The sequence below is a fragment of the Candidatus Dadabacteria bacterium genome (assembly GCA_026708565.1).
Lineage (GTDB): Bacteria > Desulfobacterota_D > UBA1144 > Nemesobacterales > Mycalebacteriaceae > Mycalebacterium.
The window spans coordinates 1-57671 of record JAPOUR010000002.1 but is presented as its reverse complement, the minus strand read 5'-3'; the positions used below and the strand labels follow the sequence as shown (position 1 = coordinate 57671).

Here is a 57671-nt window from a genome sequence, read left to right as displayed (position 1 = left end):
CAAGCAAGAACGGTATTGGTCAACTATGTTTCTTGTCTTGCTTCTTTTTTGCACTCTGATACCAATGCGTTTGTCTCCCGGTTTAACGCCAACACGAGGATTTTCTCCACCTGAAATCATTACCATGAAGCGGGTATCCCCTACATCTAACTCAACAGAAGCCGACTCTGAAAGTGGGTAAACACCTCGAAAGAGTCTACGGGAATGGTATACGGTTAGGTGCATTTCCTTAACTACGCTTTTCTCTTTGAGTCCAAAATCACTTACAAGGAATTTTTTAATCCTTTTCTGGTCTCTATCGCAAAGAATTAGACTTGCCCAGACTTCATGCGTATGGCTTTTCGTGTTCCTCATCTATATTGCTTTACTGTAATAAACATACCTACTAAAGTCCTCAATACCCTCGGTAAAAGAGGTAAAATACTCAAGTTTATGAGTGGAAACATGCAAAACATCTTCAGAGAGTACGACATCAGGGGAACGGTGGGAGACCAGATAAACGAGGAGACGGTCTTCGCCATTGGGCGGTCATACGGCGCGAGGGCAAGGCGCGAGGGGGCGGAAACGGTCGCCGTCGGCAGAGACTGCCGCCCTGACTCGGAGAAACTTGCCGCCGCCCTCGCGGACGGCATAACAGGCGAGGGAGTGAACGTTGTTGACATCGGCCTTGTGTCAACGCCCATGCTTTATTTCTCCATTTTTGATATGGACCTCGGCGGCGGCGCGGTGGTAACGGCGAGCCACAACCCCCCCGAATACAACGGGCTCAAACTGTGCATGGGCAAAAGCGCCATGTTCGGCGATGACATAAGGGCTCTCGCAACAAGCCCGCCGCCCTCAAGAGTCGGGCGCGGCAAAAAGTCCGAAGCCGACATAACCGGAAGATATGCGGACTTTCTGTGCGAAAACGTCCGGGTGGAGAGGGGAATTGAGTTTGCCTACGACTGCGGGAACGGAACGGGCGGCATTGCCGCTCCGCTTGTGTTTGAAAAACTGGGCTGCAGGGCGGAGGGGCTGTTCACCGAACCGGACGGAACATTTCCCAACCACCACCCCGACCCGTCAGTGGAGGAAAACCTGGCAGACCTCATTGCGGCGGTGCGGGACAAAAACCTTCCTCTGGGAATGGCGTTTGACGGAGACGCAGACCGCCTCGGCGTTGTGGACGGCGGCGGAGACGTTGTGCGGGGCGACATGCTCACGCTCATCTTCGCCCTTGACATAGCCGCGGGCGTGCCGGGCGCGAAGATAATAGGTGATGTCAAATGCTCAAAATTGCTGTTTGAACTGTCGGAAAAATCCGGAGCGGAAGCGATTATGTGGAAAACCGGGCACTCGCTTATGAAAAAGAAACTGACCGATGAGAAGGCCGACCTTGCCGGAGAAATGAGCGGGCACATATTCTTCGGAGACAGGTTTCCCGGATACGATGACGCGCTTTATGCGGGGGTAAGACTTCTGGAAATAGTGTCAAAAACGGGCAAGAGCCCCTCCGGGCTTCTGGCGGATGTTCCGCCCCTTTTCTCCACGCCGGAGATACGGGCGGACTGCCCGGATGATAAAAAGTTCGGGGCGGCGGAAAGGGTGAAAACCCTGATAGCGGAGAGATTCCCCGAAGCGAAAATCGTTGACATAGACGGCGTCCGGGCGGAGTTTCCGGGCGGGTGGGGGCTTGTGCGGGCATCAAACACCCAGCCCGCGCTGGTGCTTCGCTTTGAGGCGGAGAGTGAAAAACGCCTCGGTGAAATAAGGGGCGCGGTTGAGCGGGCGGTCGCCGAAGCGATGGAAGGTTGAAAGGCGCGGCGTTTTTTGTTTTCTGCCTGACGGCGGTTTTGTGGGCGCGACCAGCGGCGGCGGACTTTCACTTCCGGTCTGACTGCGGGGGGGTTGCCCGCCCGCCGCTTGAAAAGACAACCGTGCTGCTCTCAGGCGCGGGGGCGCGGGCGGAAGTCCGCGCGGAGGTTGCGTCCTCCGCCAAAGACAAAGCCCTCGGCCTGATGTGCAGAAGAAATTTGCCTGACGGAAGCGGGATGCTGTTTGTGTTTGACTCCCCCGTGTCGGGCGGATTCTGGATGCTCAACACTTACATAGATCTGGACATTCTCTACATAGGAGAAGACGGAAATGTTGTCCGGGCGGTGAGGATGAAGAAGTGTCCGCGCGGGGTTTTTGAGAGCAAGCGGCGGTGGGAGCGGCGGTGTTTTGCGGAGGCGGGAAAATACGCGCCCGGCGCTGAATACACCGCCGCCCTTGAACTTCCGGCGGGATTTTTGAAAAGGAAGGGGCTTGTGCCCGGCAAGACCATCAGGGCTGAGTGGTAGGTTAGTTACTTCATTTCCCGCACGGGGATGAATTTGTAGGAAACCACATCGCTGCCGTCGGCGGCTTTTCTTATGATGCCGGTGGTAACCGCCATCTCTTCGCCGAAGGTCAGCGCGTCAAAATCCTTGGTCTCAACCTGCGCCATAACGCGCACGGTCTCAGGGAAATCAACAAGGGCAAGCACAAATGGAATCACATTCTCATATTCCTTCATGTGCCTGCGCACGACTGTGAAAGAGTGAAGAACCCCGGTGGGGCTCAGCAGTTTTTCCTCAATGTTATCGGTGAAACTCACCGGGTCGGCAAGATACCGGGGGAATGTCCAGTTCTTTGACTCCGGGCAGTATCCGGCGACAAGGCGGACTCTCCCCTCCTCATCCTCCCTGAAAAGTTCGGGCATAAATATCTGCGGTTCTCCCATAACTCACCTCTCCGTTTGAACTTGAGACCGCAATTATACAGCCCCGCGCGTTTTTGTAAAATCCCCCGCCGTCTGTTAAACAGTTCAAGCCATGCGTAGCGCGCTCTCAATAGCCGGTTTTGATTCCTCGGACGGCGCGGGTCTCAGCGCCGACTTGAAAACATTTTCCGCCCTCGGCGTCCGGGGAAGCGCGGTGTGCGTCTGCCTGACGGCGCAGACCGGCGGCGGGGTTCGGGCGGCGGAAAAAACCCCGACCGCCCTTATAGACGCCATGTTCGCCGCCGCTGTGGAGGCGGGAGCGCCGGACGCGGCAAAAACGGGAATGCTGTTTGACGAGGAAACGGTCATCGCCGTGTGCCGCAACATAAGGGACTATTCCCTCGGCAATATAGTGGCGGACCCCGTTATGAAATCCTCCTCCGGCTCGCCCCTGCTGACTGACGGCGGCGTGGAGGCGCTCAAAAAAGAGTTGCTCCCGCTGTGCGACTTTGTTACGCCCAACACCGAGGAGGCGGGCAGGTTTTGCGGCGGGGCGGTGGAAAGCGAGGATGACATGGAAACCGCAGCGCGCGCCATAGGGGCGTTCGGGGCGCGCGCGGTCATCATAACGGGCGGGCATTTGCCGGGAAGCGAGGTTTGCGACTTGCTGTTTTCCGGCGGGCGGTCTCATAAAATCAGGCGCAAAAGGGAGGGCGGGAGCGCGCGCGGAACGGGCTGTGTGTTCTCGTCCGCCCTCTGCGCGTTTCTTGCAAGGGGGCTGGACGAAAAAGAGGCGGTCGCAAGGGCGGGGGATTTTGTGTCCGATATGATAAGGCGGGAGCGGAACTCTTGAGCGGGGCGCGAATCTTTATCGGAATAGGAACAAACCTTGGCGACAGGGAGGCAAACTGCGTCCGCGCGCTTTTGCATGTGTCATCTTTTGCGTCTGTCGTAAAGGTCTCGCCCCTGTTTGAAACCGAGCCGGTGGGCGTGGAGGATGAACAGCCGTTTTTTATGAATGCGGTCGCGGAGTTGGAGGGCGCGCCCGCTCCGGAAGACCTGCTGATGAAACTTCAGGAGGTTGAAAGGGCAATGGGGCGGCGGGAAAAGGGAAACAACAGACCGAGAATAATTGATCTTGACATACTGTTTTACGGGGGCGAAGTGATTGAAAGCGGGGGGTTGCGAATTCCCCACCCGCTTGCCCGTGAAAGGCGTTTTATTCTTGAGCCGTTAGCCCTCATTGCGCCCGGTTTCACTCACCCGGAAACGGGCGAAACAGTTGCGGAGATGCTTGCGGGCGTTAAAGACAACTTCAGGGTTGAGATGAAAGAGAGCCGTTTTTTTCCACATCCGGGTGTGGAAAACTGCCCCTGAACTGTGGAAAACCCGTTGAAACTGTGTGGAAAGGTTTGTGGAATTGTGGAGAAGCGGTTTGGTGGGTGGATATAATGCCTACATTAAACTGTTACAGGAGGGTTTGAGATGGAGGTAGCAATAGTTGTGGCAGTTCTTATCTTGGCGGGAATGGTTTTTCTTTACAAGAAGAGTTCTAATGTTAATGCAAGGGATAATGACGGTAGGACGGCTTTGATTGTGGCGGTGGTAGAAGGACAAACCGAAACAATACGAGAATTGTTAAAAGCAGGGGCGGATGTCAACGCAAGGGATAATTTCGGCAATACGGCTCTGGGAGTGGCGGCGTATTTAGGGCATACCGAAGCAACAAGGGAGTTGCTGAAAGCAGGGGCGAATATTGAAGCAGGGGATAATCTCGGCAATACAGCTCTGGGAGTGGCGGCGACCAAAGGGCATACCGAAGCAATAAGGGAGTTGCTGAAAGCGGGGGCAAATATTGAGGCAAGGAGTAATCTCGGTAATACAGCCCTGATAGGGGCGACATGGTTCAAGCAAACCGAAGCAATAAGGGAGTTGTTGAAAGCAGGGGCGGATGTCAACGCAAAGGCTAATTTCGGCGAGACATCTCTGATGTGGGCGGCGATCAGAGGGCAAACTGAAGCAATAAGGGAGTTACTGAAAGCGGGGGCGGATATTGAGGCAAGGGATAGTGAGGGCAAAACGACTTTTGATATGTGGCAAGACATACACAAAAACCATCCTGATTTTCAAGAAATCTCAGACTTGCTCCGTCCCTGACGGCAACCTTTACCCCTTCCTTTCAACCGCCAACCGCGCCGCCTGAAGGGTGTTGCTCAGAAGCATTGTTATAGTCATAGGGCCAACCCCGCCCGGAACGGGCGTTATGCGCGAACACACCTTTGATGCGGACTCAAAATCCACATCTCCCGTTATCCTGCCGTTCCCGTCCCTGTTGATTCCCACATCTATCACCACCGCCCCCTCCCTTATCATATCCCCCTTGATGAACTCGGAGCAGCCGATGGCAACTATAAGTATCTCCGCCCCGCGCGTGAAAGCGGCAAGGTTCTTCGTGCACAAGTGGCAGACCGTAACAGTGGCGTCTCTGTTCAAAAGCATCGCCGCGACCGGCTTGCCCACTATGTTGCTTCTGCCGATAACCACTATGTCTTTGCCGAGAACATCTATCCCCAAATGGTCAATAATCTCCATAATGCCGTAGGGCGTGCACGAGATAAAACGCGGATTGCCCTCCATAAGCATTCCCATGTTTTCGGGATGAAAGCCGTCCACATCTTTCAGGGGCGAGACCGCGCCCAGCACGGCGGTTTCATTTATGCCCTGAGGGAGCGGCAGTTGAACCAGTATGCCGTGAACTTCCGGGTCTGCGTTGAGGCGCTCTATGACGGAGAGCAACTCCCCTTCGGTCGTCTCCGCGCCGAGACGCACTTCTTCGGAGCGAATTCCCACCTCGCCACACGCGCGCGTTTTGCGCTCCACATATATCTCGGAAGCCGGGTCGTTTCCCACCAGAACGGCCGCGAGGCCGGGCGTAACACCGCTTGACTCTCTGAGAGATTCAACCTCCGAGGCGATGCCGCGCCGCAAGCGGGCGGAAATCTTTTCTCCGTCTATTATCTTTGCGGCCATCGGTAAAATCCCGCGCCGTTGCCGCAGGCGGGAGTTACAGGTTACCATAAAAAGAGAGCCGGGAAGCGGCAAACACCGGAGGGCTTGTCAAATGGACGCAAAAAAAAGTGCTGTTCTGAAAGAGGTGGAGCGGAAGATGAACGGAGTTCCCATAATGAAACTCCTCTCCGCCGAGATAACAAGGCTGGACGAAGGGACGTGCGAACTGAGAGTTCCCAGAAAGAAAAACTACGAGGGCATATTTGACACCTTCCACGGCGGCCTCATAACCACGGCGGCGGACACGGTCGCGGCGGCCGCCGTTCTGACGGTTGCCGGAGCGGAAGCCGTCATTACCACAACGGACATTCACATCCGGTTTCTCCGCCCGTGCCGCTCGGACATAACCGCCGCTGCAACCGTCATAAAAGCAGGCAGAACCCTCTGCCCGGTGGACGTCTCCCTGACGGACACGGACGGACGGCAGGTCGCCGTGGCACAGGTTACCTACATGGTCATACGCGGGAAATAGGCGGAAAAGCGGTTTACTTTATTGAAGCCCCGCAGAGACGGGCAAAACAGCCGCCTCAAAAGCAGCCGACCGGCGGGCGGGGTTGCGGCTGAAAACGGCGTATGTGCAAAAAAGTTATACATTTCAGGCACTTACACTATATTTGAGGGATGCGGGGGCGGCTTGGGGGCGCGGACGCGGAGTCCGTTAGATTTTAGACTTAATTTTTTGAAAAAATTTCGCTTTCGCTATTGACAGCCCCCAGTAGCGGTGTTTACAGTTACGGCGAGGTTGGGGTAGCGGGCAGGGTGTAAGGTCGTTCTCACACTCTTCTTCCCGCAACTCCCACATCAATTGCCCCGGTCGCATTTAGAACTAGGTGGCGGCCGGGAGATTACCAAAAAGGAGGTAATTACTCTTATGCCTAGTCACCTCAATGTCCCAAGTAAATATTGGGAGATGACGAAGGAGGTTCCGCCTCCTCCGATTGAGAGGGATATAAAGTCTTGGATCATAGCGAATCCTTCGGATCCGCTTTGGGACATAGACGTCCTTCCTCTCACCTACACGGACAGCCGTTGGTCTGCTTTTGTAGTCAGCTGTTCAGAAGAGACAAGGCGCCGCCTTATCCCTAACCCGCCGCTTGAGCCGTGGGACGGGGACGACGCCGACCTTGTTGAATTCTGGTACGTTGACCACAAGAACACGATGCTCGGCCCGTACCTGGAGTTTGGTGTTACCATGTCGGCGACCTACAAGGACCCGAAAGGTAACGTCTGGAAAGCCGGTTACTACCCGTACATGTATCTCACCGGAGACGCACCCGTTGACGCGGGGCGTGTCCTTGGATTTCCCAAAAAGATGTCCTACATCCGTTGCTCAGTGCACGGCGGTGAGAAGGGAACCGACTTCTTCGGGTTTGCAATGTCGCGTAACGGCTACCTGATGCACAGCGCAACAGGTAAGTTTGACGACAAGGACGTGAAGCCGCCGTATTTCTACGGAAAGACGGATTGGGGCAAATTTAACATGAAGGTCATCACAAGGCCTGATGTTTCCAGCTCCGAGTGGCAGCTCACATACCTGCCGTCCGAACTGCCGCCGCCCTTTGATTCAATGATCAAAGGACACCGCTTCCAGATCAAACCTGAACACACCAGAACCGCTTCCGGCGACGCCGTGAACTGGTTTATGCAGGGCACCCCGTTTGACAACATGGGGACGGAACTCAAGATTGACAAAGTAACGGGACTCATCTCGTTCGTGTTTGACCTTGTCATCCCGCCCGCGCAGGTCCTTTGGAATGAGACTTACGAGAGACCCGCTGACTACGCCGGATTTGCTACTCCGTACAAATACGGTCTGCGCCAGCAGTTCCCGATAAGTCAGGGTTCCTGATGTTAACTTTCAAGGAGGTTAATTGAACAATGGGAATGCAAGCTAATGAGTACAGCTACCCTTGGCTCGCGGAAGGGGAAGTCCCCCCGCTGCCAATGGACAGAGACAGGATAGACATCATCTCTCAGGGTGTCGCCGACCCTGTCTTTGACTACGACATCGTGCCGCTCACCTACACGGAGAGCCGCTGGATGGCATTCGTAATTAGGGCAGATGAGAACGACATGAAGAAAATTCTGCCTGAGCCGATTCAGCTTCAGGACGACGTTATCGAATTCTGGTACGTCATCCACAAGAACACGATGCTCGGCCCCTACATGGAGATGGGCGTAACTTTTTCGGCCGCCGTTAACGGTGAGGACGGAAACACATACAAGGCGGGGTACTACCCCTACATGTATCTTTCCAATGACTCCCCGATATGGGCCGGAAAGGAGCCTTTCGGATTTCCGAAAAAGGCCGCCTACATCGCCGCCTTTGAGCATGGAACGAACAACAACTACTTCAACATGCTCATGGAGCGTCGGGGCTACATTCTGCACACTGCAAACGGCCGCTACTCCGACAAGGAGCTGTCTGTGAAGCCTACCTTCTACGGACAGACTGACTGGGGAAGGATGAATTACCGCATCACGACCCGTCCGGACGTAACCTCAAGCATCCACGAGGTTACCTACCTGCCTTCGGAGCTGCCTCCGGCATTTGGAACGGGACACCGCTTCCAGCTTGACCCGGACAGTGTGAGGACTGCAACGGGAGATGACATCCGCGCCTGGTACATGTCCGGCACGCCTTTTGATTTCATGGGCGGCCAGATTCCGGCTAAAGAGGTTGTCGGGCTGATAAGTTTCACTTTCAACCTGATAATCCCGCCGGCCAAAACCATTTGGACCAAGACGGTGGAAAGGTCTGCGGACGACCTCGGAGCAACGGACAGCAGGGCAATCGCCTATGCGAAACCGTTTGAATACACGATGCGTCACCGCTTCCTGCTCCCGCAGTACAGCCAGGGCTAATAAAGCCTTAGCATTGTGCTAAAAATTGGGAGGCCGCCTCACAAGGGCGGCCTCCCTTTTTTTATGGGGTTTTTTTACGGCGGCAAAAATCGTATAAGATATGCCTTCCACATAGTCAGGTGAATGAGTTGCCACCAATCAAGAAAGCCCTCATAAGCGTTTCAGACAAAAGCGGCGTTGCGGAGTTCGCAAAACGGCTGACGGAACTCGGAGTAACAATCATCTCCACCGGCGGGACAGCCGCCGCCCTTGAGGAGGCGGGAGTTTCCGTTGTGCGCGTTGAGGAAGTTACGGGCGCAAAAGAAATCCTCGGCGGCAGGGTCAAAACCCTTCATCCGAAAATACACGGCGGTATTCTCGCCGTCCGTGATGACCCCGGCCATGCAAAGCAGATGGAAGACGGCGGCATAGAGCCGGTGGACATGGTGGTTGTGAACCTTTACCCGTTTGAAAAAACGGTCGCAAAGCCCGGCGTTTCTTTTGCCGAAGCGGTGGAGAACATAGACATCGGCGGCCCCGCGATGGTGAGGGCGGCGGCAAAGAATCACAAGTTTGTAACAGTCGTTACCGACCCGGCGGACTACGGGGCGGTGGCGGACGAAATTGCGGCGGGCGGCGTTTCGGATGAAACGCGCAACCGCCTCGCGCTCAAGGCGTTTGCGCTCACTTCGGGTTACGACAGGGCGATATCAAACTTCCTGTCCGGACGGGACGGCGGCGGCGAAAACAGTGTTTTCCCTGACCGCCTTATTATTGACCTCTCAAAACGCATGGATCTCAGATACGGAGAAAACCCGCACCAGAAAGGGGCGTTTTATGTTGACGCGAATGTGAAAAACACAGGCGAGCCGTGTGTGGGGACGGCGCGGCAGATTCAGGGCAAGGAACTTTCGCTCAACAACATATACGACACCGATTCAGCGTTTGAACTGGCAAAGGAGTTTGACCCGGAAAAGGGCGTCGCCTGCGTAATAGTGAAGCACAACAACCCGTGCGGCGCGGCATTGGGCGCAAGCGCGGCGGAGGCGTTTGAAAAGGCGCGGCAGTGCGACCCGGTAAGCGCATTCGGGGGAATAATCGCCCTCAACTGCGAGGCGGACGAAAAATTTGCCGCCGCGCTTGCGGATATGTTTGTTGAGGTTGTCATCGCTCCGGGGTTCACGGAGGACTGCCTGAAAGCGTTTGCGGCAAAACCCAACATAAGAGTTTTGCAGACCCCGCCGCTTGCCTCCGCCGCTCACGGCGGCGCGGACATCAAAAAGGTTACGGGCGGCGCTCTTCTCCAGGACAGGGACACGGGCGCGGAGGCGGACTTTGACGGCGCGGAGAGCCCCACAAAGAACCCGCCCACGGCGGAGCAGAAAGCCGACCTGCTTTTTGCGTGGAAGGTGTGCAAGCATGTGAAGTCAAACGCCATTGTGTTCGCAAAGGACGGCGCAACGGTCGGCATAGGCGCGGGGCAGATGAGCAGGGTGGATTCAGTGCGGCTTGCCGCGATGAAAGCGCAAACCCCCACGGAGGGGTGTGTTATGGCGTCTGACGCCTTCTTTCCGTTCAGAGACGGCATTGACGAGGCGGCAAAGGCAGGAATAAAAGCCGCCGTTCACCCCGGCGGCTCCGTTAGGGACAACGAAACAACCGCCGCGGCGGACGAGCACGGAATGGCCGTGCTGTTGACCGGCGTCCGGCATTTCAAGCATTAGAGCGGAGCGGCAATATACGCGCCGCCCCTAAAACTCTACGCCGGTTTCCTCTATGATGGTTCCGGTGGCGCGGCGCAGGGCGGCGAGGGCGGTTTTGTAGTCGGCGGCGGCGCGGACGTTTTCCGAACGCGCCAGAACCAGGCCGGTTTGGGCTTCAAGCACTTCTCTGGTTGTGGAGAGACCGACGGCGTATTTTTCCTTCTCCGCCTCAAGCACCTCGCGGGCGACCGCAAGGGCGGTGTCGGCGGCTTCAACGCGCTTTGCCGCGCTCCACAGCGCATCCGCCGCTTCCCTGACCTCAAGGGCGACGGCCTCCCGAACCTTGCCGTATTGCAAAACCGCGCCGTCAAGTTCGGCGGAGGCGGCGGCGTACAGTCCGGAAGCGCGCCGGTTTCCTATGGGGACGGACATCTTTACACTCGCCCCCCAACTCACAAAATCGCCCTCCCGGACGCGGTCAAGGGAGTCCGAAAGGCCTCCGGTCAGAGAGTCTGAAACGCCGGAGGGTCCCGCCCCTTCAAACATCAGACGGTCGGGGTTTTCCCCTCCCGCGAGACCGCGCAGGGAAACAACCCCCTCAAGGGCAAGGCCCGGCAGACGCTGATTTTTGCGAAAACTCTTTTCACGTTCGGCTATCTTCACCTGTTTGTGCGCCTGCTTGAGTTCCGCCCTGTTCTCAAAGGCGGCCTCTATGAGCGCGGATATGTCCGTGTGGTCTGAGTGAATTTGCAGGTCAAAGCCTTCATCAAACGGCAAATCGGCTGGCAGAACGGCGGTGTCAAGAGGCAGCCCGATAAGGTTTTTCAAGTGGTCTTCCGCCCTTTTGACAAAGTTTTCCGCCTCTATCAACTCCACCCTTCTCGCCGCCACGGCGGACTCGGCCTTCATCTCCTCAAGCCGGGGCAAAACGCCCTCCCTGACCTTCACGCGGTTTCTTTCAAGCAGGTCCGAGCCAAGTTCCAGATACTGTTTTGTAAGTTCGGCGTTAAGCCGCGCGGCGACAAGATTCCAGTAGGCGCGCTCAACCTCAAAAAGGGTGTCCGCCGCGCGCGCCCGGAGGGAAAGGTTTGAGATGTCGCTTCTGAGCGCGGCGGAGGCGACCGCCGTTTTTGCCGCGCCGCCGCCGAAACCCCTGAGCAGGTTCTGCCCCACCCTGAAGTCAACGCTTGAGGAATACGAAGGGCTGAGAGACCGGAGAGGGGAATCGCTTTTGTCTTTTGAGACGGAAAGCCGGAACAGGTCGTAATACGCGCCGGTCGGAAGGTCTCCCGCAATGCCCGCGCTGACGGCGGAGCGGCGGGTTTTCAGGCTGTCTGAAACAAGGGCGGATTCGGACGGCTCGGAGGTTTTGTCATAAGAGGCGCGGACATCAAAAACTGGGTCAAAACCGCCTTTCTCCGCCTTAAGACGGCCAAGAGACGCCTCGGCGGAACGCGCCGCTATGAGAAGGTCTTTGTTATGCCGCAACGCAAGGGAGCGCGCCTCGTCAATGGAAAGCAACCGCGCCGCAGACGCGGAGGAAACCGGAAAAGAAAAAACCAGAACGGACGCCAAACAAAACGCCGCAACCGATGAAAAACTCATCACTCACCCCGTATGCCTATTGTAACAGGTTTTAACCCTATGCGGCTTTATTCGCCGCCGCCGAGGTTGACGGTCAGGACGGTCTGGAGAGACCATATCCTGCTCCTGTCGCTCTGATACTGCTCTGAAAACTCCTGCCTCAACGCATTGTAGGCGCGTCTGTGGACATCCGCCCCCGTGTCCTCTTCCGGCGCGGTAGTAAGGTCAACCCTGCCGTCGGGGCCCAGAGGCGGGAACTTGAAGTTTGGAACACACCGGGGCTGGCCGGTGGCAATATCTCTGGGGAGGGCATTTCTGCCGAGGCAGCGGTCTGGACTGCCATACAGCCGGACACCCGGCACCACAACCCTGAGATTGCCGGAACCCGGATGAATTTCGTTGCCGTCCCCGTCAACAAAGTAGGCAATCAGGTCTCTGTCATTGTCCTCGTGCGCCCCCGGCTGCAGGGGAATTCCGCCGAGCCACTCGCCGCTGGCATCCGTGAAGAATATGTCATCATTGCTCCGGCGGACGATTTCGTTCCATGCCTGCGCCTCATACATCTGCTCAAGACCCGTTCCGGGAAGCACAATGCTTCCTATGAAATCAAGGAAAACGCCTTCGGCGAGTTTAAACCTGAATGTGGTCTCAACCTCATTGGCGATGAAACTGGCAAGGTTTTCGCCTTCAACAAACACACCCTCGGTTTCGTTGTTCCATGCGGCAATCCACTGATTCTTCATTGTGAGCCAGTCCGAGAGGCGGAAATCAACGTATGCGCGAAGGTAGCGGGAGTTCTGTATGCCCGCCTCGGTGTGAGAGAAAAACCCGTTGCTCGCGCTCTGGTATATGGTGGGCAGTATGTGCTTGAACAGCAGGTTGTCTATGTTGTATGCGGGGCTGAAAGCCAGAAGGCCGCCCTCTATTTCGTTGTCGTTCTGTCCGTTCCAGTATTCCCCCGACCGGTCTCCGTCAACCCATCCGTATTCCGCGCCGATTTTCCGGAGGGCTTTTTCAGGCATAAACTCCAGCCGCGCCGCCCACGCCATGTGGTGCTTTATCTCAACATTGTCGTCTCTGTTGAAGATAACCAATTCCTGACAGATGGTTTCCGCGCAGTCCTTGAATCCGTTCACGTCCGTAATCTTTCCGAAAGCCCCGTGAAACTCTCCGACAAGGCGGAAGTCGCCCCGGCGGAAGTCCGCCATAAACGAGTAAACGGTAAGCCGGTCAAGGTCTCCGGTTCCGGCGTTGAAGTATTTGTCCGTAACAAAGTTTTCATGCCTCATCCACGGATACACATACATTCCGAGGGTGGTGTTCGCGCCCCAGAATGCTTCGGGGGCGTCATACACTATCGCGCCGCCAAGCCCCTGATGCGCCGCCGGTCTCCTCGGGGGAGCGAGACTGCTTCCCGTTCCTCCGGCGTAAATGTCCGCGAAAAGAAGGCCGGTTATTGTGGAGCCGGAATTGAGTTCCGCCGTTTTCCCCACAAGTACGCGGTCTATAAGCGTTCCAAAGTCCGATGAAGGGTCATTGCCGCCGTTCTGAACGATTCCAAGCCCCCAGTCAAATGTCTGGCGTCCGACTCTGAGGAAGCCCCTGTATTTGGGAAGGTCAATGTGGGCGTACGCCGTGCGGAGGTTGAACCATCCGGCGTCCGGGTCAACGGCGGCGTTTTCATTGAAACGCGCCTCGCCGTCATCTGCAACGGCGGAGCCGGAACTTGTCGGACGGCATGCAACGCCGAAACTTGAAGGGAGGCTGTCCGGGCATGACTCGCCAAGCCGCGGATAGCCGGGGCGGACGGCGTCATCACGGACGCGCCGGTCAAGATACGCATATTTGTCCCATGTGGGAGTGAGCAGCGCTCCCCTGTAACTGTCCGTGGGTGATATTGAAGAGTTGACAAGCGTGGAGCCGCCGCCGAGGAGTTGGTCTGTAATGCCGCCCCATATCACATTGTCCGCAATATCCGCTTGAACAACAATCTTCACATTCTCCCCGAGCTGGAGGCGGGGGGAGACTCTCAAAGTGCTGTCAACGAAAAAGATTCTGTCCCTGTTGTCGGCGGGGTTGCCGTATTTGTAGGTTGTCTTGTTGAAGTAGCGCGCGCGGGTTCTGAAGAAACTCGGATACTCATCCAAGTCTATCTCCACTGCGCTTGCCAGCGGGGCGCTGACGGCCAAGCCAACAACCGCCAACAGCGCTCGGCGCATAAAACTCTTTAACATCTTTTTACCTCTCACCTGAACAACTCTCCTGACAGAATACAAAAACAGCGGGAAGTTCCGCCGAACTTTGCGGGCGTATTATACAAAATACTATGGAATTTTTCAACAGTTACGGGCGAAAGCATAAAAAAAGGCGGCGACCTTTGTAAGGTCGCCGCCTGATTTTTACTCCCTCCGCCTGTTAGCGGGATGGAAGTGTCAAGTTGTCAACGATTAGATGTCGTCTGACTTGAAGAACTCATCTATGTAGATGTTCAGACTGGTCTGAACTCCCCAGATGATGTCTTCGGCGCTCTGGCCACCAACTGCTGCGTTAATATCATCGGCAGTAGCAAATGACCTGTGCTGAACTCCAGCTGCGTCTGTGTCAGTATCGACTACGACATTGTTCACTGCAAAGGCTTGCGCCTCAAGAAGGTCGGTCAGACCCTCGCCGGCAACAATGACGCTACCCGTGATGTTGAAGTCCACGCCCGGGTAGATGTTAACTTTCACATTACCCTCAATCTCGGTTCCGAGATAGGCGCTGGCTTCCTGCTTCGGCTGAGTTGCGGTAACTGTTCTGTTACCGGTCCCACCAGAATTGGGATCACCAAGAGTGGCACCTACAACATTGTTTTGGTTGGTAGTATTCGGCGTGATACCGACCTGACAACCATCCCAACGGAAGGTACCGCATCTGCCGTCCCTCATAAGACCTTCGGTCTCATTGTTCCATCCGACAACAACCTGTGGCCTGAAAGAAACTCTCTCAGTAACAGGTATGTCAGCGTAGAGACGCGCGTAGTAGGCGTTCTGAACGCTGGCGTCCGCCTTGGCAAGTATGTTGCTGTGGGCGTCCTGATAGATGGAAGGCATTACGTGCTTGAACAGAAGGTTGTCAAGGTTGTAAGCCGGGTTGAAGACGATAACACCGCCCTCAATGTCTTCCCCAGTAGTCCAAGAAGCATCATTATTTGTGTCTCCGTCAGCCCATCCGAACTCCGCTCCGACAACATTGAGGTATTCAAGTGTCGGCGCGAGGTATTCGGCGCGAACCGCCCAGATAATGGCGTTCTTGATGCTGGAGTCGGTTGTACCACTAATGTTGGTGATTTCACCGAATCCACCCTGAACTTCACCCGTGAACTTCCAGCTGTCAGACTTCAAGTCAACAAGACCGGAGTAAAGGGTGTATCTGTCAAGATTACCGAACCCACCGATGAAAGCGTCCTGATGGATGTAGGGGAAGATGTAACCGCCAACGGTTACATTAACGCCCGCCATGTTCGCGTGATTAAACACGACAGCAAGCGCGCCACCGTCCCATCCGTCACCGTTTCCGGTTTGGAGACCTGTCCCCTGAGTGATCCTGTCCGACACGAAGATAGCCGTAACAGTGGCATCTCCGCCGGTCGGGAAGGTTTTCAACCAAAGAAACCTGTCAACGAGGAAGCCGCCATCGCTGGCCGGGTCCCATCCGCCGTTGGCGAGAATTCCAAGACCCCAGTCAAACGGCTGGCGACCGACACGGATAAATCCGAGGTTGTTCGGAAGAACAACATCGGCGTGCACCATGCGGACATTGAAGAAACCTGCGTCTTCTTCAACAGCGCAGAAATTGCCAAAGTTAAGGCAGTCTGAAGTCGCGTTTCCATGAAGAATGGTTCCTCTAAACTGATCGCTGGGTGAAATAGATGAATTGACAAGCGTGGAAGCGCCACCCAGAAGTTCATCTGTGTAGCCGCCCCAAATGTTGTTGTTCATTATATCAACCTGCGCCCTAATGGTTACCGCTTCACTCAGAGCGAGTTGCGGGGTAACCCTAAGGGTGGTGTCCACAAAGAAGATTGCGTCATCCTGATCGGACGCGGACCTGTAGGTCGCGTTCTCAAGGTAACGCGCTTCAGTGGACATATAACTGGGAAATCCTCCCAGACTAAGCTCCACAGCAGACGCCGGAACGGCTACTGCAACAGCAATAAGAAACATCACAAGCCAGTTAGCTTTTCTCATGTCTCCTACCTCCTTAAAACTGGCGGACTGCGAGTCCGCAATTTCACACGCATTATAGGCAAGTGCAGACAGGTTTGTCAACAATTATCTAACTTGCGGGGAAAGGAAGCGAACCGGCAACCAACCTCAAGTTGCGGCTATGGTATATGAAAACAAGGGAGATTTCAAGAAATTTTTTCGGCGGAGGTTAAGGTGTCCGGCGCGGGGACAATTACAGGGAAACCTGTATCTGAGCCCTTACTCTGTTCTCTTTCTTGTCTTTGCCCGCAGATATTCCGTCCTTCTCGTTGATGTTTGAGTAATCAACCTGAACCTTCGCCCTGTGCCCGGCGGCAAGGTAGTAGTTGAGCCCGAAGGTGATTTCGCGCTCATCGTTGCCGCCGCCCGTGTCGTTGCTTATGCCCGCCCACCTGATTGCGGCTTCAAGATCGGATGTCAGCATCGCGCCCGCCTGAAGCCTGTAGGAAAGTCTGTTGTAGTCTTCAGAACCATCTTCTAATGAGCCGTAGTTAACGGAGGCTTCAAAGTTTGCCCTCTCAACCTTGGCAACAAGGTCTGCGGTGAAACCGTTTCTTGAATCTTCGCCGGTGTGGGAGAAACCGCCAAGCCCGATTGAAAAGGTCGGAACTTTGGCAAAGTTCGGCGTTACCTTGTAATCGCCGCCCGCCGTGAAACTGCCGCTTGAGTATTTCAACTCACCGCAACAGACATTCGCCTGAAGTCTGCCCGCAAGCAGTATGTTGTCTCCGCCGCTGAAAGGGTCTCCGTCAAACTGGAAAAGACCCATCCTGTAGGCGATAAGATTGCCGAGAATTCCTCCAACCGAGAAGCCGTCCGCGCGGTCGCCGCCTATGACGGCTTCCTTTGCAATGGAGCGGTCAACAAACTGAAGCGCGGATGATGAGTTGAGGATCTCCCTCTCATACGGGATTTTGTATCTCCCCGCCTTAAAGTCCGCCGCTTTGCTTTTCGCAATAACAATGAAAGCGTCCTCTATCTTAATGTCATCTTCCCTCGGCCTGTCATCACGACCCGCATTGCCCGCGAGTTGAAAACCGTATTTCAGCCACTTCTCGTAGGCATGCCCGCCGAACTTCATCTTCAGACGGCGAATCATGAAATCGGTTTCCAAATCAGAATCCGCCTCATTACTGTCCGTGAAGTCAGCCCTGAACTGAATGCGGAAGTTCTGTTTGATTTGAAACCTCCCGTCCGGCGATGTGTAAACCAGCGCCTTCTTATAGTCAACCTCCGCATGAGACTGCGGCGCAAAAGCCGCAACCCCAAGCGCAATGACAACAAACGCCGCCGTGATTTTCTGCAACACTTTCATCCGTGTTCCTCCCGTCAATTCGCGGGTCTCCCGCTTACGGGTTGATTATGAAACGGCGCGGTTAAGGTTCGGGGAATTAAAAGTTAAAAAACAGTTAACGGAAAGGGCGCGGCAAATCCCGCCCCGCTCTTATATGTATAATAGCGCGGGGTCGCAAATGGCTGACAAAACAGTGGCAATAGTTGACGACGAAAAGGACATCCTTGAAATCGTCTCCTCCTCACTCAAAAAAGAGGGGTTCAAAACAAAAACATTCCGGGACGGCAGAGAGTTTATGCTGTCCATAAACTCATTCAGGCCCGACCTCATTCTGCTTGACCTTATGCTGCCGGAACTGGACGGCATTGAGATATGCAAGCGGCTCAAAGCGTCTTCCCGCACATCGTCAATACCGGTGATTATGATAACGGCGCGCGCGACCGAGTTTGATATTGTGCTGGGGCTTGAAATCGGCGCGGACGACTACATAACCAAGCCGTTCAGCACGCGCGAACTTGCGGCGCGGGTGAAAACCGTGATGAGGCGCGGCAAAAAACCGGACGGCGGCGGGGCGGACGATGACGTTATTCAAATCGGCTCTCTCGCCATAGACACCGGCAGTTTTGAGGCGAAAGTCAAAGGAAAACCCATACGCCTCACCGCGACCCAGTTCCGCATATTGGAGTTTCTCGCCCGCAACGAGGGCAGGGTGATGAGCAGAGACCAGATACTCAAACAGAAAAGCTCGCTTGACGACCGGCTTGCATACGACCGCACGGTTGATGTGCATGTGAAAAATATAAGGGCGAAACTCGCGGGAAGCGGCGTTGTCATAAAGACCGTCCGCGCCGTGGGCTACAAACTGGAGAAAGGGTGAGGATTTCACGGAGGGCGGGGGCGCTTTGCGCGCTGGCGGGGGCGCTGGCATATCTGAACTCGGAGGGCGGCGCGGGCGCGGCGGCGGTTGCGCTTTTATGCGCCGGGGCGGCGGTTGCGGCGGCGGTTTTCTCCCGCAGGCGGGCGGAGAAAGACGCGATGAAGAAATCGGCCGCCCTCGGCGCGGCGGAAAGAGAGGCGCGGGACCGCGCCCGGCGGGCGGGTGAGCGCGGGGCGCTTTTTTCCGCCGTTCTTGAAGAACTCGGCGAAGGCGTGGTGTGCGTGTCGCCTCAGGGCGCGGTGCTTGCGGCAAACAAAAGGGCGCGGGAGATGCTTTCCGCCACGGCGGACATTACGGGTCGCAACTACTGGGAGGCAATTTTCAGTTCGCAGATTCGCGGCCTGATAGAGGAATCCCTCGGCGGCGGGCGGCGGGTCATCAGGCGCGAAATAGCCGACATTTACCCGTCTGAAAACTTTTACGAGGCGGCGGCGGCGAAACTTCCCGGCGGCGAGGTGGTTCTTGTTCTTGCCGACACGGCAAAACTCAAAACCCTCGCCGAAAAAAACCGGGCTCTTGTAACCAACATGTCGCATGAGATAAGAACGCCTCTCACATCAATAGTGGGAGCGGCGGAAGCGATAGCCGACATGACGGAAGGCGCGGACGCGCAGACAAAAAAGATGACGCGCCTGCTTGAGAGAAACGTCCGCCGCCTCGCCGATTTGTGCGACCGCGTTATCCGGCTTACGCAGACGGACGGGCGCGGGGCGGAGTTGAAGGAAAAATTTGACCTTGCCGAAGCGGTGAGCGCGGCGGCGGAAGCGGTGAGCGCGGCGGCGGAAAAAAAGAACATCCGCCTTGAAGTGTCGGCGGGGGCGGGGCTTGCGGTGGAAGGCGACCGGATGATGGTTGAGAGCGCCCTTGTGAACCTGATTGACAACGCAATCAAATACTCCCCCGAAGGCGGGGAGGTGAAGGTGGGCGCGGCGGCGGACGGCGGCGGCGCGAAGGTGAAAGTGAGCGACCGGGGCGCGGGAATACCGGCGGACGAAAGGGAGCGGATCTTTGACCGCTTCCACCGGGGAAGCGCGGCGGCGGGCAAAGAGGGAAGCGGGCTGGGCCTGAGCATCGCCCGGCAGACCGCCGCCGTTCACGGCGGAGATGTAACGGTTGAGAGTGAACCGGGGCGCGGAAGCGTGTTCACAATCTCTTTCAGGTGTGCTTGATAACCTCGCCGGTAAGCAGGTAGTAGGTGTCTTCGGAGATGTTGGTCGCAAGGTCTGCGGCGCGTTCAATGTTTCTTGCTATCACTATCATGCATGTCGCCGCGGCAAGCGACTGGGGAAACTTCCTTGAGTGCTCAAGCGCCCCGGCAAGTATTACGGACTCCATGCGGTCAACCTCTTTGTCTTTCTCCGGCACTTTGAGGGCAAGGTCTTTGTCATCTTTCATAAAAGCCTCAATGCTCATCCTGAACATCTCAAGGGCGCGCTCCGCCATCACGGCGGCGTCTTTGAGGAGGCCCACCGGCGGGTAGTCCGCGCTTTTCCCCACAAGGCGCGCCACATTGACCGCATGGTCTCCCACCCTCTCAACATCGTTGTTTATCTTCATCACCGCCACAGTGGTGCGGAGCTGCAACGCTTCGGGGGCGTAAAGGGAGAGCAGGCGGACGCATTTTGAGTCAATGACCACCTCTTTTGAGTCAACCTCGTTGTCCATTGTCTTTATCTGGTCTATGCGGTCTTTGACGTCGGTGGGGTCTTTAATCAGGCCTATGCTCCGCTCAAACATGGAGTCCGCCGCGCCCGCCATGTCCAGCAGGTCTTTTCTGAGTTCCTGTATTTCCTGTTCTATTTTGCTTGTCGCCATTCTTCCCTCCTTTTATCCGAACTTGCCGGACACATAGTCTTCGGTCTGTTTGACGGACGGATTGAGAAATATCTTCTCCGTCTCATCGTATTCAACCATTTTTCCAAGATACATAAACATTGTGTAGTCCGAAACCCGCGCCGCCTGCTGCATGTTGTGGGTTACGATGACCACTGTGTAGTCGCGCTTGAGCTCCCTGATGAGTTCCTCTATGCTGGCGGTGGCGATGGGGTCAAGGGCGCTGCACGGCTCGTCCATAAGCAGGAGGTCGGGGCGCACCGCTATGGCGCGCGCTATGCAGAGGCGCTGCTGCTGCCCCCCCGAAAGAGCAAGCGCGCTGTCGCCGAGGCGGTCTCTCACCTCCTTCCACAAACCCGCCTGCTTCAGGCTTGACTCCACAATGCCGTCAAGGTCGCCCTTGTTTCTGACACCGGCTATCCGGGGCCCGTATGCGATGTTGTCGTGTATGGAGGAGGGAAACGGGTTTGATTTCTGAAACACCATTCCCACCCTTCTGCGAAGGTCGCTCACGTCAAGGTCTTTGTCGTAAAGGTCGCGACCGGAAACGGAGATCTTCCCCTCTATCGTAACATTGTCCAGAAGGTCGTTGAGGCGGTTGAAGCACCTCAGGAATGTGGACTTTCCGCAGCCCGAAGGCCCGATGAGCGCGGTTGACTTGTTTGCCGGAACGCGCATCGTGATGTTTTTGAGGGCGGGGGTGTCGCCGTATTTAAGGCACAGGTCCCGCGACTCGGCGATGACGTTCTCAAAGTTTGTGTTGTCAAGCGATTCAAACTGCTCTTCCATGGTTTCCTCCGGTGTCAGACGGCCGCGGAGCCGAACTTTTTCTCCCTTATGCGGCTTCTTATGAAAATTGCCGCAAGGTTGAGCGCGGCGACTATGGCGATAAGCAGAAACGCCGTTGCGTAAACAATGTCCTTTGCGGCCTCCACATTGGGCGACTGAAAGCCCACATCGTATATGTGAAAGCCCAGATGCATAAACTTTCTCTCGGCGTGGATGAACGGGAAATTGCCGTCAACAAGGGCGTCGGGCGCGAGTTTTACCACCCCGGTAAGCATAAGCGGCGCAACCTCGCCCGCTGCGCGGGCGACCGCAAGGATAAGACCCGTCATGATGCCCGGAAGCGCGCCCGGAAGCACCACCTTCCAGATGGTTTCAAATTTTGTCGCCCCAAGCGCAAGCGAGCCCTCGCGCATGTTGCGGGGCACTTGAGACAGCCCCTCCTCGGTTGACACAATGACCACCGGAACTGTCAGCAGGGCGAGCGTGAGAGACGCCCACAAAACGCCCCCCGTTCCGAAAGTGGGCGCGGGAAGGGCCTCGGCAAAGAAAACCGAATCTATCAGCCCCCCGATTCCGTATATGAAAAAGCCCAGCCCGAAAACCCCGAAAACAATGGACGGAACCCCGGCAAGATTGTTCACGCAAATCCTCACTATTCTCACAAACGCGCCCTTCCTTGAATACTCGCTCAGGTAAAGGGCCGCCAGAACGCCGAGCGGCATAACCATTACGCTCATGATGATAACCATGATCACCGTGCCCAGTATCGCGGGAAGGATTCCGCCCTCGGTGTTCGCCTCGCGCGGCCCGGTGGAGACAAACACCCGGAACCTCTCAAGGTAAAGGGCCGCCCTGGACAGCGCCCCCATTGCGTTGGGGGCAAACACCCTCTCTATGTTGCCGAAGGAAACCTCCCTCTCGCCGCCCCCGGCAACCGCCACCACTATTGAGTCTTCATCAATCCGTGAGTAAATCTCCTCAAGTTCCGCCTCTTTTTCCGCATAAAGGTTTTCAAGCTCCTCCGCCCGCGCGGCGAATCTGCCGTCCGGGTCGCCGGTCTTCTCCGCCCGCTCCAGCGCCTTTCTTATGCGGCGGTCAATGCCCTCCACCTCTTTGGTTGCTATCCTGTCCGCCCGCTCCCGCAACTCCCGCGCCTTTTTCACATACGGGGCGAGCGCCGCCGTGTCGCCGCCGTAGGCAAGGGCCTCCCCCCCCGACCGTATCTCCTTTACTGTCCCTATCATGTCGCCCCACTCCCAGCGGTTTATCACAACCGCATCGCGGGGATACTCAACCGAGCGGACGGCGGCGTCATCAATGCGGCGGAACGCAAGGCCGTATACGTCCCTGTTGCCGACCTTGAGCCTTGTCTGTGTGCCGGTGTCGGTTTTTTCGCTTCCGGCAAAATGCCCCAGAACAACCTCGCCGTCCTCAAGCGTTATCCGCGCAAGGGAGGACGGGTAGAAAAACCCCAGCCCCTTTGCGGTGATGAGCAGCAGCAGCCCCGCAATCATCAGTATTGCGGCGGCAAGGGCGGCGGCGGACATCCACGAATACGCCTCCCCGCTTCCCAGAACCTCCCTGAAAGAAACCTTCCTCATCATAAAACCCCTACGCCGGGGGACCGAACTTTTTGCCCAGCCGCCCCCTTATCACCTCTGCCGCTGTGTTCAGAGCGAAAGTGAACACAAACAGCAGAAGACTTGTGAAAAATATGAGCCGGTAAAGCCCGCCGCCCTGAGGGGCTTCGGGAAGTTCAACCGCTATGTTTGCCGACAGGGTTCTGAAACCGGTGAATATGTTCCAGTCCATAAGCGGCGTGTTTCCGGTCGCCATAAGCACTATCATCGTCTCGCCGACCGCCCTGCCGAACCCGATGACCACCGCCGCCATAACGCCCGAACTCGCGGCGGGCAGAACCACCCGCACCGCCGTCTGCCAGCGGTTTGCGCCCAGCGCGAGAGACGCCGCCACAAGGGACCCCGGCACGCCGGACATGGCGTCTTCGGCGATTGTGAAAACTATCGGTATGACGGCAAAGCCCATTGCAAAGCCCACGACAAGGGCGTTTCTCTGGTCAAAGTCAAGGCCGATTGCCGCAAGCCACGCCTTGAAGTCGCCGGAAAAAAGCAGCCGCTCGGCGGGCGCGTTCAGCCACAGCGAGAGCGCCACGGCGGCGACAAGGGCGGGAAACAGAAGCGCGTATTCGGCGCCGGGGCGAAGCAGGTGGCGGACGGACGAGCCCAGAGCCTTCCACAGATAAAGCGACAGCATTGCGAAAGCCGCAACCACAAAAGGCATTATGATGAGCGCGGGAAACACCTTCTCCAGCACGGGCGAGAGCCACAGACCCGCGAAAAATCCGATGACCACGCTCGGCAGCCCCGCCATTATTTCAATGACCGGCTTGATGTATTTGCCGAAAGAGGGGTGGAGAAACTGCGAGACGCACAGGGCGGCGAAAACCGCTATCGGCACGGCAAACAGAAGCGAATACACGGCTCCCTTGAAAGTGCCGAAAATTATCGGGGCGAGGCCGAGTTTGGGCTCAAATTCGTCCGTGCCGCCGGTTGACTGCCACATGTGTATCGGCCCGTCGTATCCCTCATACCACATGCGGGCAAACACCGCCTTTATGCTTATCTCCGAATAACTGTTTTCCATGGGCCAACTCACAAGAGAGCCGTCCGCCACCGCCGCCACAACGGCGTCTCCCTTGGGCGCAAGCGCTATGGCGTTTGCGGGAGACCCGCCCGGTATGAGCAGCCGCCTTCTCTCCGTGGTGGAGTGGAAAACCCCGATGTTTCCGAGAGAATCGGCGGCGAGCAGAACCCTGTTTCTCAGCGAGTTTGCAAGCAGAGTCACGGAGGCCGGAAGGTTTTCAAAAGAGCGCGTCTTAAGCGGCTCCGTGCTTCCCGCCGCCCGAAACCACACCGACAGCCCGCCGTCCGAATCGCCGACCGCGATGGAGCGTTCGCCAAGCAGGGCGGCCATTGCCGTTACGGGCACGGAGCGGCTTGCCGTTGCGGGGCGCGAGCCGAGAAAAACCGGCTCCGCCGGGTCGGAGCAGTCCCACTGAAACAGCCGCCCGTCCGCCGTGCCGGCGTAAAGGAATGCCCCCTCCTCGGCAAGAACAAGGGCGGTAACCCGCGCCCCGCCCAAATCTCCTGTCAGGTCTGCGACCGCCGCTTCGGTGGCGACAACTTGCGGGGCGGCCTCTTCGGCAAACGGGTTTTCCTCAAACTCTTCTCCTTTCGCGAAGGCAAGAAAAAGCGAGCCGCCGGAGGTCGCGGCGACCAGATAGTCTCCCGAATCCGACACGGCAAGAGAGACGCGCTCCAGAGGGGCGGATGACACGGCGAGAGAGGCGGCAAGGCTGATGTCGGTTTCCACCTCGCGGGACGCGCCCTCTCCGGCGTAGGTGTCGCGGTGGGTGATTGAGTGGACGCGCGCCTCTCCGTCTTCGCCGCCTACAACGAAAAACTCTGCGGTGGTGTGAACGGCGAAAGAGCGGGCGGGCGCGCCCGTGGGAACTGTCGCGACAACCCCGCCCGTGTCGGCGGAAAACAGTCTTATATCCCCGGACGGGAAAACGGCGTAGGCGGTCTGCCTGTGCTCGTCAACCCCCATGCCGATCGCCCCTTCAACCGAGGGGGCGGGCAATGTCTGCCGTGCCGCGCCGTAGGACGGCGAGGAAAAAAGGGGCAGAACCTCAAGCAGTATAAAAACGAAAACCGCCAGAACACTTGCGATTATCGCAACCCCTCCGAGGGTTATAAAAAGGGCGGCGAGGCGGTCGTAAATCCTTCTCATTGCTTAAAGTCCGCCCGGCAACGGAGCGGAGGGGTTACTTCCTCCACCTCCACTTCCGGTCGTCAAGGTATTCCTTCCTGATTTTCCTCACGGTTTTGTTGTCAAGCGGTATGTATCCGTCCTTGATGGCCACTTTCTGCCCCTGCTTGCTGAGCACAAACTTGAGGAACTCCTTGCGAAGCGTGTCAAGCCGCGAGCGCGGCTCTTTGTTCACATAAAGGTAAAGGTGTCTTGCAAGCGGGTATTTGGTGTTGTGCGGCTCAGGCTCCATGCACTTTCCGTTTCTTTTGGAGAGGGCGATGGCGCGCACGCCGGAGGTTTTGTAGCCGATTCCGCTGTAGCCCATGGCGAACTTGTCTTTGGTTATGCCCTGAACAACGGAAGCCGAGCCCGGCTGCTCTTTTACGGAGTCCGAGAAGTCGCCCTTGCAGAGCGCTCTCTTTTTGAAGTAGCCGTATGTTCCGGAGGCGGAGTTTCTGCCGTAAAGGGTTATTGCACCGGAAGCCCACGCGCCTGTTACTCCGAGGTCTCCCCATGTGGAGACCTGAGAATCCGCGCCGCACCTTCTGGTTTTTGAGAAGGCGGCGTCAACCTGCCGGATTGACAGGCACTTCACCGGGTTCTGCTCGTTCACGAACACGGCGAGCATGTCAACCGCAGTCGGAATGGCAACCGGTTTGTATCCGAACTGCTTTTCAAACGCGTCAATCTCTTTTGCCTTCATTTTGCGCGACATAGGGCCGAACTGGGAAGTTCCCTTGATAAGCGCCGGCGGGGCGGTGCTTGAGCCCTTGCCCTCTATCTGGCATTTGACTCTCGGATAGCGCTTTTTGAAGCCCTCGCACCACAGAGCCATCAGGTTGTTCATCGTATCCGAGCCGATACTGTTTATCGTTCCCGAAACCTTCTTTTTCGTCTTTCTGTAGTTGGGAAGTTTTCCGTCAACCTCAACTGCGGAAACGGGCGCGGCAACGGCAAGCGCGGCAAGCCCTATCAAAAACAGACGGAGTTTTCGTCCAAACATCTTCTTTGCTTTCCTCCTTAAAGAAGTCCGCAGGGCATCGCCCCGCGACCGATAGTCAACTCGCCAATTTTGAAGGTTTGGTTAACGAAGGGTTAAAATTGGGGGAAGGGGAAGATGGGGGTTTCCCCGTCATTCCTTCCGTGTCGGAGCAGGGAAGCAGGTGGGCGGCTTCCGCCGCCCGCCTTTTGCTTCAATTCAGATTTTGAGTTCCTTCATCCTGCGTGTTCCCTCGTCTATGTCCTCATCGGAGCATGCGTAGGTTACGCGGATAAAGCCCTCTCCCCTGTCGCCGAAAGCAGTTCCGGCAACCACGGCTACACCCGCCTTCTCAACAAGAAGGTCCGTGTATTGCTGGGAGGTGAGACCCGTGCCGGTTATGTCCGCAAAGGCGTAGAAAGCGCCGTCCGGCGTGTCGCACTTGACGCCCGGAACTTCGTTCAGAGCGGCAACCATTCTGTCTCTCTTGCTTTGCAGAAGTTTGTGCTTGTTCTCAACCCAGTCCTGCGGGCCGGTGATTGCCGCATACGCCGCGCGCTGCACAAGGGCGGCGACATTTGTGATTGAGTCCTGAAGGAATATGGACATCTTTTCTATTACCGGTTTCGGCGCAACCGCCCAGCCGATTCTCCATCCCGTCATCGCCCACGTTTTTGAGAACGTGTCTATGACGATTGTCCTGTCCTCCATTCCGGAGATTGCGCTTATGGTCTTGTGCGGCTTCCCGAAAGTTACCTGAGAGAAAATCTCGTCCGATATGACGACAAGGCCGGGATGCCTCTCGCACATACTGGCTATCTCTTCGGGATTCTCAACAAGGTGGCCGTTGGGACGCTGGGGGGTGTTTATGATAATGAGTTTCGTTTTCGGAGTAACGAGAGACTCAAGCCTTTCAACATCAAACTGCCAGTCCGGGTCGGTGAGGGGGGTGTGCTTTATCGTGGCTCCGAGATACTTTGCCCAGACCTCGTCCGGCGGGTAGCCGGGGTTGGGAAAGATCACCTCGTCCCCGTCCTCAAGAAATATGTTGAGAGACGCGGTGAGCGCGTGCTTTGCGCCTGCGGTTACGATGACCTCTTCGGGGTCGGTTTTGCGCCCCTGTTTTGTCGTCTTTTCGGCTATCGCCTCCCTGAGTTCGGGAAGCCCCGGACCCGGATCGTAGCGGACGTAACCCTCTTCCACCGCTCTGGTGGTTGCCTCCACTATATGTTGAGGGGTCTCAAAGTCCGGCCCCTGATAGTCGCCCTTCTCAAAGTGAATGACCTTCTTGCCGGTCTTTTTCTCAAGTTCCTTTGCGACCCTCATGCTCGCCCACTGCCGGGGCTGAACAAAATGCTTTGTCCTTGAACTGAAACGATAACTCTCCGCCATGTTAAACAACCTCCGTGTTTTGTTACCGGCTCACCCCGCCGGTGTCAGGGACTAATACTAAATTCGGCGGTGGCTTTGTCAAGACCGGTTTGTCAATCTCTCAAAACGCCGCTTTACCGAAAGAAAGGGAACAAAGAAAAACGCCGCCGAAAAAATAAACAGAAGCATCCTTAAAAAAGGCTCTCCCTCAGGGGCGCGCAATGCGAAAAGACCAAGCGCCGCGCCAAGCGCGAGTTCAAAAAACAGCGACGAGCCGAAGCGCGGCGCGTAAAGCGTGGGCGGGTGGGAGACCGAGGCGGATGCGGTGGCGGTCTTGGGCGTGCGGACAAACTCTCCGCCGGAGCGGGAAAACACCGCGCGAATCACCCCCGCCGTGTTGCTGAGAGACATCCCTGCCCACAACACCATCGTCAGCGGCACGAGAAGAAGCATCCCCGGCACATTTTCTTCGCTTCGCGGGTCAAGGGCGGCGAGCAGATAAAAGGCGAAGATGCCGCCGCTGGCGGCAAACCCGATATTGCCTATAAACCAGTAAAACGCCGCCGGAACCGAGCCGCCCAGAATGTTTACCGCCGCCGCCGACAGAATCACGGCGAGAAAAAGCGGGCTGGAAAGGTTGCCGAGCATGTGGAACGCCGCCTCCGCCTTGAAGCCCGCAGACAGGTCTTTTCCCGCAAGTATGGGGCGGAGAAACTTTCTTGCGTTCTGTATCCCCCCCATAGCCCAGCGGCGCTGCTGGGATTTGAGCCCCTCAATGTCGGACGGGAGCTCGGCGGGGCACACCAGATCCGGCAGATACCGTATCTTCCATCCCGCAATCTGGGCGCGGCAACTGAGGTCAAGGTCTTCCGCGACCGTGTCATCATGCCAGCCTCCGGCGGCTTCCATGCACGTTTTTCTTATCACCGTGGCCGTTCCGTTGAAGTTCAGAAACACCCCCGCCGCCGAGCGTCCCGCCTGTTCTATGAGGAAATGCCCGTCAAGGAAGACGCTCTGAAGGCGCGTAAGGAGCGACTGGCGGCGGTTTATGTGCCCCCAGCGCGCCTGCGCCATTCCGACCGAGGGGTCGGAGAAGCACGCAAGAGCGCGCATAAGAAAGTCGCGCGGGGGAACAAAGTCCGCGTCAAACAGGGCTGTGAACTCGCCCCGCGCAAGCGGGGAGGCGTCTTTGAGCGCGCCCGCCTTGTATCCGCGCCTTGAGTCGCGGCGGACGTGGCTTATGGAAAACCCCTCGGACTTCTTGCGCTCTATCGCCGCGCGCGCCGCCCCTGCCGTCTCGTCCGTTGAGTCGTCAAGCACCAGTATCTCAAGCCGGTCGCGCGGGTAGTCCATTGCGCAAACCGCGTCTATTAGCCGCTCTATCACGTAAACCTCGTTGTAAACCGGAAGTTGAACGGTTACGGACGGAAGGGCGGAGGGAAGCGGAGACGGGGCGGAAGGGCGGACGGAGCGCGTTTTCAGATAAAGCCAGCAGAGCCGGTACCGGTAAATTCCCAGAGCGGAGAGAGCCAGCAGAGAGGCGAGGTAGAGTATCTCAAAAACAAGCGCCACGGCGTACTGTGTCAGAACGACAGGGACGCTATTCTTTCCGCGGCCTGTCTCACCCTTTCGGTGTCAAAGGTTATGGACGCGCGCACATAGCCCTCGCCGAACTCACCGAATCCGTTTCCGGGCGTTACCACGACCCCGCACCGCTCAAGCAGCGCGGACGCAAATTCCGCCGAACCGACTCCGTCCGGGGTCTCAAACCACACATAAAAGGTTGAGAGCGGTTTTGTGTGCGCCAAACCCGCCTTCACAAGACCCTCGCAAAATATATCCCTTCTCTCACGATAGGTTTCAAGACGGTCGGAAAAGCCCGGGTCGGGCGCGGAAAGCGCCGTTATACCGGCGATCTGCACCGCCTGAAACGCCCCGGAATCTATGTTGGTTTTCACCTTGCCGAGAGCGCCCACCGCTCCCGCCGCTCCGGCGGCAAACGCTATGCGCCAGCCGGTCATGCTGAAGGTCTTTGACAGGGAATGGAACTCCAAACCCACCTCCCGCGCCCCCGGAGTCTCAAGGAAACTCGGCGGAACAAAGCCGTCAAACGCCATCTCCGTGTAGGCGGCGTCGTGGCAGACCACTATGTTGTGCCTGAGGGCGAACTCAACGACCCTTTCAAAAAAATCACCCCCGGCAACCGCCGCGGTAGGGTTGTTCGGGTAGTTGAGAAACATCATCTTTGCCCGCGCCGCCACTTCGGGCGGTATGGCGGCCAAGTCCGGCAGAAAGCCGTTCTCTTTCAACAGCGGCATTTTGTGGCACACCCCGCCCGCAAACGCCACGGAGACCGGATAAACCGGATATCCGGGGTCGGGGACAAGCGCGAGGTCTCCGGGGTTTATAAACGCCATGGGCGCGTGCGCCACCCCCTCTTTTGAGCCTATCAGGGCGAGAACCTCGGACTCCGGGTCAAGGGAGACGCCGAAACGCTTTTCAAACCACGCCGCCGCCGCGCCTCTGAATTCCGCCATTCCGGCGTAGGACGGGTAGCGGTGGTTTGAAGGGTCGGCAAGGGCGTCCGCCGCCGCGCGGACTATGTGCGGCGGGGTCGGAATGTCCGGGTCTCCCACGCCGAGGTCTATCACATCAACGCCTTTTTCAATCTGCGCCGCTTTCTTTTTGTCTATCTCGGCGAAAAGATAAGGAGGCAGTTGCGATATTCTGTCAGACCAATTTATATCCATAGTCCCGTGACGGCGGCATTCTACAGATAAAAGGGGCGGCGGGCAAACCTGTTGATTTCCGCGCCGCCGGAAATAGTATGAAAGGGATGAAAATTCTTTACGGAATTCAGGGAACGGGCAACGGGCACATAACGCGGTCGCGCGAAGTGCTGCGGTTTTTGAAGGAGCGGGGGGCGGAAGTGGACATACTTCTGAGCGAGTCGCACAGCGAGATAGACATCGGCGCGGAGGTGAAGTTCCGGCCAAGGGGGCTGGGATTTGTTTTCGGCAAAAAGGGGGGCATAGACCTGCTGTCATCGGTCCGGCGGATGAGGCCGCACAATTTTTTCTCAAACGTCAAGAAACTTCCCGTTGAAGACTACGATATCGTGGTGAGCGACTTTGAGCCCGTAACCTCATGGGCGTGCTTTCTGAAAGGGAAAAAGTGCGTGTCTCTTTCCCACCAGACCTCTTTTGCGTCCGACAAAACGCCCCGCCCCGCCAAAGTTGACCGCATGGGCGAGGCGATTCTCTGCTGGTATGCGCCGGTCTCCATCCCCTTGGGGCTTCATTTCCAGAAATACGATTCTTTCATAGAGACCCCGGTGGTAAGGCGCGAGGTGCGCGAGAGGGAGAGAACAAACGCCGGTCACTATACGGTTTATCTGCCCTCTTTTGCGCCGGAAAAGATAGAGCCCTTCCTGCGCAAGGTTGATGTTGAGTGGCATCTTTTCTCCAAACACCGGTCGGCTCTGGACGGCAGGCGCGGGAATGTTTCGGTGTTTCCGGTGAATTCCGGCGGGTTTGAAAAATCGCTCTGCTCAAGCGAGGGGGTGCTTTGCAACAGCGGGTTTGAGACCCCGTCCGAGGCGCTGTTTCTGGGCAAAAAACTTCTCGTCATTCCGATGAAGGGGCAGTACGAGCAGAAGTGCAACGCCGCCGCGCTCAAGCAGATGGGCGTCAGGGCGGCAAAGGTGGGAGACGGTTTTGAGGGGGAGATTGAAAGGTTCGTGAACTCCCCGATGCCGCGCGGCATTGAATACCCGGACAACGGCGGAGATATAGCGGACAGGATATTTGAGGCGGCGGACGGCGGCGGCACTCTCAGAACCGCCCTTTGAAAGCCAGAACGGCAAAGGTAACCGCGCCGCCAATCGCAAACCCGGCGACCGTTTGAGCGGCGGTGTGGGCGGCGAGGCGCACCCGCGCCCACGAAACAACCGGAATTAAAACCGCGCCAACCGCGCCGGCGGCCCCGTAGAGAAAAAGCAGGATTACGGCGAGAGACGATATCGCGGCGCTGTGCGCGCTCACCTTGTAGCCGAGGGTGACCGCATACACGGCAAGAAGCGCAATCAGACAGGCGAGAACCACATCAAGCACAAGCGCCGGACTGCCGAGATGGCTGAAAACAAGCATCCCCGCCGCGGTGTTTATGACCATAAACTTGAGCGGACGGAAACGCTCCGTCTGCTTTGAGAGATGAAATCCGGACACGGCCCCCTTGCGCAAAAGGTAAAGCACATAGGCGACCGGGGGCCCCACAAAGACGGCGATTATCAGAGGCGCCCAGAATATCTCCCCGCCCGTGCGGGGAAGGAGCGCCGCAGCCCCGTAGCACACGACAAGCGGCGGGGAAAAAGCCTTTGACACAAACTCGGCAACTCCGCGAGAGGTCACTGCGGGGGCTCCGCTAATAATTCCGTAAAATTGCTGTTAGAATGGGTCATCATGACGGACAAAACTTCGGGCGCGGTTACCACTGCTCTGTGCGCAACGGGCTTTCTGCTGTGCCTCTACCTGACGGCAATATACTACACAACGGACGGAACGGCGACATACTGTTCGGGCAACTGGCAGTGCAATGAGGTTCTGAACAGCGGATTTTCCAAGGTCTTCGGCATGCCCGCATCTCTTTTCGGCATGCTTGGCTACGCCGCCATCGCCTTCTATAACATCAGAGAAAACCGGACGGCAGTGATAGCGCTTGCGAGCGCGGGGGCGGGGTTTTCCGCATACCTTTCGTGGGCGGAGTTCTTTGTGATAAAACAGGTCTGCCCGTTCTGCGTGGCGTCCGCCCTGATGGTTGCGGCGGTGTGGATTCTGTCAGTCCGGGGGGCGGGGGCATCGCGCATGGCGGCGGCGGTTCTAATCGCCGTTTTCTCGGCGGGCGCGGGATACTCATACCACTTTATCTCCGGAACCACGGTGGAAGCGCCGCAAGCCGCCGCGCCCGCAAACGACAGTTTTGCAAAAGGCCTCGCGCTCCATCTGAAGCAGACCGGCGCGGTTATGTACGGCTCGTTCAGATGCCCGGCGTGCGCCACGCAGAAAGCGTTTTTCGGCGACCACGCAAAGCTTCTGAACTATGTTGAATGCCACCCGGCGGGAAAAAACGCCGACCCGAAACTGTGCGCGGAAAAAGACATCAAGGCGTATCCCACATGGGAGATAAACGACTCGCTCGTCCGCGGGGCAATGTCGCTTAAAAAACTTTCCAACCTCTCCGGCTACGGAGGCGAATAAATAAAAAGAGAGGCCCCCGTTGTTCGGGAGCCTCTCTTGTGAAGCAGGAGGAGGAGTTAAGTGGGTTTCCTAACTTGCTGTCCAATAGTAAAGGGATTCTACTTAAGGGTCAAGACCTGTTTGAAAAAATTTTTGTCAGCCGAGTTCCGCCTCAAAAGCGCCCTCTATCAGAGTTGCGGTTTTGTCCGTGAGGTCAACCGCGACCACATCAAAACGCATTGGCCGAGAGCCCGTCCGCCTTTCCTTTATATACTGGAGGGCGGTGAGGTTGATCTTCCTCCTTTTGCGCCTGTCAACAAACTCCTGCGGCAGTCCGTGGCCGAAGGTTGAGCGCGATTTCACCTCAACAAAACAGATGACCCCTCCGTCCGAGCAGATGATGTCTATCTCGCCGTATCTGCCTCTGTAGTTTCTCTCAAGGACTGCAAACCCCTTTTTCTTCAAAAACTTCACGGCTATTTCCTCGCCCGCATTCGCGCTTGTCCCGCGCCGCGCCCCCTTGAGACCGGGAAGAAGTTTTCCGAGCAGCCGCGCGGTCAATCGTCCACCAGTTTGCCCTTGAGATTTTCAATTACCTTTATGGCTTCGGAAGGCGTCAGGTTCATGGTGTCTATCTTTGACACATCCTCTTTGAGAAACCGAAGCCGCCCGTCCCCGCACGGCGCCGCATCATCCGCATTGTCCGCGCCGTCCGCAAACAGGGACGTCTGACGGGAGCCCAGAACCTCGCTCATCTTTGAGCGCATGTCTTCAAGCGACAACAGCATGGCGCGCGCCGACTCCAGCACGGGAGCGGGAACGCCCGCGAGGGCGGCGACCTGAATTCCGTAACTGTGGCTGGACGCGCCGGGAACAAGTTTTTTGAGAAACACTATGTCGTTTCCCTTCCGGCTGACCGCCACATTGTAGTTCCGGACGCCTGAGAGACCGGCAAGTTCATGGTAGTGGGTGGCAAACATGGTTCTTGAGCCCGCATCGCGCAAGTATTCGGCGACCGCCCAGGCAATGCTCATGCCGTCAAAAGTTCCCGTGCCGCGCCCTATCTCGTCAAGAATCACAAGGCTGCGCGCGGTGCAGTTTCGTATTATGTAGGCGGTCTCAACCATTTCGGACATAAAGGTTGAAAGCCCGCGCGCGAGATTGTCCGACGCGCCCACGCGGGTGAAGATCTTGTCAACCGTTCCTATCTTCGCGCTTGAGCACGGGACGAAACTTCCCATCTGCGCCATCAGAACAATGAGGGCGGTCTGCCGTATAAGAGTGGATTTTCCCGCCATATTGGGTCCGGTTATCAGGAGGAAACTGTTGTCTTCACAGTCCATCATCACATCGTTGGAAACAAAATCGGCGCGTCCGCGCACTTGTTCCACAACCGGGTGGCGGCTGCCGGTGAGTTCTATCTCACCGCCTCCGGTAACTTGCGGCTTTGAGTATCCGTTGCGGGCGGCGCAGGTCGCAAACGAGGAGACAACATCAATGACGGCAACCTCTTTTGCGCACGCCCTGATTTCATCCGCGCGGGCGGCAACCAGCCGCCGCAGACGCTCAAACACCTCCCTTTCTGCCCTCAGTATGTCATCCTCGGCGGTCTTTATCTTTTGCTCCCACTCCGAGAGTTCGGGAGTTGTAAATCTCTCGGCGGCGGCGAGTGTCTGTTTTCTCACATAGGACGGCGGAACCATGTCCAGCGCGTTCTTTCTGACCTCTATGTAGTAGCCGAAAACCCTGTTGTATCCCACTTTGAGCGACTGAATGCCCGTTTCCTCCCTCTGCCTCTTCTCAAACCCCGATATCCAGTTTCTGCCCTCGCCGAGAAGTTTTCTCAAGCCGTCAATGTCCGGGTCTTTGCCGTCCCTGATTACGTTTCCCTCCGCCACCGTGGCGGGCGGCTCGTCCGAGATTGTTTCGCCTATCTCGCGGGCGAGGCCGGGAAGGGTGTCCAGCCCGGCGCGCGCGGCGCGGAGGAAGGCGGCCTCAGCCGGGGCGAGCGCCTCCTTGAGACCGGCAACGCGAAGCAGGGAGTCTTTCAGGGCGGACAGGTCTCTCGGGCGCGCGGACGGAGTGGATATGCGCCCCGCAAGCCGCTCCATATCCCCCGTTCCCTTGAGGCATCCGGAAACCGCCTCGGCAAGCCGGGTGTCCGAGACAAGGTTGTCCACCGCGTCCAGACGGCCGTTTATCTCTCCCGCGCCGGTGAGCGGGTAGTCAATCCAGTTTCTCAAAAGCCGCCCCCCCATCGGCGTCAGGGTGAAGTCAATGGCCTTCACAAGGGTGGGGCCGTCATCCTGATTCAGGGGTTTTAGGAGTTCAAGGTTTCTTCTGGTGCAGTCGTCTATCTGAACATGTCCCTCCGGGCCGTAAAACACCGGAAGTTTTATGGCGGGCATGTACTCCATCTGGGTCTCACGCATGTAGTCAACAAGAGCGGAGCACACCAGCGCGGCGCCGGAGTTTTCGGCAAAACCGCACGCTCCGGCGGATGAAATGCGGAAGTGGCTCATCAGCGCCCCGGAGGGGTCTGAAGTGTTAAACAGGTCGTCCCGGACGGTTACAAGCGGACGGGGGGCGGTGGCGTCCGCAAGGGCGGCGGTGTCTGCGGACTGAAGCAGTATTTCCGAGGGCTCAATTTTTGCGAGACCGGCGGCCGCGTCCGCCTCGTTTTCAAAAGAGCAGACCTTGAACTCGCCGGTGGATATGTCGCAGTGCGCCAGGTGAAAGCCGCCCGCGCCTTTCGCGAGGGAGGCTATGTAGTTGTTGGTTTTTGAGTCAAGCGATTCGGAGCCCAGAACGGTTCCCGGCGTGAGGACTTTTACAACCCGCCTTTCCACCAGTTTGCCGCGCCCGGCTTCCTCAACCTGCTCGCATATGGCGACCTTGCGTCCGCTTGAGAGCAGTTTTGACAGGTAGCCGTCCGCGCTGTGGCACGGAACTCCGCACAGGGGAATCGGCGCGTCCGAATTTTTGTTGCGCGAAGTAAGGGTGATGCCCAGTATGGCGGAGGCGGTTTTGGCGTCCTCAAAGAACATCTCGTAGAAATCTCCCAGACGGAAAAACAGTATGGAGTCCGGGTGGCGGCTTTTAATGCTCCTGTACTGTTCAAGCATGGGTGTGCTTGAGTCGGCCATTACGGAGAGATTATATTGGAGACCCGTCTCTTATCAAAACGGGACGGACATGAGACCGAGCGCGCCGCCCACGGCGCAAAGGAGGACACCGGCGGCTCTTGAAAATCCCGCGCGACCGCCCGGAAACACGGCGCACGCCCGCGAGAAGGCGGCGGACATCGCAAGCACGACCGCCGTCTGAACCGCCGCCAGACCCGTTATGTAGAAAACAAGCGGCGAGGCCTCCGCCCCCACTATGCCCGACCCGTAGGCGAAGCCGTGAAAGAGCCCCGCAACGGACACAAAGCACAGGGCGGCAAAAGAGCCCCCGGCTCCGGTCAGGACGAAAAATCCCGCAACCGCCACTGACAGGGCAACCGCAGTTTCAAAAAAGAAGGCCTCCGCATGACCGGAAAAAAGCAGGTGGGCAAACACGCCCGCCACAGTCGCCGGAACAAACGCCGCGAGGGCCTTTGCGCTTTTGAAACGGGCGGCGCACAAAACCGCCACCGCCGTAAGAAAGGCGAGATGGTCAAGCCCTATGACGGGGTGGGCAAAGCCCGAAAGAAGCCCCTGATACCAGCGGGTCAAAACCGCGCCCTCAAACGGGTGATGAGCCGCCGCGGGCAAGGCGTTCAAAAAAAAGCAGAAAAGTGCGGACAGAAAAAATCGCATCGGTATCTCCGGCGACAGCCGAGAGGCTATTCTATACGTTTTGCGCAAAAAACTCCAGACAGCGGCGCGAGATTCTGGAGATGAGGGGAATCGAACCCCCGACCTCTGCCATGCGAAGGCAGCGCTCTCCCAGACTGAGCTACATCCCCTTAAACAGAAACAGGCACAAATTATTATATGGAAAAACTCCAATATCAACCCGCATGCGTAACTTTAACCCGCTTGATGGCGCGTGAAGTGGCGGACTCCACGGTGAAAATCGCGCCGCCCGCCTCAAGGGTCTGCCCGAGCGAGGGGATGCACTTGAAGCGCGAAAGCAGAAAGCCGCCCAGCGTTTCGTATCCCCCGTCTTCGGGTATTCGTATGCCGAGGTCCCGGTTTATACGCTCAACGCTGATATGGGGAAATACAAGATACTCGTCCGCGCCGGTCTTTACCCAGAGATTTTCGTCCTTGTCATGCTCGTCCTCTATCTCGCCCACTATCTCCTCAACTATGTCCTCAATGGTGACTATGCCCACCGCGCCGCCGTACTCGTCAACCACCACCGCCATTGAGTCGCGCCCGGCCTTCATGTCTTCAAGAAGCTCGCTTGCGGGTTTTCTTTCAGTCACAAAAAGCGCGGGCGAAGAGAATTCCGCCACGTTTGTCCCCGTCCGCGCATCCCTGCCGCGCAGAAGGAAGAACGAATGCAGCACGCCCGTTATTTTGTCAATCCGGCCCCGGTAAAGAGGAATTCTCGTGTATCCCGAACTTCTGACAAGTTCGGTCGCCTCGGAAACGGTGGCGTTCTCATCAAGCGCCCTGACCGATGAAAGAGGCACCATGATGTCGCCCACCGTGACCTCGGAGAACGAAAACACCCTGCGGAGCATACGGCGTTTTTCCCCGCCGCCGTCGCGCTCGTGCGCCGTTATGGCGTCCATTATCTCCCCCCGCGTGACCGCAGACCTGTGCCCGGCGTAACGCAGAGCCAGACGGGTGAAGAAGTTAACAAACCACGTGAGGGGAAGGAATATTTTTGTCGCGACCCACAGCGGGTATATGGCCCAGAGTATGAGCGAGTCGCTGTTTCTCCTGAAGACGGATTTCGGAACCACCTGACCGAAAACCACAATGAGGGGCGACAGTATGAGCACGGAATAAAGCTCTGCGCCGTCTCCGACGTGCTCCTCCAGATAAAAGGTCAGCAGTATGGTGCTGGTTATCAGGGCTATGTTGATGCCGGCGAGCGTTGTGCCGAGGAATCTGTCTATCTCGGCATACGAGCGCAGAACCAGTTTCGCCGAGCGCGAGCCCCTGCCCGCAAACGTCTTCATTCTTATCTTGTCGCACGATATCAGCGCTATCTCGGAACCGGCAAAAAACGCCTGAAGCGCAAGGCACAGAACCACAATCGCCGCCACCGCCATGATGCTCACTGCCCGCCCTCCCGCCTTGCCCGGACTGTTACTTCACTTATCCTCTTTCCCGATATCACCGATGCCGTGAACACAAGGTTTCCGTGTTCCACGCTCTGCCCCCCGGTCGGCAGGTGGCCGAACTTGCCGAAGACAAAGCCCGCCACGGTTTCCCCGGCTCCCTCGTCCGAAGGAATGACCGAGGAGGCGAGCGCGGGGGGAAACTTCTCAATGCCCAGAAACTTCAGGAGCGGAAACAGCATGGCTTCGTTGAAATCGTCAACCCTGTAGCTTCCCGGCATGATGAGTTTCTCCCCCTCCCACCGGGGAGTGAGCCGTTTTCTGGACACGCTTCTCTCGTCCTCTATCTCGCCCACTATCTCCTCAAGGATGTCCTCAAGGGTTACGAGGCCGTCAAATCTCCCGTACTCGTCAACCACCACCGCCATGTGAATCCGGCGGCGGCGGAATTCCATCAGGAGGTCAAAGGCGTCTTTGCTTCCGGGAATGAAGTAGGGCGCCTGCGTGTAGTCTTCAACGGTTTGGTCTCCGGACGGCGGCTTGAGCAGAAGGTCTTTTGCAAACAGGATGCCCCTGATGTCGTTTCTGTCCTGAGAGTGGACGGGCACTCTTGAGTATCCCGCCGTCTCAATCACGGACAGGGCGCGGGAGGCGGGCAGGGAGGCGCTCATCGTCATGCAGTGCACGTTGGGCGTCATTATCTGGCGCGCCGATGTGGTCCGGAGGCGGAAAAGCCGGTCTGCAAGGCGGCTCTCAACCTCGTTTACCACTCCCTCCTCCCTGCCCATCAGGACAAGCGTTTCAATGTCTTCCTCGCTGAACTCCTGAGCCGGGGTTTCCGGCGGGTCTCCGTCGCCGTCCTTCATCGGGATGAACAGGTTTGAGAACTCCATTATGAGGCGGCGCACCGGTGTGATAAACCAGTGGAACAGACTTAGCGGCTCCGCCACCGCCTTTGAGACGGGACCGGGAAACCTGACGGCGAGGGTCTTGGGCACGGTTTCGCCGAATATGAGCAGAACGGGAGACGCCACGGCGACTGAAACAATCATTACCGCCTCGGAAGAGAAAGAGCCCATCAGGCCCGCCACCAGCGTGGCAACCGTTGCGGAATACGCTATGTTGACCGCCTCGTCCGCAAACAGCACGGTTACTATGAGCTCGCCGGGTTTTCTTAAAAGGCCCTCTATTATCCCGGCCTTTTTGCCGCCCTCGCTCCTTATGTTCTCCCTCTGATGCCTGCCGAGCGAAAACAGCGCGCCCTCGGCAAAACAGAAAAATGCCGACGCGCCGAGCAACAACAGCGCGGTTGCCGTCCCCGCAATCATGTCGTTCATGACAGTCCGTGCCTGTGGCCGCCCGAGGCGAACCTCTCGCGGGCGACCTCGCCGCCTCCTTTCCGTATGCGGCCCGCGCCCGGAGGCGTAACTTCGCCTATGCGGGTCATGCGGACGTCCGCCCGGCGGGCTATTCCCTCTATTACGCCGCGCATCCGGGGGCGCGCCGTGAACACAAGCTCATAGTCGCCGCCTGCGGTCACCGCCTCTTCGGCGGAGCCGGAAAACCGCCCGCATACCGGGACCCGCTCAAGAAAAAGGGACGCCCCGGCGCCGGAAAGGGACGCGATTTTTTCCATATCGGCAAGCAGGCCGTCGCTTGTGTCGGTCATTGCGGTCGCCGCCCGCTCCCCGCAAAGGGCAAGCCCCGCGGCCACTCTGGGCTCGGGAAAAGAGAATCTGCCCGGGCCATTTGCGGGCGCGTTTTCCGTTGTGTCAAGAGCGCGCATTTCCGCCGCGGCTTCCGCCACAAGACCGGTTACGAAGATGTCATCTCCGGGCTCCGCCCCCCGGTTTCTCACAAACACGCGCCCCTTTGTGAAGCCGGTAACCTTTACGTCCGCAAAGATAACGGGCGCGCCCGACGTGTTGCCCCCGACAACCGCCGCGCCGATCAGGGCGGCGGCCTCCCGCGCGCCGTCCAGAATGTCGCAGACGGTTTTGCCTGTTGTGCCGGGCGGAAGACCGAGGCTCAACAGAACGGTTTTCGGCTCCGCTCCCATGGCCGCGATGTCGCTTGCGGCGCACAGAACCGCTCTCAAGCCGACCGCGCGGGCTCCAAATGCCGGATGGGAAAGCCACCGCCGCCTGAAATGCACTTCCTCAACGGCGCAGTCGCAACTCTCCACAATAAATTCCGGCGCGCCCGCATCAAACACGGCCGCATCGTCTCCGGGGCCCACAATAACGCCGGGAGCGGCGTCTCCGAACACGCTCACGGCGTTGCTGATAACGAAATCCTCGTCCGCGGGACGGGTATGGTCTGAAGGGTCTGTGTCTGCGCTCATTGCTTACGTCTGCTGGCGCAAAATTGTTTCAGGTACGGGGGCGGTTGTCAATTCCCCCGCCGGGGGGATTCACACAAAGTCGGCGTCAAGCCGCCTGTACTGTATGGCTTCCGCCACATGTTCGGGTGCTATGGAGTCGCTTCCGGCAAGGTCGGCGATGGTGCGGGAAACCTTGATTATCCTGTCGTACGCTCTGGCTGAAAGCCCCATCCTGTCCACGGCGCTCTCAAGCATCTTCTTTGACGGGTCGCCAAGGGGCGCAAACTTTCTGAGCGCCTCGGGGGGCATCTGCGAGTTTGAGAAGATGCCCGCGCCCTCAAATCTTGCGTTCTGTATCTTTCTCGCCGCGTCAACCCTCGCTTTTATGGAAGCCGAACTCTCCGCCGGGCCGTCGTTTGAAAGCTCGCCGGAGCCCAGAGACGGAACTTCAACATTCATGTCAAATCTGTCCATAACCGGGCCCGACACCCTCGCACGGTATTTCCTTACCTGGTCGGGACGGCAGACGCACGGCTTGGCGCGGTCTCCCAGATGGCCGCACTGGCAGGGGTTCATGGCGCCCACAAGCATGAACTTTGCCGGATAGGCGAGCGAGCCGGCGGCCCTTGATATGACTATCTCCCCGTCCTCAAGGGGCTGGCGGAGCGCCTCTATGACCGTCTTTTTGAACTCGGCTATCTCGTCAAGAAACAAAACCCCGTTGTGGGCGAGGCTGATATCGCCCGGGCGCGGTATTGAGCCGCCGCCTATGAGCCCCGCATCACTCACCGTGTGGTGGGGGGCTCTGAACGGACGCTCGGTGACAAAAGGCATCCCCTCTTTCAGAAGGCCTGAAACGGAATAGATTTTTGATGTCTCCATCGCCTCGTCAAAGTGCATGTCCGGCAAAATGGTGGGAATCCTTCTTGCCAGAAGGGTCTTTCCCGAACCCGGAGGGCCGACCATGAGGATGTTGTGGCCGCCGCTGGCAGCTATCTCAATGGCGCGTTTTACACGGTGCTGCCCCTTGACCTCGGAGAAGTCAACACTGTGGCGCGGGCGCAGGCTGGAGGGGCTGTGACTGTGAGGCTTTATCTCGTTTTTGCCTTCAAGATGGCTTACCAGCTGGGAGAGGGTCTCAACGGCTATCACGTTCAGGCCGGAAACAAGCGCCGCCTCCGGCGCGTTGCCTTTTGGAACAACTATCCCGCTCATCCCTTTCTCTTTGGCGCAGACGGCCATGGGCAGAACGCCGCCGACCTTCTTCACCCTGCCGTCAAGGGAAAGTTCGCCCACTACGAGCAATCTTCCGGACCGCCCGGCAATGTTCAAACGACCGGAGGCGGCAAGCATGCCGACCGAAATCGGCAGGTCAAAGGACGAGCCCTCCTTCCTGATATTGGCGGGGGCGAGGTTGACCGTTATCTTTTTTGGCGGAATGCTGAAACCGCTGTTTTTTATGGCTGACCTGACCCTTTCCTTGCTCTCCCTGACCGCCCCTTCAGGAAGCCCCACAGTTGTGAAACTGGGGAGGCCGGAGCTCATGTCCACTTCAACTTCAACTACATATCCGTCAACGCCAAACACGGCGCAACTGAGCACATTGGAGGTCATGAGGCGGTATTGTATACCAATTTTCGCTCCCCGTTTGACAACTTCGGACTTCGCCGTTTAGAATGCGGGCGGTGAGGTTGGGTGAGGGGTTTCCCCCGATTTTGAGTTTTCCGCTCGCGTGGCGGGTTTCCCTTTCCCGGCAGGAATAATGCAAAGAGAGAACCTGGATCAGGTTTGGAGTATGCTTCTCGCCCATGTGAGGCAGGGAAGCAATATTCCGGGAGACATGCTGGAACTTTTGTCCCGGTCGCGCGTATCCGCTCTTGACAGGGACGGGGGATTTGTGGAGATAACCCCGGGAAGCGAGATGGATGTCAACTATCTCAAGAGCAACCTCGGAAACACACTCAGCGAGATAACCGAATACTTCAGCAAGTTCCACGGCGTGGAGCGGGTGGAGATAGTAAACTGCGACAACGGGTCTGCCGGAAAGAAGCTCGTTCTGCCCCCGAAATCGGAAAACGAAAGACGGGAGGTGTATATGGGTTACCTGAACTCAAAATACGCCTTTGACAATTACATAGTGGGTGAAAGCAACGAGTTCGCATTCGCGGCCGCCATGGGGGCCGCGGTGAATCCAGGCAAGCACAACCCGCTTTTCATAACCGGAGCTTCAGGTCTGGGAAAAACCCACCTGATGAACGCCATAGGAAATGAGTTTGCGAGGAGAAACCCCGGTCTGAACATTTGCAGCCTTTCGTCCGAAGAGTTCACAAACATAGTGGTGGACCACCTCAAGGGAAAAAACACCTCCCTTCTCAGGCAGAAACTCAGGAAAAAATGCGACCTCCTGATGATAGACGACATACAGTTTCTTGAGGGTAAAAACAGCACCATCAACGAGTTCTTCCACACCTTTAACACACTCTATGAGGACGGCAAGCAGATAGTTCTCACGAGCGACAAACTCCCCAACGATATGGACAACTTTGAGGAAAGGCTTAAAAGCAGGTTTCTCTGGGGAGTAAGCGCCGACATCAGGCCGCCGGATATTGAGACAAGGGCCGCCATTGTGAAAAAGAAGGCGGAGGAAATGAGCATTGAGATACCGGAAGGCGTGATAAAGATGGTTTCCGAAAAGGTGAAGAACAACGTGAGGGAGCTTGAGGGCGCGCTCTTGAAACTTGTGATTCAGGCGCAGGTGGAGGGAAAACCCATAGACATAAGAATGGCGGCCATCCTTTTCAACTCCAACGGCTCGGCAATAAGAACGGGGACGGAGTCCAAGGAGCCCAAGATAACAGCGGAGTTGATAAAGGCTACGGTGGTGGACTTCTTTGGAGTGAAGAAAAAGGATCTGGTTTCAATGGACAAATCCAAAGTGGTGGCCTTTCCGAGGCAAATAGCGATGTTCCTCATGAAGAAGCATCTGGAAATAACACTCGTTGACATAGGCAGGCAGTTCAACGGGCGTGACCACTCCACCGTCTTGTACTCAACTGAAAAAATAGAGAAAAACCTCGCGGACAAAGAACAGGCCACAGTGGCGGCAATAAAAGAGATTGAAGACAGGCTGAATGTGTGACAGGAATTCCACAGTAGTGTGGAATTCCTGTTGAAATTGTCTTAAAGCGTTGTTGAGTTTGTGGAGAAAGGGCGGGCGGAGGCAACCATTCCACGGTTGAGGAACGGATTCAACAAACAGCGTCAACATACAATCAACAGGGAAAAATCAATGAGCCGAAGGAATAGCGGCACTTATCAACAAATCCACACTTCCTACTACTACTGTTTTATTTATGTATAATAAAAACCGTTAGTATCAGAGAAACCCTCTGATGAAGATTTTCAAAGGTGGAAAAAATGGAAGTAACCTTCAAAAGACAGGCCCTGATTGAAAAGATGTCGGTGGTGATAGGGCTCACTGAAAGCCATTCTCCGAACGAGACTTTAAGACATGTGCTTGTGCGCTGTTCCGCAAAGAGGAAAGAGTGCTTTCTCGCGGCCACGGATCTGGAATCAACCATTGTCAGCCGTTTCGCGCCGGAGGAAAGCCCTTCGGCGGACTTTGAGTTTCTGGTCTCCGGGCAGAAGTTTCTTGATATCGTGAGGCAGATGGATGTTGAAGAAGTCTCAATAAACATCCACAAAAACAACTGGGTGGAGATAACCACCCCGTCGGCAAATTTCAAATTTCCCTGCTCCCCCGCCAAGGACTTTCCCAAGATACCCGCCGCCCCGGCGACGGCAACATTCTCCGTTGCCCCGTCCGCCATCTCCGTTTCCTTGCAGTCTCTCCTCAATTTCGCCGAGGATGAGGCGGTCCGGCGCAACATCAACGGGGTTCTTTTTGAGCGCGCGGGAGACTGTTTGAGGTTTGTCGCCACTGACAGCCACCGGCTTGCCTATTTTCAGAGAAAGGTTGATTTTTCCGGTGATCTTGAAAGTTTTCTGGTAACCAGAAAGGCCGTGGTTGAGATGGCAAAGGTGTTGCGCCTTTCCGACAGGGACGAGGAGCGGGAGGCCACTTTTTCCTCCGGCAACGGCAAGGTGTTTTTCACTGTCGGGGGCACAACCATAATATCAACTCCGGTTGACATGCCGTTTCCGGAATACACGCGCGTTATTCCAGACTTGGCGGCGGCGGATTTCGTGCTTGTCGGACGGACGGGCATGCAGGGAACTGTCAGGCGGGTGGGCATATTCGCGGACGACCCCAAAAAAATTGACTTGAGTTTCGGAGAAAGCGCCGTGTCCGTTTCAAGCGGCAAGACAACAAGCGGCGAGGCCACCGAGACCGTTTCCTACGCCGGAGGCGAACTGAAGGAGGAAGCGCGCATGGATGTTTCTTTCAATCCGGCTTTTCTTACGGATTCCCTCAACTTCCTTGACGGGGATGAGGTTGAGTTTTATCCCGGAGGGGGCAAGGGCCCCTCGGTGATGAAACTCTCCGGGTCGGAAGATTTTATCTGTGTCCTGATGCCGGTTGTCTCCTGAGCCCGTCAAAACCAAGGTTCTGAAAACGGCGGCGGCCTTTCTGCGCCGCGCTTGCGGCGCTTCCGTTTCTCTGTTTTTTCCGCCGTCCTGCCCCGTATGCGGAGGGACTTCCGGCAGCGGGCTTTGCGCGGGGTGCGAGGAGGGTTTTGTCTACCTTCCCGGCGGCGGGGTGTGCGACCTGTGCGGCAACCTTCTGACCGGTGGCGGCGCGGGGGTGGTTTGCGGCGCGTGCCTCTCCGGGAGGGATTTTTCCGTGGCGCGCTCCGTGGTTGTTTTTTCCGGGCCCGCCGCCACCGCCGCCAAGCGTTTCAAGTATGCGGGCGACTTGTCGCTCGCCGGTTTGTTTTCCTCGCTCGTTATTGAAAGGTTTCCGGAGGAATTGCGCGGGTTTGACTTGATGATTCCCGTTCCCCTGCATCCCAGAAGGTTGCGCGAGAGGGAGTTTAATCAGGCCGCCGTTGTCTCTTCGGCTGTCGCCGCCGCAACGGGAAGGAGTCACACTCCCTTCTTAATGGAGAGGATTGTGGACACGACACCGCAGGCGTCTTTCCCCGGAAAGAGGGACAGAAAGAGAAATGTGCGCGGCGCGTTCAGGGTCGCGGCCTCCCGCCGCAGTGAGCTGGAGGGAAGGGACGTGCTTGTTTTTGACGACATATTCACAACCGGCGCGACCATTGAAGAGTGCTCAAAAACCCTCCTGCGCGCCGGGGCGGGGAGGGTCGGAGCCCTGACTGTTTTCAGAACGCCGATTTGACTTTACAAAACCGAACCGCTTATTTTTACCGGAGGACCGCCATGGCTGACATAGTTTTCTACAGTAATCCCCAATCGCGCGGACAGGTGGCCCATTGGATGCTGGAGGAACTGGGAGAGCCCTACGAAACCCGCTGGATGGACTACGGAGGGCCTATGAAAAGCCCGGAGTATCTTTCAGTCAACCCCATGGGCAAAGTGCCGGCAATCCGGCACAAGAGCCGGGATGCCGTGGTAACCGAAACGGCTGCCATCTGCGCCTATCTTGCCATGACATATCCGTCAAAAGGTCTTGTCCCCGCGGTTGACGACCCTGCGCTGGCGGACTTTCACCGCTGGCTGTTTTTTGCCGCCGGGCCTCTGGAAACGGCTCTGACGGCGCGCTCCATGAAGTGGGATGTCAGCCCGGAAAAGTCATCCATGCTGGGGTTTGGCAGTTACCGGGCGACACTGGACGCCATTGAGGGGCATCTTAAGGGCGGGGAGTTTGTCTGCCGCAGCGGGTTTTCCGCGGCGGACGTGTATGTGGGCAGCCAACTGATATGGGGTCTGCGGTTCGGCACGGTGGAGCCCCGGCAAGCGTTCAGGGAATACACCGACCGGCTTGTCCGGCGTGACGCCTACCGGCGGGCGGAACGGCTTTGCGATGAGCGGGCCGCCGTGAGTCGGCAGTGAACGGGAGAATGGCAAAAATGCCGAAAAAAACCGCAACAACCAGGACTTCCGCAAACAGAGGCGGCAAGACCCTTTCCGCTCTCCGCGCCGAGATAGACTCAATAGACTCTTCCATACTCAAATACATAAACAGAAGGGCGCGCGTGGCTTCAAAGATAGCGGACGCAAAAAAAATGCTGTCCAAAAACATCTACGACCCGCTGAGAGAAAAACAGGTGGAGCGCAAGGTCTGCGGGCTCAACAAGGGGCCCCTTTCCGAAGGGAATGTGGCGTCCATTTTCAGAGAGATCATCCGCTCGTGCAGGGCTTTGCAGTCCGAGGGCAAGGTGTCTTATCTGGGCCCCGGAGGGAGTTTTTCGCATCAGGCGGCCTCCGGCATGTTCGGCTCCGGAAGCGAGTTTGTTCCCCGCTCAAGCATAGAGGATGTGTTTGAAAGTGTTCTCACCGGTTCGGTCTCAAGGGGGGTTGTGCCCATTGAAAACTCCACGGAGGGCTCCGTGGCAAGCGTGCTTGAGACGATTGCGGAAGGCAGATTCCTTATAACGGGGGAGACTTATGAGCCTATAAACCACTTCATGCTTTCAAAAACCGGCGGGCTTGACGGCATAGAAAAAGTCGCCTCGCACCCTCAGGCGCTCGGGCAGTGCCGGAGATGGCTGTCCTCAAACCTTCCCGGCGCAAAGCCCGTTGAACTTACCAGCACCGCCGCCGCCGCCGCGCTTGCGGCAAAAGACGGCTCGGTGGGCGCGGTGTCAAGCGCCTACTGCGCCTCCATATACGGCCTCCGGGTCGCGGCGGAAAACATAGAGGACAACCCGCTCAACGCCACGCGCTTTGTCGCGGTGGAAAAAGCCGACGGCTCCGCGCCCGACACCGCCGCCGGAAACAAGGTGTCCATTGCGTTTTCCATAAAAGACCGCCCGGGCGCGCTTCACAAAACGCTTTTCTCGCCGCTTGCCTCCGCAGGCGTGAACCTCACAAGGATAGAGTCCAGACCTTCGGGTAAAAAACCCTGGGAATACAACTTCTTTGTGGATTTTGAGTGCGGCCCCGGGCGGGAGGAAACCGACAGGCTGCTCTCCAAAATAGAGGCAAAAAGCTCTTTCTTCAAAGTGCTCGGTTGCTATGCCTCCGGAGAGTCCGGATGATCCGTCCGAGGGGAATAATAGAAAAACTCCCCGTTTATGTTCCCGGAAAGACTCCCGAACAGATAGAGCGGGAGCTGGGAATACGGGACGCCGTGAAGATGGCGTCAAACGAAAACCCGTTCGGGGCCTCTCCGGCGGCGGTGAGCGCAATAAGGGATTTTGCCCCCCGCGCCCACCTTTACCCGGACGGCGACTGCCGGGCTCTGAAGGAGGCCCTTTCGGCAAAACTGGGGACTGAACCGGAAAACATAGCGGTCGGCAACGGCTCAAACGAGATACTTGAACTTGTGGCAAAAGTGTTTCTCGGCCCGGGAGACGAGGCGCTGTACGGGGCTCACGGATTTGTGGTTTACCCGATAGTAACCGCGCTTTCCGGGGCGAAGGGCGTTGTTTCGCCGATGCCGCTCCTCATGCACGACCTTGACGACTTCGCGGCGCGCATAACCTCCGGAACGAAGGTTGTTTTTCTGGCAAATCCCAACAACCCCACAGGCACGATATTCTCAAAACGGGAGTTTGAGCGTTTTCTCTCACAGGTTCCGGAGAGAGTCGTTGTGGTGGTTGACGAGGCGTATTTTGAGTATGTGGATGATCCGGATTATCCCGACACGCTTTGTTATCAGGCGGAAAGAGAAGGAATCGTAACCGTGAGAACTTTCTCAAAGATATATGGGCTTGCCGGAACCAGAATAGGCTATGCGGTCGCCTCAAAAGAGACGGCGGCGCTCATCAACCGCGCAAAGGAGCCGTTCAATGTCAACTCTCTCGCGCAAACCGCCGCCCTTGCCGCCCTCACCGACACCCGCCACTGCGAGGCCTCCCGCAAGGGCAACCTTGAGGGGCTGAAATACCTGTCCGCCCAGCTTGACCTGATGGGCGTCCCACACACCGATTCAAGGGCGAACTTTATTCTCGCCGATGTGGGAGACGGCGCGCGCGCCCACGAACTGCTTACGGGGCGGGGCATCATAACGCGCCCGGTCTCCGCATACGGCCTTGACCGGCACATCAGGGTTACCGTAGGTACGCGGGAAAGCAACGCCGCTTTTGTTGCCGCGCTGCGCGAAGTCGCCGGGGAGACGGCATGAAAGTCGCGGTCATAGGGCTTGGCAAAATGGGCGCCTCGCTCTGCGCCGACCTGAAGGCGGCGGGCGCACAAATCGCCGGAGCGGACGCCGACCCCCGCGCGGTTGACTACTGCGTTTCTGAAAACCTCGTTGATGAGGGATTTTCCTCACCGGCCGGCATACCGGCGGACACCGGCATATACGTCCTCGCCGTTCCGGTTGAGTTCATGGGGGATGTGACGCGCGAACTCTTTTCATCCCCGCGTCCCGGAGCCGTTGTTACGGACATGGGAAGCGTCAAGGAGTCCGTAATGCGGAGTGTGGGAGACGCCCTGCCCTCAGGTGTCTCTTTTGTTCCCGCCCACCCGATAGCCGGAGACGAGAGGCACGGGGCGCAAAGCGGCGGGCGCGGCATTTTTCAGGGAAAGCCCGTGATAATAACGGGCGGGGAAGGAGACGCCCTTGCCGCCGTTGAGGACATGTGGAAAAAAACGGGAGCCCGAATAGTGCGTATGACCGCCGGTGAGCATGACCGCATATTCGCCTTTCTCAGCCATCTTCCGCATGTGTGCGCATACGCGCTTGCCGCAGCGGCCGCCGAGGCGGGCCGGTCAAACGGGGAGGCGTTTGCGCTTTCCGGCGGCGGGCTTGACGACACCACCAGAATAGCCATGAGCGACCCGGAGATGTGGGCGGGCATACTTGTTGAAAACTCCGCCCATGTGCTCGCCGCCCTGGAGCGGTTCTCCGCCTCGGTGGCCGAGGTGACCGAAGCCGTTCGCGCGGGCGACAAGGGCGCTCTTGCCGAAATCCTTGAGCGCGGGCGCGCCGCAAAGGCGCTTTTCAGAAAAGACCGCCCCGCGCCCCCCCGGCGGTTATAATGGTCCCGCTGTGACGGACAGGGTAAAAAAGACCGATGAGCAGTGGAAACGGTCTCTCAACGAAGAGCAGTTTTCCGTAACGCGCAAAAAGGGAACTGAAAGGCCCTTTACCGGCAAATACAACGACCACAAGGAGAAGGGGAAGTATATGTGCGTCTGTTGCGGGCAGGAGCTTTTCAGTTCCGGGGCGAAGTTTGACTCCGGGACCGGCTGGCCCAGTTTTGACGGGCCCGTGGAGGAGTCAAACGTAAAGACCGAAGCGGATGACTCGCTGGGAATGAGGAGGGTGGAGGTCATGTGCTCAAAGTGCGACGCCCATCTCGGCCATGTGTTTCCCGACGGCCCGCGCGAGACCACCGGAATGAGATACTGCATAAACTCCGCGTCTCTGGATTTCAAAAAGAAATGACGGGAGAGGGAAGCAGGCAATGCCGGGCGGGGGTTTCTGGCGACGGGAGGAATCGAACCTCCGACACAGGCCTTATGAGAGCCCCGCTCTACCTCTGAGCTACGCCGCCTCCTCTGTGCGGGAAGGCGGATTGTAACACATCAGCCCGTCCCTTATCAAATCCCGGCGGCCCGCCCGCCGAACTTGTATCCTATCGCCTTCTGAATGAGCCGCGCCGCGGTTACTTCGGGCGCGCACATGCCGTCTATGGGGCAAAGTTCAACAAAATCCATGCCCACCACCTCGCGCCGGGCAAACACCGCCGAAAGAAGGGCCGTTATCTCCTCCCACCCGAACCCGCCCGGCTCCGGCGTTCCCACCGCCGGCATCAGCGCCGGGTCAAGCCCGTCCGCATCTATGCTTAAGTAAACCCTCTCTCCCAGACTCTCAACCACGCGCGCGACCGCTTCCCCGCCGCCGCCCGCCGTCTCCCGCGCAGGAATAACGGTCAGCCCTTCCCTGCCGCGGGCAAATTCCGCCTCCCCGGAAGACATGCTCCTCGCCCCCGCGACCGTCACGCGGGCTCCCGTCTCAAGGACGCGCCTCATAACGCACGCATGGCTGAACTTTGAGCCCTGATACGAGTCCCTGAGGTCGCAGTGGGCGTCAACGGACAGGACGGACACATCGGGGTGAATCTCCCTCTGGGCGGAAAACGCCCCGAGGGTAACCGAGTGCTCGCCGCCCAGCGTTACAACAAATTTGCCCGCCCGCGCCGCCCTCAGGCATGTTTCCCTGACGGTGCGCGTCATGGACTCCGGGCTTATGTCGCACTCAAGTTCGGGGGCGGTGTGTATTCCGCAGTCCGACGGGCGGAGTTCAAACTCCTCATCGTAAAGCTCAAGGGAGCGCGAGGCCTGTATAATGGCGAGCGGGCCGCGGGAGCACCCCGCGCGGAATGACACCGTTCTCTCGTAGGGAACGGGAATAACCGCAACGGCGGCCTCTTCAAAGCCCGACCCTGCTTCGTCAAGCCCCAGAAAGTTAAGGTTTGAAAACGACACGGCGGTTAAGCGGTTTTTCCCTTCCTCGCCGTCATGCCGAGGCCGGTCAGGTAGGCGCGGGTCGCGCTTTCGCCGCCGCCGCCCATGAACGTCTCAATATCCTGCGGCCCGTCTATGTCCAGACCCATGCCCGGAAGCGTGAGGGAGGAAAAACTTATCCCCGCGTCTGAGGCCATCGCTTTGTGCCTTGAAAAACTTCCCTCTCCAAAACTCGGCCGTATGACGCCGCACGGGCTCATCATAAGCCCGTTGGTTCCCGTTCCGTCCCGCGAGGGAACGATCACCACCCTGCTTTGTCCGTCATCTTTTTCCATAACGGCGTCAAACTCCCGCGCGCTTGCAAGCGGAATGTCTCCCGGAATCACAAGCACCGCCCGCGCTCCCATCTCCGCGCATTTTTTCATTGCGAAATCCACCGATGAGCTTTCCCCGCTCTGCGTCCGCTCCGCAATTATCTCCATTCCCATGCGTCTGCCCATGCTCATCGCCTCGGCTTCGGCGGTTACCAGAAAAACGGCGTCCGCCCGGCGCGCTCCCGACACATTTGCCAGCACATCGCCTAACATGACGCGCGCCAGTTGCTCGCGTTGCGGGGGCGACAGAACCCCACGAAGCCTCTCGTTGGCGCACGAGAACCGCTTTACCGGAACAAGAACCGCTCTCATTGAACAAATGCTACTGAAAAATGGTTTTTTTTCCATATCCGGCGCGGTTTGTTACAATACCCGCCATGTCCGCAGACAACGCATCCCCGCACTATGCGGGGCACAGGGAGCGCATAAGGAAAAAGTTTCTCAAGGAAGGCATAACGCCGTTTTCCGACTACGAGGCGCTGGAGCTGCTGCTGACCTACTCCGTGCCGCGAAGGGACGTAAAACCCGTGGCAAAGCAACTTCTGGGGAAATTCGGCAGTCTTTCCTCCGTCATGGACGCGCCGCCCGAAGATTTGAAAAAAACCGGGGGAGTCTCCGAGCACACCGCCGCTTTCATCCATTTGATAAAAGAGGTCAACTGGCGGTATATGGAGAGCCGGATTGACCCTGCGGACTACCTGACCTCGCCGGAGGCCGTAATACGGTTCTGCAAGGCGCGCATAGGCAGGGAGACGAGGGAGTATCTGGCGGTGGTGTTTGTCAACACAAAAAACCAGTTTCTCGCCCACGAGGTTCTCTCCGGCGGCTCGGTCGGCAGCGTTAATCTGGACATCAGGAATGTTGTGAAAAAGGCGATTGATGTGAAAAAGTGCTCCGGCATCATAGTTTTTCACAACCATCCGAGCGGCCATCCGGGCCCGTCCGACAGCGACAAAAAGATAACCGCCGAACTTGCGCGGATATGCAAGTCGCTTGAGATCCGGCTGGTTGACCACCTGATAGTGTGCTCACACGACCACTACAGTTTTGTTGAGAACGGGTTGCTGGGCTGAAATGTGTTAAAATAAAGTCCGGTTTCCTCAGGAGGAGTTCTTAAAAAAGTGCCCGCCGCAAAAAGAAAAGCGAAGTTTCAGAGAAAGACGACCGAGGTGAAGGTCAATGTTGACCTGACCGTTGACGGCTCAGGCGTTTTTGATATTCAGACGGGAATACCGTTTTTTGACCACATGCTCTGCCAGTTCGCCCGGCACGGCTGCTTTGACCTGAAAATAAAGGCAATGGGCGATACCGAGGTGGACTTTCACCACACCGTTGAGGATGTGGGCATCGCGCTCGGAAGCGCCTTCAAAGACGCCCTCGGCGACAAAAAACGGATAGTCCGCTTCGCGCACTCCTACGTGCCGTTTGAGGAAACGCTTGTTTTCTGCGCGGTTGACATAAGCGGGAGGCCCTGCCTTGTTTTCTCCGCCGACATGCCCAAGTCCAAAGTCGGCGATTTTGACACCGAACTCGCCCGCGAGTTTTTCAAATCGCTTTCCAACAACATGGGGTGCAACATGCACATACGCCTTGAGAGCGGTGAGAACTTGCACCACAACATAGAGGCGATGTTCAAATCCTGCGGACGCGCCCTTGACCTTGCGACCTCGGTTGACGGCCGCTACGCGGACGTGCCCTCAACAAAAGGCGCTCTGTGAGCCTTCCCATGAGCCGCGCCCGCCCACCCCTGACGATTTTTGACTACGGCGGCGGAAACCTGAAAAGCGTTTCAGCCGCATTCGGGCTTCTTGGCTTTGAAACGGAAACAACCTCGCGCCCCTCGGGCATAGCCGCCGCCGAAAGGCTGGTTCTGCCCGGCGTCGGCGCTTTCGGCGACTGCGTCCGCTCGCTCAGAAAAACGGGCGCGGACACCGCCCTCAGGGAGTTCATAGCATCAGGCCGCCCGTATCTGGGAATATGCGTCGGCCTTCAGGTTCTTTTTGACCGGAGCGAGGAAAGCCCCGGCGAGACGGGTCTCGGCGTTTTCAGCGGCGGCGTGGTGAGGTTTAAGCCCTCAGGCGGGCTCAAAGTTCCGCACATGGGCTGGAATCGCCTTGCCCTCCGGGGCGGCTCGCCGCTTTTCAGCGGAATTGAAAACGGAAGCTGGTTTTACTTCGCCCACTCGTTCCACGCATCCGCCGACCGGGGGCCGGTCGCGGCAACGGCCCGCCACGGAACGGAGTTCACCGCCGCGGTGAGCGGCGGCAATGTTTTCGCCTGCCAGTTTCACCCGGAGAAAAGTTCGGACGCGGGGCTGCGCGTAATGAAAAACTTCGCCCTTTTTCAGCCGGAGGGATAAAGGGCGGTGTATGCGCCGTAACTTCTGAATATGCGCCGTATGTAGTTTCTGGTCTCGTCAAACGGCACGGATTCCGTGAACTCGTCCGGCTCAAGGTCTTTCAGCGCCCCCCGTTTCCACCTTCTCGCCCTTGAGAGCCCCGCGTTGTATGCCGCGAGCGCGGCGGGCACATCGCCGCCGAACCTTTTGAGCATCCGCCCCAGATAGCGCGTTCCCAGCCTGATGTTGCGCGCGGGCGCAAACAGGTCTTCGCGCGACTTTATCTCCTCTCCCTCCTCTGCGGCAACCTCCCTTGCGGTCGGCATGATGAGTTGCATGAGGCCGAACGCGTTCGCAACGGAGACAGCGTTGCCCGTAAACCTGCTCTCCTCGCGTATGAGCGAATAAACAAGATTTTCATCAAGCCCGTTGCGGGCGGAATACATTTTCACCTCCCGCTCAAAGCCTCTGGGAAAGGCGAGGCGCAACTGTCCGGGCGGGGGGCTTGTTCCGGCAAGCGCTATGCAGGAATGGAAATCGCCCGCGGCGGAGAGAACCCCGCATGCGGCGTCCGGATGCTCCCGCGCCGCCAGCCGCGCCTCGGCTTTTGCCCAGACATCAAGCCCCGCGCCGAGAAGCAGACGCGCCCGCCTCACGCCCGGATGCTCTTCCCCGCCCTCCATCTCCGTTGCGGCGGGCGCGGGAGGTTTTATTCCCGCCCTCCGTGAAGCGAGGAAAGAGTAATAACTGAAAGGTCCGCGCGCCACATTCTCAAACATCCGCCGCGCCGTCTCCGGGTCTCCTCTTTTCTCAACTATTCTCGCCCTCCAGTATTCAAACTGCCCGCCCAGAAAAGAGTTTTCGTCCCTGCTGTTTTCAGAAAATATCCGCTCCGCTTTTTCATAGTCCCCCGCCCTGTAGTAAGCCCACCCCGCCCGCCACGCCGAGTCTGCGCGAAGGGACGGATAGGAGTCCCTTATGATGGAGTAAACGCTTTCAGCGTCTCCCGTCATGCCGAGTTTGAGCGCCGTTTTCTGCTCTCTTGCAAGCGATTTTCCCGCCTGCGGCGAACCGGGAAACTTTGTGTGAACCGATCTGAACGCCTCCCGCGCGCGGCGGAGTTTTTCCGCTTTCCCCGCCTCGTCTCCCGCCATGCCCGCCATCGCCTCAAGAATGACGCCGACGGTGTGAAGGCCCTCGGCGGAGCGCGTGTTTTCAAGCAACGACAGCGCTTTTTTCAGTCCGGCGGAGTTTTTTCTACCCGTCCTGTATATGCAGACCGCCATTCTCGCGTCTCTGTGCGGCCCCGGCGGCAGGGTTTTGTAAACGGCAAGGGCGGCCTTCCATTTCCTTTTCCTGAACAGCGCGTCCGCCCTGCTCTCAGTGTCCGCCGCAGGGTCTGAAAAACGGCTGAGCGGATATTTTCTCCGCAAACGTTCCCGCATCTCCGCCGCTTCCTCTTTGCGGCCGTTTGTTTCCGCAAGTTGCGCGGCTTTTTTCAGGTGAAAATCCCCCGCCCCCCCGTTTCCGGACTTTACGAGCGTCCGGTAAATTTCCTCCGCCCGCCGCTTTCCGCCCCGTTTTTCAAACGCCGCCGCCGCTCTTTCAAGGGCTTCGGTCTCAAGTGTTTCACTTTCCGCCGCCTGAAGAAACATCTCCGCCGCTCCGTTTTTCCCCGCCGTAAAAAGCGCCTCCCCCCTCACAAAAAACACATAGTGGCTGAGTTCCGGGACTTTGTCCTCAAGACCCTTGAGAAGGGCAAGTGCCTTTTGCGCCCCCGTCCTTTTCTGTGCGGCGCTGCGGGCGAGGGCAAGTTTTTCCGCGCCCTCATACGGCTCGGCTCCCGCCGAAACCGCCGCCAGCAAAAACGCCGCAATAAACAAAGAAAATCTGGTCATAATAGAAAGGGGCGACACGGACAAATTTACTTCCTCACGCAAAACTGTTCAAATTGCGGGCGGTTTATGTAGTATTAACATCCGCAAAACTTGAGAGATGGGGGATAGTATAACGGCAGTACAGCGGTCTCTGGAACCGTCAGTCTGGGTTCGAATCCCAGTCCCCCAGCCACAGCAACGGCAATGTCTTCCGACTACGTAAAAATTTTTGACACCACTCTGAGAGACGGCGAGCAGGCGCCGGGCTGCGGCATGACCGCGCCCGAAAAACTGCGGGTCGCCCGCCAGCTGGAACGTCTGGGCGTTGATGTGATAGAGGCGGGATTTCCCATTTCCTCCGAGGAGGACTTTGTGTCCGTGCGCAATATCGCAAAGGAGGTCCGGGGGTGCGAGATAGCCGCCCTGTGCCGCGCCGCAAAGGGCGACATAGACAGGGGCTGGGAAGCCGTCCGGCATGCGGAAACCCCGCGAATACACACCTTCATAGCCACGTCCGACATACACCTGCGGCACAAACTCAGAAAGACGCGCGAAGAGGTCGCCCAAATCGCGTCCGAATCGGTCGCCTACGCGAAAAAATTTACCTCAAACGTTGAGTTTTCATGTGAGGACGCCACCCGCACGGACATCGGCTATCTGTGCGAGGTTGTCTCGCTCGCGGTCGGCGCCGGGGCGACAACCATCAACATTCCCGACACTGTCGGATACACGGTTCCCGAAGAGTTTTCCGAACTGATAACCCGCATACTGGAAAGGGTGGACGGGCTGGACAAGGTTACGCTCAGCGTCCACTGCCACAACGATTTGGGGCTTGCCGTCTCAAACTCGCTTGCCGCCGTGTCCGCCGGAGCCCGTCAGGTGGAATGCACGGTGAACGGTCTCGGCGAGAGGGCGGGAAACGCCTCCCTTGAGGAGATAGTCATGGCGATAAGGGTTCGCGGCGACAGAAACCCGTGGAGAACGGGGATTGTAACCGAGCGGATATTCCCCGCGAGCAGAATGGTTTCTCAAGTTACCGGCGTTGCCGTTCAGCCGAACAAGGCGGTTGTGGGCGCAAACGCTTTCGCCCACGAGGCGGGCATTCATCAGGCGGGGGTTCTGAGCGACAGAATCACTTACGAGATAATGAAGCCCGAAGATGTGGGCGTTTCGTCAAACTCCATTGTGCTGGGCAAGCATTCGGGAAGGCACGCTTTCAGAGACCGCCTTGAGACCCTCGGATACGACCTTGCGGACGGGCAGTTCGGCGAGGCGTTTGTGAAGTTCAAGGAACTTGCCGACAAGAAAAAGTATGTTTTTGACGAAGACATAGAGGCGCTCATAAGCAGTGAATTTATGGGCTCTTCCGACTATTATGAGTTTGTGAGCGTTGAGTTCACGGGCGGCTCCCGCGAGGCGGCGGGGGCAGAGGTGAAACTTCTTGCGGGCGGCGCGGAGGTATCCGCCTCCGAGCGGGGCGGCGGGCCCGTTGACGCCGCATACCGGGCGATAAAGGCCGCGACCGGAGAGTCTCCGCGCCTTGAAACCTACCGTATATCCTCCATCACGGGCGGCACGGACGCTCAGGGGGAGGTTACCGTCCGCCTCTCCGATGAGGAGGCGGGCGTTTTCTCGCGCGGGCGGGCTTCCGACACCGATATTGTGGTGGCGAGCGCCAAGGCGTTCGTGAACGCGCTCAACCGCCTGAGGTGGCGCAGAGACAGAAAAGAGGAAAGAATCAAAGGAGGAGTTTGATGACCGCAAAAACAGTTTTGCTGGCGCTTGCGCTGGCGGCAGGTTTGGGTTTTGTTCCCGCCGCGGCGGAGGAACGGGGGCTTTATCTCGGAGTACAGACCTCGGCGGGGGCGGTCAAGCCGCGCTATTCCAAGGATGTGGTCAATCACTGCGATGACGGGATTTGCGCGGACATAGCGAACGAGTTACGGAACAGGGCTTTCACCAGTTCCGACTCCAAAAACGGGGGCGCGGGCGGCGCGGGCGTTTTCGCGGGCTACCGGTTGCCTCTGGGCGGCGGGTTTTTTGTGAGCGGCGACATTGAAGCCATGCTTAACTTCGGCGGGGCAAGCGGGCGTCTTCCCGGCGGTTCAGACCCGGCGGTGGAGAGCGGGGGGCGCAACCGCCTCGGCGAGGCGTGGCCCGACAGGTGGTCTTTCAGAAACAAGGCCGCATACGGCGTAACAGTTAAACTCGGCGGTTCTCCCGCCGCTTTTCAGAACACGGTGATATACCTGCTCGGCGGAGCGCGCCTGACAAAAACGGTTTTCGGAATTGACTATTCGGGGTGCGTTGAAGAGGCCGCCGGGCAGGCAACCGCGGAGTGCGACAACCCGTCCGCCGCCGCAAGCGGCTCGTTCAAATACGGCAAGCCCCTAAGGTCATGGATGGCGGGCGCGGGAGCGGAAAGGCAAATACGGTCGGGGCTCGGCGTCCGTCTTGAGGCGAGGTATGCGGGTTATGAAAAACGGAAAAAAAGCGAGTTTGAAGATTCCGCCGTATCCGATGTTTTCAACAGGCTGACAGGCAGCGGGCTGGAGTTTGCGCTCGGCCTTGTGTGGTATCCGTAAGAGGCGG

52 protein-coding genes and 3 tRNA genes (1 of these 55 running past the window's edge) are annotated in these 57671 nt (G+C 57.6%); 27 read left to right on the top strand and 28 right to left on the bottom strand.

The window, feature by feature from the left end; translation table 11 throughout:
- Window positions 1–354, bottom strand: the 5' portion of a protein-coding gene (locus OXF42_00430) for a hypothetical protein (GenBank protein ID MCY4046567.1). 216 nt of this gene lie to the left of the window's left edge; the window shows 354 of its 570 coding nt (coding positions 1–354); its start codon is at window positions 352–354; its stop codon lies beyond the left edge, outside the window.
- Window positions 355–432: 78 nt separating this feature from the next.
- Between OXF42_00430 and OXF42_00425 the strand changes: the two genes are divergently transcribed.
- On the top strand, window positions 433–1794 hold the full coding sequence (locus OXF42_00425) for a phosphomannomutase/phosphoglucomutase (protein ID MCY4046566.1): 1362 nt from the start codon (window positions 433–435) through the stop codon (window positions 1792–1794).
- Complete coding sequence (locus tag OXF42_00420) at window positions 1791–2321, top strand: DUF192 domain-containing protein (protein ID MCY4046565.1); 531 nt, start codon at window positions 1791–1793, stop codon at window positions 2319–2321. The genes OXF42_00425 and OXF42_00420 overlap by 4 nt, the downstream gene beginning before the upstream one ends.
- Window positions 2322–2326: 5 nt before the next feature.
- On the opposite strand, the gene OXF42_00415 is transcribed toward OXF42_00420, so the two are convergent.
- Window positions 2327–2743, bottom strand: coding sequence for an OB-fold domain-containing protein (locus tag OXF42_00415; GenBank protein MCY4046564.1), 417 nt, complete (start codon window positions 2741–2743; stop codon window positions 2327–2329).
- 91 nt (window positions 2744–2834) lie between these two features.
- On the opposite strand from OXF42_00415, the gene thiD reads away from it, so the two are divergent.
- The 3 genes from thiD (at window position 2835) to OXF42_00400 (ending at window position 4879) form a co-directional block, all read left to right on the top strand.
- Window positions 2835–3575, top strand: coding sequence for a bifunctional hydroxymethylpyrimidine kinase/phosphomethylpyrimidine kinase (gene thiD, locus OXF42_00410; GenBank protein ID MCY4046563.1), 741 nt, complete (start codon window positions 2835–2837; stop codon window positions 3573–3575).
- Window positions 3572–4099, top strand: coding sequence for a 2-amino-4-hydroxy-6-hydroxymethyldihydropteridine diphosphokinase (gene folK, locus OXF42_00405; GenBank protein ID MCY4046562.1), 528 nt, complete (start codon window positions 3572–3574; stop codon window positions 4097–4099). The genes thiD and folK overlap by 4 nt, the downstream gene beginning before the upstream one ends.
- A gap of 108 nt (window positions 4100–4207) precedes the next feature.
- The gene (locus tag OXF42_00400) at window positions 4208–4879 is read left to right on the top strand and encodes an ankyrin repeat domain-containing protein (protein ID MCY4046561.1); all 672 of its coding nucleotides are present in this window, start codon (window positions 4208–4210) and stop codon (window positions 4877–4879) included.
- A 9-nt stretch (window positions 4880–4888) separates the two neighbouring features.
- Here OXF42_00400 and folD read toward each other — a convergent pair whose 3' ends face one another.
- The gene (folD, locus tag OXF42_00395) at window positions 4889–5752 is read right to left on the bottom strand and encodes a bifunctional methylenetetrahydrofolate dehydrogenase/methenyltetrahydrofolate cyclohydrolase FolD (protein MCY4046560.1); all 864 of its coding nucleotides are present in this window, start codon (window positions 5750–5752) and stop codon (window positions 4889–4891) included.
- A gap of 91 nt (window positions 5753–5843) precedes the next feature.
- On the opposite strand from folD, the gene OXF42_00390 reads away from it, so the two are divergent.
- The 4 genes from OXF42_00390 (at window position 5844) to purH (ending at window position 10359) form a co-directional block, all read left to right on the top strand.
- Complete coding sequence (locus OXF42_00390) at window positions 5844–6263, top strand: PaaI family thioesterase (protein MCY4046559.1); 420 nt, start codon at window positions 5844–5846, stop codon at window positions 6261–6263.
- A 438-nt stretch (window positions 6264–6701) separates the two neighbouring features.
- Window positions 6702–7640, top strand: coding sequence for an acetoacetate decarboxylase family protein (locus tag OXF42_00385; protein ID MCY4046558.1), 939 nt, complete (start codon window positions 6702–6704; stop codon window positions 7638–7640).
- Window positions 7641–7735: 95 nt separating this feature from the next.
- Window positions 7736–8656: an acetoacetate decarboxylase family protein gene (locus OXF42_00380; GenBank protein MCY4046557.1), complete on the top strand. Its 921-nt coding sequence runs from the start codon at window positions 7736–7738 to the stop codon at window positions 8654–8656.
- Window positions 8657–8784: 128 nt separating this feature from the next.
- The gene (gene purH / locus OXF42_00375) at window positions 8785–10359 is read left to right on the top strand and encodes a bifunctional phosphoribosylaminoimidazolecarboxamide formyltransferase/IMP cyclohydrolase (protein MCY4046556.1); all 1575 of its coding nucleotides are present in this window, start codon (window positions 8785–8787) and stop codon (window positions 10357–10359) included.
- A 27-nt stretch (window positions 10360–10386) separates the two neighbouring features.
- On the opposite strand, the gene OXF42_00370 is transcribed toward purH, so the two are convergent.
- The 4 genes from OXF42_00370 to OXF42_00355 all read right to left on the bottom strand — a co-directional run bounded on the left by OXF42_00370 (window position 10387) and on the right by OXF42_00355 (window position 17484).
- Window positions 10387–11943, bottom strand: coding sequence for a TolC family protein (locus OXF42_00370; protein MCY4046555.1), 1557 nt, complete (start codon window positions 11941–11943; stop codon window positions 10387–10389).
- A 47-nt stretch (window positions 11944–11990) separates the two neighbouring features.
- Window positions 11991–14156, bottom strand: a complete 2166-nt coding sequence (locus OXF42_00365) for a hypothetical protein (protein ID MCY4046554.1) — start codon at window positions 14154–14156, stop codon at window positions 11991–11993.
- Between the two features lie 213 nt (window positions 14157–14369).
- Entirely contained in the window at window positions 14370–16151 is a 1782-nt protein-coding gene (locus tag OXF42_00360; GenBank protein MCY4046553.1) for a hypothetical protein, read from the bottom strand.
- Between the two features lie 211 nt (window positions 16152–16362).
- Complete coding sequence (locus OXF42_00355; GenBank protein ID MCY4046552.1) at window positions 16363–17484, bottom strand: porin; 1122 nt, start codon at window positions 17482–17484, stop codon at window positions 16363–16365.
- Window positions 17485–17641: 157 nt separating this feature from the next.
- On the opposite strand from OXF42_00355, the gene OXF42_00350 reads away from it, so the two are divergent.
- Both OXF42_00350 and OXF42_00345 read left to right on the top strand, forming a co-directional pair.
- On the top strand, window positions 17642–18340 hold the full coding sequence (locus OXF42_00350) for a response regulator transcription factor (protein MCY4046551.1): 699 nt from the start codon (window positions 17642–17644) through the stop codon (window positions 18338–18340).
- Window positions 18337–19569 (top strand): ATP-binding protein, encoded by a 1233-nt coding sequence (locus tag OXF42_00345; protein MCY4046550.1) that lies wholly within the window; start codon window positions 18337–18339, stop codon window positions 19567–19569. Before OXF42_00350 ends, OXF42_00345 begins: the two co-directional genes overlap by 4 nt.
- Here OXF42_00345 and phoU read toward each other — a convergent pair.
- The 8 genes from phoU to OXF42_00305 all read right to left on the bottom strand — a co-directional run bounded on the left by phoU (window position 19556) and on the right by OXF42_00305 (window position 29950).
- Window positions 19556–20215 (bottom strand): phosphate signaling complex protein PhoU, encoded by a 660-nt coding sequence (gene phoU, locus OXF42_00340; protein MCY4046549.1) that lies wholly within the window; start codon window positions 20213–20215, stop codon window positions 19556–19558. The genes OXF42_00345 and phoU overlap by 14 nt on opposite strands.
- A 12-nt stretch (window positions 20216–20227) precedes the next feature.
- Window positions 20228–21022 carry a phosphate ABC transporter ATP-binding protein PstB gene (pstB, locus tag OXF42_00335; GenBank protein ID MCY4046548.1) on the bottom strand — a complete coding sequence of 265 codons (795 nt, stop codon included), beginning with the start codon at window positions 21020–21022 and terminating at the stop codon, window positions 20228–20230.
- 14 nt (window positions 21023–21036) lie between these two features.
- On the bottom strand, window positions 21037–22623 hold the full coding sequence (gene pstA, locus OXF42_00330; GenBank protein ID MCY4046547.1) for a phosphate ABC transporter permease PstA: 1587 nt from the start codon (window positions 22621–22623) through the stop codon (window positions 21037–21039).
- Window positions 22624–22633: 10 nt separating this feature from the next.
- Window positions 22634–24835 carry an ABC transporter permease subunit gene (locus OXF42_00325; protein MCY4046546.1) on the bottom strand — a complete coding sequence of 734 codons (2202 nt, stop codon included), beginning with the start codon at window positions 24833–24835 and terminating at the stop codon, window positions 22634–22636.
- A 34-nt stretch (window positions 24836–24869) separates the two neighbouring features.
- Entirely contained in the window at window positions 24870–25859 is a 990-nt protein-coding gene (locus OXF42_00320) for a phosphate ABC transporter substrate-binding protein PstS family protein (GenBank protein ID MCY4046545.1), read from the bottom strand.
- 195 nt (window positions 25860–26054) lie between these two features.
- Window positions 26055–27227 (bottom strand): aminotransferase class I/II-fold pyridoxal phosphate-dependent enzyme, encoded by a 1173-nt coding sequence (locus OXF42_00315; GenBank protein ID MCY4046544.1) that lies wholly within the window; start codon window positions 27225–27227, stop codon window positions 26055–26057.
- Between the two features lie 78 nt (window positions 27228–27305).
- Window positions 27306–28778, bottom strand: coding sequence for a glycosyltransferase (locus OXF42_00310; protein ID MCY4046543.1), 1473 nt, complete (start codon window positions 28776–28778; stop codon window positions 27306–27308).
- Between the two features lie 11 nt (window positions 28779–28789).
- Window positions 28790–29950, bottom strand: coding sequence for an LL-diaminopimelate aminotransferase (locus tag OXF42_00305; GenBank protein MCY4046542.1), 1161 nt, complete (start codon window positions 29948–29950; stop codon window positions 28790–28792).
- A gap of 83 nt (window positions 29951–30033) precedes the next feature.
- On the opposite strand from OXF42_00305, the gene OXF42_00300 reads away from it, so the two are divergent.
- Window positions 30034–31056: a glycosyl transferase gene (locus OXF42_00300; GenBank protein MCY4046541.1), complete on the top strand. Its 1023-nt coding sequence runs from the start codon at window positions 30034–30036 to the stop codon at window positions 31054–31056.
- Here the strand turns inward: OXF42_00300 and OXF42_00295 are convergent.
- Window positions 31040–31615: a hypothetical protein gene (locus OXF42_00295; protein MCY4046540.1), complete on the bottom strand. Its 576-nt coding sequence runs from the start codon at window positions 31613–31615 to the stop codon at window positions 31040–31042. The genes OXF42_00300 and OXF42_00295 overlap by 17 nt on opposite strands.
- Before the next feature lie 51 nt (window positions 31616–31666).
- Here OXF42_00295 and OXF42_00290 point away from each other — a divergent pair, with 51 nt between their 5' ends.
- Complete coding sequence (locus OXF42_00290; GenBank protein MCY4046539.1) at window positions 31667–32461, top strand: vitamin K epoxide reductase family protein; 795 nt, start codon at window positions 31667–31669, stop codon at window positions 32459–32461.
- A 135-nt stretch (window positions 32462–32596) separates the two neighbouring features.
- On the opposite strand, the gene OXF42_00285 is transcribed toward OXF42_00290, so the two are convergent.
- The 8 genes from OXF42_00285 to OXF42_00250 form a co-directional block, all read right to left on the bottom strand.
- Complete coding sequence (locus tag OXF42_00285; GenBank protein ID MCY4046538.1) at window positions 32597–33001, bottom strand: YraN family protein; 405 nt, start codon at window positions 32999–33001, stop codon at window positions 32597–32599.
- Window positions 32998–35565, bottom strand: a complete 2568-nt coding sequence (gene mutS, locus OXF42_00280) for a DNA mismatch repair protein MutS (GenBank protein ID MCY4046537.1) — start codon at window positions 35563–35565, stop codon at window positions 32998–33000. The genes OXF42_00285 and mutS overlap by 4 nt, the downstream gene beginning before the upstream one ends.
- 54 nt (window positions 35566–35619) lie before the next feature.
- Complete coding sequence (locus tag OXF42_00275) at window positions 35620–36240, bottom strand: HupE/UreJ family protein (protein MCY4046536.1); 621 nt, start codon at window positions 36238–36240, stop codon at window positions 35620–35622.
- 75 nt (window positions 36241–36315) lie between these two features.
- Window positions 36316–36389: transfer RNA gene (locus OXF42_00270), tRNA-Ala, on the bottom strand.
- Between the two features lie 45 nt (window positions 36390–36434).
- Complete coding sequence (locus OXF42_00265; protein ID MCY4046535.1) at window positions 36435–37652, bottom strand: hemolysin family protein; 1218 nt, start codon at window positions 37650–37652, stop codon at window positions 36435–36437.
- A gap of 5 nt (window positions 37653–37657) precedes the next feature.
- Window positions 37658–38998: a hemolysin family protein gene (locus tag OXF42_00260; protein ID MCY4046534.1), complete on the bottom strand. Its 1341-nt coding sequence runs from the start codon at window positions 38996–38998 to the stop codon at window positions 37658–37660.
- Entirely contained in the window at window positions 38995–40005 is a 1011-nt protein-coding gene (thiL, locus tag OXF42_00255; protein MCY4046533.1) for a thiamine-phosphate kinase, read from the bottom strand. The genes OXF42_00260 and thiL overlap by 4 nt, the downstream gene beginning before the upstream one ends.
- A gap of 69 nt (window positions 40006–40074) precedes the next feature.
- Window positions 40075–41598, bottom strand: coding sequence for a YifB family Mg chelatase-like AAA ATPase (locus OXF42_00250; GenBank protein ID MCY4046532.1), 1524 nt, complete (start codon window positions 41596–41598; stop codon window positions 40075–40077).
- Between the two features lie 148 nt (window positions 41599–41746).
- Here OXF42_00250 and dnaA point away from each other — a divergent pair, with 148 nt between their 5' ends.
- From dnaA to msrB, 8 genes are all read left to right on the top strand, one after another.
- Window positions 41747–43123, top strand: coding sequence for a chromosomal replication initiator protein DnaA (dnaA, locus tag OXF42_00245; protein ID MCY4046531.1), 1377 nt, complete (start codon window positions 41747–41749; stop codon window positions 43121–43123).
- 278 nt (window positions 43124–43401) lie between these two features.
- Window positions 43402–44535, top strand: a complete 1134-nt coding sequence (gene dnaN / locus OXF42_00240) for a DNA polymerase III subunit beta (protein MCY4046530.1) — start codon at window positions 43402–43404, stop codon at window positions 44533–44535.
- Window positions 44525–45289, top strand: coding sequence for a ComF family protein (locus OXF42_00235; protein MCY4046529.1), 765 nt, complete (start codon window positions 44525–44527; stop codon window positions 45287–45289). The genes dnaN and OXF42_00235 overlap by 11 nt, the downstream gene beginning before the upstream one ends.
- Window positions 45290–45330: 41 nt before the next feature.
- Window positions 45331–45963 carry a glutathione S-transferase family protein gene (locus OXF42_00230; protein MCY4046528.1) on the top strand — a complete coding sequence of 211 codons (633 nt, stop codon included), beginning with the start codon at window positions 45331–45333 and terminating at the stop codon, window positions 45961–45963.
- Window positions 45964–45980: 17 nt separating this feature from the next.
- On the top strand, window positions 45981–47111 hold the full coding sequence (gene pheA / locus OXF42_00225; protein MCY4046527.1) for a prephenate dehydratase: 1131 nt from the start codon (window positions 45981–45983) through the stop codon (window positions 47109–47111).
- Complete coding sequence (hisC, locus tag OXF42_00220) at window positions 47108–48199, top strand: histidinol-phosphate transaminase (protein ID MCY4046526.1); 1092 nt, start codon at window positions 47108–47110, stop codon at window positions 48197–48199. The genes pheA and hisC overlap by 4 nt, the downstream gene beginning before the upstream one ends.
- Complete coding sequence (locus tag OXF42_00215) at window positions 48196–49059, top strand: prephenate dehydrogenase (protein ID MCY4046525.1); 864 nt, start codon at window positions 48196–48198, stop codon at window positions 49057–49059. Before hisC ends, OXF42_00215 begins: the two co-directional genes overlap by 4 nt.
- Before the next feature lie 10 nt (window positions 49060–49069).
- Window positions 49070–49468, top strand: a complete 399-nt coding sequence (gene msrB, locus OXF42_00210; GenBank protein ID MCY4046524.1) for a peptide-methionine (R)-S-oxide reductase MsrB — start codon at window positions 49070–49072, stop codon at window positions 49466–49468.
- Window positions 49469–49505: 37 nt separating this feature from the next.
- Here the strand turns inward: msrB and OXF42_00205 are convergent.
- The 3 genes from OXF42_00205 to cofC all read right to left on the bottom strand — a co-directional run bounded on the left by OXF42_00205 (window position 49506) and on the right by cofC (window position 51176).
- Window positions 49506–49577 (bottom strand) — tRNA-Met (locus OXF42_00205).
- A 46-nt stretch (window positions 49578–49623) separates the two neighbouring features.
- Entirely contained in the window at window positions 49624–50511 is an 888-nt protein-coding gene (gene speB / locus OXF42_00200; GenBank protein MCY4046523.1) for an agmatinase, read from the bottom strand.
- Between the two features lie 5 nt (window positions 50512–50516).
- Complete coding sequence (cofC, locus tag OXF42_00195) at window positions 50517–51176, bottom strand: 2-phospho-L-lactate guanylyltransferase (protein MCY4046522.1); 660 nt, start codon at window positions 51174–51176, stop codon at window positions 50517–50519.
- A gap of 20 nt (window positions 51177–51196) precedes the next feature.
- Here cofC and radC point away from each other — a divergent pair, with 20 nt between their 5' ends.
- Genes radC through hisH form a run of 3 tightly spaced genes read left to right on the top strand, consistent with a single transcriptional unit; the run spans window position 51197 to window position 53223 of the window.
- On the top strand, window positions 51197–51937 hold the full coding sequence (gene radC, locus OXF42_00190) for a DNA repair protein RadC (protein MCY4046521.1): 741 nt from the start codon (window positions 51197–51199) through the stop codon (window positions 51935–51937).
- 48 nt (window positions 51938–51985) lie between these two features.
- On the top strand, window positions 51986–52582 hold the full coding sequence (gene hisB, locus OXF42_00185; protein MCY4046520.1) for an imidazoleglycerol-phosphate dehydratase HisB: 597 nt from the start codon (window positions 51986–51988) through the stop codon (window positions 52580–52582).
- Window positions 52583–52590: 8 nt separating this feature from the next.
- Window positions 52591–53223, top strand: coding sequence for an imidazole glycerol phosphate synthase subunit HisH (gene hisH, locus OXF42_00180; GenBank protein MCY4046519.1), 633 nt, complete (start codon window positions 52591–52593; stop codon window positions 53221–53223).
- On the opposite strand, the gene OXF42_00175 is transcribed toward hisH, so the two are convergent.
- Window positions 53208–55100 (bottom strand): lytic transglycosylase domain-containing protein, encoded by a 1893-nt coding sequence (locus OXF42_00175; protein MCY4046518.1) that lies wholly within the window; start codon window positions 55098–55100, stop codon window positions 53208–53210. The genes hisH and OXF42_00175 overlap by 16 nt on opposite strands.
- A gap of 98 nt (window positions 55101–55198) precedes the next feature.
- Here OXF42_00175 and OXF42_00170 point away from each other — a divergent pair.
- The 3 genes from OXF42_00170 (at window position 55199) to OXF42_00160 (ending at window position 57664) form a co-directional block, all read left to right on the top strand.
- A tRNA-Gln gene (locus OXF42_00170) sits at window positions 55199–55272 on the top strand.
- An 11-nt stretch (window positions 55273–55283) separates the two neighbouring features.
- On the top strand, window positions 55284–56834 hold the full coding sequence (locus OXF42_00165) for a 2-isopropylmalate synthase (protein ID MCY4046517.1): 1551 nt from the start codon (window positions 55284–55286) through the stop codon (window positions 56832–56834).
- Entirely contained in the window at window positions 56834–57664 is an 831-nt protein-coding gene (locus OXF42_00160; GenBank protein MCY4046516.1) for an outer membrane beta-barrel protein, read from the top strand. Before OXF42_00165 ends, OXF42_00160 begins: the two co-directional genes overlap by 1 nt.
- The last annotated feature ends 7 nt before the right edge of the window (window positions 57665–57671 follow it).

Coding starts and splice junctions, on each gene's coding strand:
- OXF42_00425 (MCY4046566.1), top strand. CDS start 433: ATGAGTGGAAACATGCAAAACATCTTCAGAGAGTACGACATCAGGGGA.
- OXF42_00415 (MCY4046564.1), bottom strand. CDS start 2,743: ATGGGAGAACCGCAGATATTTATGCCCGAACTTTTCAGGGAGGATGAG.
- thiD (MCY4046563.1), top strand. CDS start 2,835: ATGCGTAGCGCGCTCTCAATAGCCGGTTTTGATTCCTCGGACGGCGCG.
- OXF42_00400 (MCY4046561.1), top strand. CDS start 4,208: ATGGAGGTAGCAATAGTTGTGGCAGTTCTTATCTTGGCGGGAATGGTT.
- folD (MCY4046560.1), bottom strand. CDS start 5,752: ATGGCCGCAAAGATAATAGACGGAGAAAAGATTTCCGCCCGCTTGCGG.
- OXF42_00390 (MCY4046559.1), top strand. CDS start 5,844: ATGGACGCAAAAAAAAGTGCTGTTCTGAAAGAGGTGGAGCGGAAGATG.
- OXF42_00385 (MCY4046558.1), top strand. CDS start 6,702: ATGACGAAGGAGGTTCCGCCTCCTCCGATTGAGAGGGATATAAAGTCT.
- OXF42_00380 (MCY4046557.1), top strand. CDS start 7,736: ATGGACAGAGACAGGATAGACATCATCTCTCAGGGTGTCGCCGACCCT.
- OXF42_00370 (MCY4046555.1), bottom strand. CDS start 11,943: ATGAGTTTTTCATCGGTTGCGGCGTTTTGTTTGGCGTCCGTTCTGGTT.
- OXF42_00365 (MCY4046554.1), bottom strand. CDS start 14,156: ATGTTAAAGAGTTTTATGCGCCGAGCGCTGTTGGCGGTTGTTGGCTTG.
- OXF42_00360 (MCY4046553.1), bottom strand. CDS start 16,151: ATGAGAAAAGCTAACTGGCTTGTGATGTTTCTTATTGCTGTTGCAGTA.
- OXF42_00355 (MCY4046552.1), bottom strand. CDS start 17,484: ATGAAAGTGTTGCAGAAAATCACGGCGGCGTTTGTTGTCATTGCGCTT.
- OXF42_00350 (MCY4046551.1), top strand. CDS start 17,642: ATGGCTGACAAAACAGTGGCAATAGTTGACGACGAAAAGGACATCCTT.
- phoU (MCY4046549.1), bottom strand. CDS start 20,215: ATGGCGACAAGCAAAATAGAACAGGAAATACAGGAACTCAGAAAAGAC.
- pstB (MCY4046548.1), bottom strand. CDS start 21,022: ATGGAAGAGCAGTTTGAATCGCTTGACAACACAAACTTTGAGAACGTC.
- pstA (MCY4046547.1), bottom strand. CDS start 22,623: ATGAGGAAGGTTTCTTTCAGGGAGGTTCTGGGAAGCGGGGAGGCGTAT.
- OXF42_00325 (MCY4046546.1), bottom strand. CDS start 24,835: ATGAGAAGGATTTACGACCGCCTCGCCGCCCTTTTTATAACCCTCGGA.
- OXF42_00320 (MCY4046545.1), bottom strand. CDS start 25,859: ATGTTTGGACGAAAACTCCGTCTGTTTTTGATAGGGCTTGCCGCGCTT.
- OXF42_00315 (MCY4046544.1), bottom strand. CDS start 27,227: ATGGCGGAGAGTTATCGTTTCAGTTCAAGGACAAAGCATTTTGTTCAG.
- OXF42_00300 (MCY4046541.1), top strand. CDS start 30,034: ATGAAAGGGATGAAAATTCTTTACGGAATTCAGGGAACGGGCAACGGG.
- OXF42_00290 (MCY4046539.1), top strand. CDS start 31,667: ATGACGGACAAAACTTCGGGCGCGGTTACCACTGCTCTGTGCGCAACG.
- mutS (MCY4046537.1), bottom strand. CDS start 35,565: ATGCTTGAACAGTACAGGAGCATTAAAAGCCGCCACCCGGACTCCATA.
- OXF42_00275 (MCY4046536.1), bottom strand. CDS start 36,240: ATGCGATTTTTTCTGTCCGCACTTTTCTGCTTTTTTTTGAACGCCTTG.
- OXF42_00265 (MCY4046535.1), bottom strand. CDS start 37,652: ATGGCGGTGGCGGCGATTGTGGTTCTGTGCCTTGCGCTTCAGGCGTTT.
- OXF42_00260 (MCY4046534.1), bottom strand. CDS start 38,998: ATGAACGACATGATTGCGGGGACGGCAACCGCGCTGTTGTTGCTCGGC.
- thiL (MCY4046533.1), bottom strand. CDS start 40,005: ATGAGCGCAGACACAGACCCTTCAGACCATACCCGTCCCGCGGACGAG.
- OXF42_00250 (MCY4046532.1), bottom strand. CDS start 41,598: ATGACCTCCAATGTGCTCAGTTGCGCCGTGTTTGGCGTTGACGGATAT.
- dnaA (MCY4046531.1), top strand. CDS start 41,747: ATGCAAAGAGAGAACCTGGATCAGGTTTGGAGTATGCTTCTCGCCCAT.
- dnaN (MCY4046530.1), top strand. CDS start 43,402: ATGGAAGTAACCTTCAAAAGACAGGCCCTGATTGAAAAGATGTCGGTG.
- OXF42_00230 (MCY4046528.1), top strand. CDS start 45,331: ATGGCTGACATAGTTTTCTACAGTAATCCCCAATCGCGCGGACAGGTG.
- pheA (MCY4046527.1), top strand. CDS start 45,981: ATGCCGAAAAAAACCGCAACAACCAGGACTTCCGCAAACAGAGGCGGC.
- hisC (MCY4046526.1), top strand. CDS start 47,108: ATGATCCGTCCGAGGGGAATAATAGAAAAACTCCCCGTTTATGTTCCC.
- OXF42_00215 (MCY4046525.1), top strand. CDS start 48,196: ATGAAAGTCGCGGTCATAGGGCTTGGCAAAATGGGCGCCTCGCTCTGC.
- cofC (MCY4046522.1), bottom strand. CDS start 51,176: ATGAGAGCGGTTCTTGTTCCGGTAAAGCGGTTCTCGTGCGCCAACGAG.
- radC (MCY4046521.1), top strand. CDS start 51,197: ATGGTTTTTTTTCCATATCCGGCGCGGTTTGTTACAATACCCGCCATG.
- hisH (MCY4046519.1), top strand. CDS start 52,591: ATGAGCCGCGCCCGCCCACCCCTGACGATTTTTGACTACGGCGGCGGA.
- OXF42_00175 (MCY4046518.1), bottom strand. CDS start 55,100: ATGACCAGATTTTCTTTGTTTATTGCGGCGTTTTTGCTGGCGGCGGTT.
- OXF42_00165 (MCY4046517.1), top strand. CDS start 55,284: ATGTCTTCCGACTACGTAAAAATTTTTGACACCACTCTGAGAGACGGC.
- OXF42_00160 (MCY4046516.1), top strand. CDS start 56,834: ATGACCGCAAAAACAGTTTTGCTGGCGCTTGCGCTGGCGGCAGGTTTG.